At 38.4% G+C, this 57,671-nt stretch carries 37 protein-coding genes (1 of these 37 running past the window's edge); 18 read left to right on the top strand and 19 right to left on the bottom strand.

Annotated features, from left to right (window positions below):
• Positions 1-498, bottom strand: partial view of an ATP-dependent RecD-like DNA helicase gene (locus NEOC84_RS08445; protein ID WP_166158051.1) — the beginning only. It extends 1,686 nt beyond the left edge of the window; 498 of the gene's 2,184 nt are visible here — the first part of the coding sequence; its start codon is at positions 496-498; its stop codon lies beyond the left edge, outside the window.
• 307 nt (positions 499-805) lie between these two features.
• Here NEOC84_RS08445 and NEOC84_RS08440 point away from each other — a divergent pair, with 307 nt between their 5' ends.
• The 3 genes from NEOC84_RS08440 (at position 806) to NEOC84_RS08430 (ending at position 4,162) form a co-directional block, all read left to right on the top strand.
• A complete protein-coding gene (locus NEOC84_RS08440; protein ID WP_166158048.1) occupies positions 806-1,048 on the top strand; it encodes a hypothetical protein in 243 nt (80 codons plus the stop codon).
• Between the two features lie 363 nt (positions 1,049-1,411).
• On the top strand, positions 1,412-1,615 hold the full coding sequence (locus tag NEOC84_RS08435; protein ID WP_166158045.1) for a hypothetical protein: 204 nt from the start codon (positions 1,412-1,414) through the stop codon (positions 1,613-1,615).
• Positions 1,616-2,107: 492 nt separating this feature from the next.
• Entirely contained in the window at positions 2,108-4,162 is a 2,055-nt protein-coding gene (locus NEOC84_RS08430) for a hypothetical protein (protein ID WP_166158042.1), read from the top strand.
• 123 nt (positions 4,163-4,285) lie between these two features.
• Here the strand turns inward: NEOC84_RS08430 and NEOC84_RS08425 are convergent, their stop codons facing one another.
• Positions 4,286-5,176 carry a methionyl aminopeptidase gene (locus NEOC84_RS08425; protein WP_166158119.1) on the bottom strand — a complete coding sequence of 297 codons (891 nt, stop codon included), beginning with the start codon at positions 5,174-5,176 and terminating at the stop codon, positions 4,286-4,288.
• 231 nt (positions 5,177-5,407) lie between these two features.
• Between NEOC84_RS08425 and trmB the strand changes: the two genes are divergently transcribed.
• From trmB to xerD, 5 genes are all read left to right on the top strand, one after another.
• On the top strand, positions 5,408-6,085 hold the full coding sequence (trmB, locus tag NEOC84_RS08420; protein ID WP_166158039.1) for a tRNA (guanosine(46)-N7)-methyltransferase TrmB: 678 nt from the start codon (positions 5,408-5,410) through the stop codon (positions 6,083-6,085).
• Positions 6,082-7,128, top strand: coding sequence for a hypothetical protein (locus tag NEOC84_RS08415; protein ID WP_166158036.1), 1,047 nt, complete (start codon positions 6,082-6,084; stop codon positions 7,126-7,128). The genes trmB and NEOC84_RS08415 overlap by 4 nt, the downstream gene beginning before the upstream one ends.
• A gap of 185 nt (positions 7,129-7,313) precedes the next feature.
• Positions 7,314-8,927, top strand: coding sequence for a glucose-6-phosphate isomerase (locus tag NEOC84_RS08410; RefSeq protein ID WP_207391846.1), 1,614 nt, complete (start codon positions 7,314-7,316; stop codon positions 8,925-8,927).
• Positions 8,928-8,946: 19 nt separating this feature from the next.
• Entirely contained in the window at positions 8,947-9,453 is a 507-nt protein-coding gene (locus NEOC84_RS08405) for a hypothetical protein (RefSeq protein WP_166158030.1), read from the top strand.
• Positions 9,454-9,456: 3 nt separating this feature from the next.
• Positions 9,457-10,359, top strand: coding sequence for a site-specific tyrosine recombinase XerD (gene xerD / locus NEOC84_RS08400; RefSeq protein ID WP_166158027.1), 903 nt, complete (start codon positions 9,457-9,459; stop codon positions 10,357-10,359).
• A gap of 35 nt (positions 10,360-10,394) precedes the next feature.
• On the opposite strand, the gene NEOC84_RS08395 is transcribed toward xerD, so the two are convergent.
• A complete protein-coding gene (locus NEOC84_RS08395; protein WP_166158024.1) occupies positions 10,395-10,901 on the bottom strand; it encodes a SycD/LcrH family type III secretion system chaperone in 507 nt (168 codons plus the stop codon).
• Positions 10,902-11,020: 119 nt separating this feature from the next.
• Between NEOC84_RS08395 and NEOC84_RS08390 the strand changes: the two genes are divergently transcribed.
• A complete protein-coding gene (locus tag NEOC84_RS08390) occupies positions 11,021-11,425 on the top strand; it encodes a hypothetical protein (protein WP_166158021.1) in 405 nt (134 codons plus the stop codon).
• 399 nt (positions 11,426-11,824) lie between these two features.
• On the opposite strand, the gene gatB is transcribed toward NEOC84_RS08390, so the two are convergent.
• The 4 genes from gatB to NEOC84_RS08370 form a co-directional block, all read right to left on the bottom strand.
• Positions 11,825-13,285: an Asp-tRNA(Asn)/Glu-tRNA(Gln) amidotransferase subunit GatB gene (gene gatB / locus NEOC84_RS08385; protein WP_166158018.1), complete on the bottom strand. Its 1,461-nt coding sequence runs from the start codon at positions 13,283-13,285 to the stop codon at positions 11,825-11,827.
• A gap of 10 nt (positions 13,286-13,295) precedes the next feature.
• Positions 13,296-14,753, bottom strand: a complete 1,458-nt coding sequence (gatA, locus tag NEOC84_RS08380) for an Asp-tRNA(Asn)/Glu-tRNA(Gln) amidotransferase subunit GatA (RefSeq protein ID WP_207391843.1) — start codon at positions 14,751-14,753, stop codon at positions 13,296-13,298.
• A 17-nt stretch (positions 14,754-14,770) separates the two neighbouring features.
• Complete coding sequence (gene gatC / locus NEOC84_RS08375) at positions 14,771-15,070, bottom strand: Asp-tRNA(Asn)/Glu-tRNA(Gln) amidotransferase subunit GatC (protein WP_166158015.1); 300 nt, start codon at positions 15,068-15,070, stop codon at positions 14,771-14,773.
• Positions 15,071-16,127: 1,057 nt separating this feature from the next.
• Positions 16,128-20,888: a tetratricopeptide repeat protein gene (locus NEOC84_RS08370; RefSeq protein ID WP_166158012.1), complete on the bottom strand. Its 4,761-nt coding sequence runs from the start codon at positions 20,886-20,888 to the stop codon at positions 16,128-16,130.
• A 771-nt stretch (positions 20,889-21,659) separates the two neighbouring features.
• On the opposite strand from NEOC84_RS08370, the gene NEOC84_RS08365 reads away from it, so the two are divergent.
• The 3 genes from NEOC84_RS08365 (at position 21,660) to NEOC84_RS08355 (ending at position 24,820) form a co-directional block, all read left to right on the top strand.
• Positions 21,660-23,087, top strand: coding sequence for a deoxyribodipyrimidine photo-lyase (locus NEOC84_RS08365; protein ID WP_166158009.1), 1,428 nt, complete (start codon positions 21,660-21,662; stop codon positions 23,085-23,087).
• A 224-nt stretch (positions 23,088-23,311) separates the two neighbouring features.
• Positions 23,312-23,893 carry a thioredoxin family protein gene (locus NEOC84_RS08360; RefSeq protein WP_166158006.1) on the top strand — a complete coding sequence of 194 codons (582 nt, stop codon included), beginning with the start codon at positions 23,312-23,314 and terminating at the stop codon, positions 23,891-23,893.
• Positions 23,894-23,914: 21 nt separating this feature from the next.
• Positions 23,915-24,820 (top strand): TIGR01777 family oxidoreductase, encoded by a 906-nt coding sequence (locus tag NEOC84_RS08355; protein ID WP_166158003.1) that lies wholly within the window; start codon positions 23,915-23,917, stop codon positions 24,818-24,820.
• Here the strand turns inward: NEOC84_RS08355 and alr are convergent.
• Together alr and NEOC84_RS08345 are read right to left on the bottom strand one after the other, a co-directional pair.
• Positions 24,817-27,342 carry an alanine racemase gene (gene alr, locus NEOC84_RS08350; RefSeq protein WP_166158000.1) on the bottom strand — a complete coding sequence of 842 codons (2,526 nt, stop codon included), beginning with the start codon at positions 27,340-27,342 and terminating at the stop codon, positions 24,817-24,819. The two genes, NEOC84_RS08355 and alr, sit on opposite strands and share 4 nt — an antisense overlap.
• A 574-nt stretch (positions 27,343-27,916) precedes the next feature.
• Positions 27,917-28,339 carry a hypothetical protein gene (locus NEOC84_RS08345; RefSeq protein ID WP_166157997.1) on the bottom strand — a complete coding sequence of 141 codons (423 nt, stop codon included), beginning with the start codon at positions 28,337-28,339 and terminating at the stop codon, positions 27,917-27,919.
• A gap of 670 nt (positions 28,340-29,009) precedes the next feature.
• Between NEOC84_RS08345 and NEOC84_RS08340 the strand changes: the two genes are divergently transcribed.
• Positions 29,010-34,478, top strand: coding sequence for an RHS repeat-associated core domain-containing protein (locus NEOC84_RS08340; RefSeq protein WP_166157994.1), 5,469 nt, complete (start codon positions 29,010-29,012; stop codon positions 34,476-34,478).
• A gap of 12 nt (positions 34,479-34,490) precedes the next feature.
• Positions 34,491-35,042: a hypothetical protein gene (locus NEOC84_RS08335; RefSeq protein ID WP_166157991.1), complete on the top strand. Its 552-nt coding sequence runs from the start codon at positions 34,491-34,493 to the stop codon at positions 35,040-35,042.
• A 1,028-nt stretch (positions 35,043-36,070) separates the two neighbouring features.
• Here the strand turns inward: NEOC84_RS08335 and NEOC84_RS08330 are convergent.
• Genes NEOC84_RS08330 through NEOC84_RS08320 form a run of 3 tightly spaced genes read right to left on the bottom strand, consistent with a single transcriptional unit; the run spans position 36,071 to position 38,633 of the window.
• Complete coding sequence (locus tag NEOC84_RS08330; RefSeq protein WP_166157988.1) at positions 36,071-36,376, bottom strand: 7-cyano-7-deazaguanine synthase; 306 nt, start codon at positions 36,374-36,376, stop codon at positions 36,071-36,073.
• Between the two features lie 32 nt (positions 36,377-36,408).
• Positions 36,409-37,485 (bottom strand): LptF/LptG family permease, encoded by a 1,077-nt coding sequence (locus tag NEOC84_RS08325; protein ID WP_166157985.1) that lies wholly within the window; start codon positions 37,483-37,485, stop codon positions 36,409-36,411.
• The gene (locus NEOC84_RS08320) at positions 37,485-38,633 is read right to left on the bottom strand and encodes an LptF/LptG family permease (protein WP_166157982.1); all 1,149 of its coding nucleotides are present in this window, start codon (positions 38,631-38,633) and stop codon (positions 37,485-37,487) included. Before NEOC84_RS08320 ends, NEOC84_RS08325 begins: the two co-directional genes overlap by 1 nt.
• A gap of 288 nt (positions 38,634-38,921) precedes the next feature.
• Here NEOC84_RS08320 and NEOC84_RS08315 point away from each other — a divergent pair, with 288 nt between their 5' ends.
• From NEOC84_RS08315 to NEOC84_RS08300, 4 genes are all read left to right on the top strand, one after another.
• Entirely contained in the window at positions 38,922-39,260 is a 339-nt protein-coding gene (locus NEOC84_RS08315) for a DUF4339 domain-containing protein (RefSeq protein WP_166157979.1), read from the top strand.
• A 4-nt stretch (positions 39,261-39,264) separates the two neighbouring features.
• Positions 39,265-40,590, top strand: a complete 1,326-nt coding sequence (gene tilS, locus NEOC84_RS08310; RefSeq protein ID WP_166157976.1) for a tRNA lysidine(34) synthetase TilS — start codon at positions 39,265-39,267, stop codon at positions 40,588-40,590.
• A 458-nt stretch (positions 40,591-41,048) separates the two neighbouring features.
• Complete coding sequence (gene ftsH, locus NEOC84_RS08305) at positions 41,049-43,754, top strand: ATP-dependent zinc metalloprotease FtsH (RefSeq protein ID WP_347566665.1); 2,706 nt, start codon at positions 41,049-41,051, stop codon at positions 43,752-43,754.
• Between the two features lie 84 nt (positions 43,755-43,838).
• Positions 43,839-44,516: an adenylate kinase gene (locus NEOC84_RS08300; RefSeq protein WP_242678241.1), complete on the top strand. Its 678-nt coding sequence runs from the start codon at positions 43,839-43,841 to the stop codon at positions 44,514-44,516.
• A 454-nt stretch (positions 44,517-44,970) separates the two neighbouring features.
• On the opposite strand, the gene NEOC84_RS08295 is transcribed toward NEOC84_RS08300, so the two are convergent.
• The 7 genes from NEOC84_RS08295 to NEOC84_RS08265 all read right to left on the bottom strand — a co-directional run bounded on the left by NEOC84_RS08295 (position 44,971) and on the right by NEOC84_RS08265 (position 57,497).
• The gene (locus NEOC84_RS08295) at positions 44,971-45,735 is read right to left on the bottom strand and encodes a hypothetical protein (protein ID WP_166157967.1); all 765 of its coding nucleotides are present in this window, start codon (positions 45,733-45,735) and stop codon (positions 44,971-44,973) included.
• A gap of 431 nt (positions 45,736-46,166) precedes the next feature.
• Positions 46,167-47,702: a hypothetical protein gene (locus NEOC84_RS08290; RefSeq protein WP_166157964.1), complete on the bottom strand. Its 1,536-nt coding sequence runs from the start codon at positions 47,700-47,702 to the stop codon at positions 46,167-46,169.
• Positions 47,703-48,201: 499 nt separating this feature from the next.
• The gene (locus NEOC84_RS08285) at positions 48,202-54,111 is read right to left on the bottom strand and encodes a hypothetical protein (RefSeq protein WP_166157961.1); all 5,910 of its coding nucleotides are present in this window, start codon (positions 54,109-54,111) and stop codon (positions 48,202-48,204) included.
• A 1,288-nt stretch (positions 54,112-55,399) separates the two neighbouring features.
• Positions 55,400-56,299: a transposase gene (locus NEOC84_RS08280; RefSeq protein WP_166157958.1), complete on the bottom strand. Its 900-nt coding sequence runs from the start codon at positions 56,297-56,299 to the stop codon at positions 55,400-55,402.
• A gap of 18 nt (positions 56,300-56,317) precedes the next feature.
• Positions 56,318-56,485, bottom strand: coding sequence for a hypothetical protein (locus NEOC84_RS08275; RefSeq protein WP_166157955.1), 168 nt, complete (start codon positions 56,483-56,485; stop codon positions 56,318-56,320).
• Entirely contained in the window at positions 56,472-56,729 is a 258-nt protein-coding gene (locus NEOC84_RS08270; RefSeq protein WP_166157949.1) for a DUF6444 domain-containing protein, read from the bottom strand. The genes NEOC84_RS08275 and NEOC84_RS08270 overlap by 14 nt, the downstream gene beginning before the upstream one ends.
• Before the next feature lie 267 nt (positions 56,730-56,996).
• Positions 56,997-57,497 carry a hypothetical protein gene (locus tag NEOC84_RS08265; RefSeq protein WP_166157952.1) on the bottom strand — a complete coding sequence of 167 codons (501 nt, stop codon included), beginning with the start codon at positions 57,495-57,497 and terminating at the stop codon, positions 56,997-56,999.
• Positions 57,498-57,671: the final 174 nt, after the last annotated feature.

Here is a 57,671-nt window from a genome sequence, read left to right as displayed (position 1 = left end):
TTTATAAATTTTTTGCGCATAAACAGGACTTATTCCTTTAGACTGCAAAAATATCATGACTTCTCGTACAGATTTTTGCTCATCCCAACAGGATCTAATTTTTTCAATTCTTTTTTCTCCTAGCCCTTCAATCTCTAATAATTTGTGAGAAGCTTGATCAATCACATCTAGGGTTTCTATCCCAAATTTTTCCACAATGCGTTCAGCATATTTAGGGCCAATTCCTTTGATCAGCCCTGAGCCTAAGTATTTCTTGATCCCTAAAAGATCAGCAGGGGCTTCTACTTGATATTCTTGGCAGATGAATTGCCGTCCATGAACTAGATGCTGCTTCCAATGTCCTTTACAGCGCGCAGTCACACCAGGAAGAGCAGTAGGCATGACTCCAACCACGCACACAAGCTCTTTTAGTTGAGCTGTTTTTAGCTGTGCAACCGTATAGCCTGTCTCTGCATTTTGAAAGGTAATTCTCTCAATGTAGCCAACAACAATTTCCATAAACATTTTGATTGAGCAATTTAAAGATGGATAAACAGGTGAAGAGTTAAAAAATTTACATCTATTCATCTTGTAGTATAGGTGGGTCAGCTACTTTTGAAAAGATCTTTTTTAAATTTTAACTGTTTCTGTCTTAAAGTCTAAAATTAACTACCTCTCTCGATAAGGCCACCTAGCCCATATAAAATGTTGAAAGATAGAAATATCCTGCTATTTTCAGCTCTCTTAATCCTCTTTAAATGATTAAAAGATTGAAAAATTATTAAAAAAATTAATAATACTATTTGTGGCGATAAAGGAGAAAAAAATGCATAGATTAGCTTTTTTGATGGGAATGGTTGTGATAGGATATATGCCTTTAGAGGCAGCAGAGGAACAGAATGTTGGTGAAGAAGAGAGCCAAATAACAGAAGATTGCTATGCTCCAAAGAGGGGGGCCAGATTGTTTTATGGAAGAGCGATAGATAGCCATATGGATGATTTAAATGAAAAAAATTATGGATGGCCAGGCATGCGAGCAGATGCTTTTTATGACCATTTTACTAAATAAAAAATAATAGTTGCTTATCTTTCCTTTGAGGCAAATGTAAAACAAGAAGATAAAAATTAAGCTTAGAATTTTTTTCACTTCAGCTGTAGAGGGGTTATTTTAGACTTTTTTTCTCTACTTAAATGCTAAAGAGCGCACTCCTTTAGAAAATTTTTTTTGTAGAGTGCCTATTTACATTAGCTTACATCTTCAATAAAAAATCTTATCAAATTAACTTTTCATAATTACTCTCATCGTATAATGTGACAAATATTGGGTTAAAAGTATAAGTGAGTAAAGGGAGCTTTTAATTGATCAATAGAATTTATAAAGAAGCTTTAAGCCAAAAAAATTAGAGGTGGAGGCAAATGCTAAGGAGATTAGATGAAGTCTAATAAGCAAAAGCAATTATACGATACGTTATCTAAAAATCATGCTTGTTATGTTCTTATTACCTGCGATAAACCCGTAGAAGATGGTAACATGCAAGTGCAGATGACTTATGAAGGGGACTCTTCTTTAGTTGCTTATCTGCTACAAGGGGCCCAATCTTTTATCGATGAAAAAGAAGAAGAAGCTTTCTTATAAAAAATTAAGCCTTACTTGAAAGTCTTCTTTCCTATTAAATAAGCAGGAGGCCTCTAGTTCTGAGGAGAGAGGTTAAAGAAATATTCTTAGAAGCTTTTCATCTTGCTTAATTAGAAGAAAATATTTATCGCTCAGGAAATTTAGCCTGATCCTGCTTTAATAATGATTGAAAAGAATAAACGCGCATAAAAGCATTTTTTATCGTGTGGCATAAATTTTTTAAGATGAGTTTTTTTGTGAAAGCAAAAGTAATATCATTGATTAATATTCTACGCATAGGGTTCTATTTAAGCTTGCAGAATTTTTTTATCACCACTATTTATAGAGAGAGCTAGCTTCTCTATTGCCTTTAGTTCTGAAATTCGGGTTGTGCCAATAAAGCTTTGCTCTAAATGTTATTAAGCAGGCTCTCACACTTACTACTTTACATTTTGATGAGTTTGTTATAAGGTTGACCCTAATTAATAGACTTTAGAGCATTTTTGTATAGTAATGAACTTAACGCGTGAACGTCAGTTTTTTCTATGGAGCGTGGTAGGTCCACTCTTAGCCTTAGCTACCCTTTTCATCATGCTCTTGCGTCCCACTCCACTCACACCCTTGTTAGCCTTCAGTCTTGTTTTAGGTTTACCTGTTTGCTGGTATTTAAAAAGAGGCGGTCTCATTTTAGCTGGCTTTTCATTAGCATTTTTGCTGTCTTTCTATCATCCGATACTTATTAATTCTCCGGCGTGGCATGGAGGGATTACTTTTTCCATTTTACTTACTTTTTTTATCACCAGTTATAGCTATGATACTGCTTTAGTTCTGATACAAGAGGTTCAATCTCCCTCTTCTGCTACAGAAGAAGGCTTCTTCAAGCTTGAAAATGGGAGGCTAGAGAGCCAGCATGAAAAAGAAAGTCCCCAGGAAAAATTAGAGAAAATTACTCAAGAACTCTATCACTCTCAGCAGAAAAATAATCATCTAGACTCTCTTTTAAAAAGCTCTCAAGCTGAGATTGAGCAGGTAAAATTAGAAAATGAAAAGTATAAGGCTGATGCCCAAGCTATTAAACATGAACTTGAAATAAGATCTTTTAAAGAGGAGCAGCTATTACAAGAGCTGCTGGACAAACGTGGAGAAGCCCTGCAGCTTAGCGATCAACTCGTTGAAATTAATAAAGAGCTAGCTAAGCGAACAGAAGCACTCAAGCTTATGCAGGATGATCCTCCATTAGAAAAGCTTAGGCTGCAATACCAAGCTGACATGCAAAGTGCAAATAAACAACTAGAAGCACTTACTGAGGGGCTAAAAGATTCCCAACAAGAGGCTCAAGCTTTTAAGAAAGAAGTGCATTTACTCACTGCAGAGCTGAATAATCAAGCGGTTAGAAATGAGCGTATGCTAGATGAGCTTTTGGAGAAACGTAAGGAAATCCTTTACATTAAAGATCAACTTCAAGAAGCCCATGAAGAGCTGGAAAAGTGTGCAAGTATCATTGATAGCCATTCTGCAGAAAATATAGAAAATATCAAAAGCCAATATCAACGAGAAATTCAACATTTTGAAGAGCAGGTGAGAGCTCTTTCTCAAGCACTAAAAGATTTTGAAGAGAAAAGCTCCTGGCTAGAAGAGCGATCTGGACAAGCTACCCTTGAGATAGAACTTGCCAAGCAAGAAATTGAGCGTTCTAAGGATAACCTGCAGTTCATGCAAAAAGAGCTAGAGCTTAAAAGTTTTAATGAAAAGAAAGCGTGGGAAGAACTGGAAGAAGAAAAGAAAGCTTCTCTTGAAGTAAAAAAGCAGCTGCAACAAGTGCAAAATGAGCTTAAAGATTGTATTCTTTGTCATAAGAGTGAAACTCAAAATCTTAGCGAGCTAATTAACGCCAAAGATCAAGAGATATTTAACATACAATTTAGCCTGCAGAGTGCTTTAGAAGATTTACAAACGCATGAAAAAGAACTAACTCAGCTTCACGAAGAGAAAATAGCCTATCAAGATCTACAAGAAAAATGGGCCCATCAAATCGAAGACTTGCAACAGGAAAAGATAAGCTTAAATTCTACTCTTATAAAGCTTCAAGGTGAGCTCCAACAGTTTAAGGGTCTTGAGCAAGAAAAAGCGCGGTTAGAAGCGGCCTTAAAGGAAAACATGCAGGAGCTTGAGGCAGCTCGCCTGGCAATAGAAAAAGCAGAGGAAAGTGCTAAGCAGCATGCTAGGCAAGATAAAAAAGAAAAACTTATCCTTCAACCTACACCCAATTCCCATGAAGAGTATGCTTTAAGGCGCCGTGCCGAGGGAATGTACTTACAGCTAAAAGAGCAATTTAATGATAAATCTACCGTTTTAGAGCACACCAGGCAAAAACTTTTTTATGCAGAAGAAAAAATTTCTCAATTACAACTGCTTATTCAAGAAAAAGAGCAGTTTAATGTAGACCCTTATGCCCAACATTTAACGCAACATATCATCCAAATGCAAAACCAATTGGATAATTTAGAAAAAACTTATTATCTAGAGGTAGAGAGTTTAAACGAGATTATTACTAAGCTTAGCTTATAATTTTTTATTCTTATAAAAAAAGGTAAAGCCATCGCCACTTGCTCTAGCTACTAGCTTGCAATGAGGGTAAGCGAGAGTAGGTATATAAAGTAAAAGGGAAGGTGAGGGGAAAATTAAAGATCGTTATCTTTGCCAGTTAGTTAAAATTTCATGCCCCTCATGAGTAATGAGTAAAGTATGCTCAAATTGAGCACTCGCTTTACCATCTTTAGTGCGAGCAGTCCATTCATCCTCTTGGTCAATTATCGCCTCTTGAACCCCTGCATTAATCATAGGCTCGATAGTAAATATCATCCCTGGTGCCAAAGGAATCTGGCTTCCATTATAAGCATGAGGAATTTGGGGGTTTTCATGAAAGTTTATTCCTACCCCATGTCCTACAAACTGATGGACAACAGAACAGTGATGCGCGCGCGCGTAAGCTTCTATTACGTTACCAATTTCTTTGATTTCCACCCCAGGTTTACAAATAGCGAGAGAGCGTTTTAAACACTCATACGCTACTTCCATGACTAACTGTTTTTCTTCTGAGACTTTACCTATGCTAACCATCTTGCTGCAGTCGCCATAGTAGCCTTCAAAGATGCAGGTGACGTCAATATTTAATATATCTCCCTCTTTTAAGGGGATTTTATTAGGAATGCCATGACAAACGACCTCATTAAGAGAAGTACAAATGCTTTTAGGAAAAGGTGGATGGCCATAGTGAAGAGGAGCAGGAATGGCTCCCATCTCTAAATGCAACCGATGCGCAAAATCATTGATTTCCAAGGTGGTAATACCCTCTTTAGCTATTTTACAGGTTTCTTCAAGAATATAGGAAGCTAGATGGCAGGCTCTACGTATGGCTGTGATTTCCTGCTCATTTTTAAGGATGATATTGTATCTTTTTAAATACTCTTTCTTTAAAAGTTGGGAGTGTTCTGTTTCTTTTAATGCAGGGCTAAGATGAGGAAAATGGCATTTCTTCCATTTTTTACCGCTTTTACACCAGCATTCATGATTTCGACCGATCATAGAGTTCCTTAAATCCCCAAAGATAAGCAGTAGACTTTTTGGCAGATTTGATATATCTTATTTTAAGTAAATTTTAAAAAAGGGCTTTTTTTCTCTCCTGAGCATTATAGATGAATGATCGATTGACTTAAAGCCGTTTTTTATTAAGGCCGCTTGGAATAATGTACCCTGGCTACATGCTTGGGTGGCAGATGATATTAACTTGTTTCAAAAAAAATTATTGGGATTATGAAGCCTGCTGATTTGATACCCCCTTTTCCTAAAGATAATAGAAAAGTTACCATCCATGATGGCATATGGTACTTACCCGATAGGCATCTAGCTCAAAATCATTTTGAGTTTCCTGGGTGGTCTCATCCTTCGCTTTTTGGCAATGATCAGCCTGTCAATTTAGAATATTGCAGCGGAAATGGGGCTTGGATAGTAGCACAAGCAGAGGCCCATCCTCATCTTAATTGGGTTGCCATCGAGAGAAAATTTACCCGTGTGCGTAAGATCTGGTCCAAAATTAAAAATGGCTCGCTCAAGAACTTGATTGTTGTTTGTGGAGAGGGGTTGATGGCCACTCGCACTTACTTTCCTTCTGCTAGTATTGCTAATGTATTCATCAACTTTCCGGATCCTTGGCCTAAATTGCGACATGCTAAGCACCGTTTAATACAGCCTCACTTTGTCCAGGAATTAGCTCGGGTGATGCAAACAGATAAAGCTCTCACTTTTGTTACGGATGATATAAGCTACTCGCAAGAAGCGCTTGAAGTTTTCTTGTCAGCCGCAGATTTTAAATCTTACTATTCTCATCCCCACTTTTCTACCGAAGAAGAAGGTTATGGCACTTCTTATTTTGAGGAGCTTTGGCGCTCCAAGGGTAAAACAATTCGCTATCATAGGTTTATTAAAAAATGAGTGTCGAGGAGATCCCTGAAAATACAAAAAGGCTAGTTTGGGATAAACCTTACTTTTATTACCAAGGAAAAATTTTTAAGCCTAAGCTTTATGAATGGCAAGCAGAGGATGAAAAAATCCCTGCTGGCTATAATGTCATTTCACTTAAATTAGATGGCAAAGTGACGGCAAGCCTTGACTGGAAAAAAATAGAAAAGGTTGCAGAAAATTCTTCGAAAGAAGGCTTTCTGCTTTTTTGGGACTTAGATTTAGGTTTATTTGATCGTTTAGAGTGGCCCTTATCTAATCAAACCCAGTTTTTATCTCTGCTTCTTTCTCTCGAGCACTTTCGGGATAATTTATGGAATAAATTTAAAGATCAAACCTTAGGGGTAAACATCTATCGAGGGCCCGTAAACTTTAAATCTCAAATGAGCTGGGATGATGAACTACAATCTAATTATAAAGAATGGAAAACTACGAAGGGTAATGAAAATGATCAATTACCCTTTTCTACCTCTCAAGCATTATTTGCACGTGAGGTGGGAGCAGAATATTTAGCATTTTTAGCCAATCGAATGCCTGATGAAATGCCTATCTTTGTGACTTTAGATAAAGATCTATCGTTAAGCTTAAGTTTAGAAGTTCAGCTAACGCATCGCGAACGATGGGGGAGATTACATCTGCTCGTTAAAAATAGTGAGCTTCCCTACTTATTTAATTTTAAGCCTGCACCTGTAGGTGTTTGCCTCCCTAACTATCAATGGAGAGATCAACAAACCTATCAAGAGCTAGAAGAGATATTACGCGATTTATTAAATGAAAGAGTTGCTTTCAATATTATCCCAGAAAATTATCTTCTTCATGAATGGGAAGGGCTGGACTATTTAGTCGTCATTTCCTCCAGCTTAACAAGGCAAGGTAAGCGCAACCTGCAAGGCTTTTGTGCTGCAGGGGGGACAGTCATTACTGTGGGCTCTTCTCTAGGGTTAGCAAAAGAGATACCGTATGTAAAAAGTGAAAAAGGATCTTTTAGCATGATGAATAATAGGGATGGCGAGTAAGGCAGCCTAACATTCTTTCTCTATTAAGGGTTTGGACAAGAGAAAAGTTTAGTTGATTAGCCTTCCTTTTTAAGCCCCAAAAAAGTAATAAAATTTTATTTATAAATTTTACTTTTGCTCTTCATCATTTATTGTTCATCGGTTATAACAAGGCTATCCTATTCAAGTGAGGTTTTTTTATGTCTATGGTAGAAAAGTGTGGTGTGAACAGTCGGTCATTTGATCATTTTCTTGCTACTGCGAAACTAAAGGAACTAGCCAGGCATCCTTGTGACTTAACGGATCCCCAACTCTTAACTCCAACTCGTTTGCAGCAGCTTAGTGCTGAAGCTTGTGGCATAAAATTTTTGTATGGCACAGAACAAGTAACAGAAGAGGTTATGCAAGCTTTGGTGGAGCTATCACGCGAAGCAGGCGTAATACAAGCGATGAAAAAGATGCAGGCGGGTGAAACTGTTAATAAAATTGAAGGCTTTCCTAGTGAGAATAGAAAGGTTTTACATACAGCGGTAAGAGATTTTTTTGAGGCTCCTAATCAGTCGAAAGAGGCTTCTGAGGCAACAAAAGAGGCTAAAAAGGAGATCGATAAGCTGCAGCATTTTATCAATAAAATTGATAAAGATCAAAGTTTTACAGATTTAATCATGATAGGCATCGGAGGTTCAGATTTAGGACCCAAAGCCCATTATTTGGCTTTGCAGCCTTTGCAGAAAAAGGGCCGAAAAGTGCACTTTATTTCCAATGTCGATCCTGATGATGCCGCCATGGTTCTTAAAGATGTGGATCTGTCTGCTACTTTAGTGGTTTGTGTATCAAAATCTGGGACCACACTTGAAACATTAACGAATGAAGAAATTGTTCGGTCTCATTTCCAAAAAGCTTCCCTTCATCCTCGTAATCATTTTGTAGCTGTTACAGGTCGTGGCAGCCCTATGGATAATCCTGATCAATACCTAGAAAGCTTTTACATTTGGGATTGGATTGGAGGACGTTATTCTACCACCTCGATGGTAGGAGGAGTGATGCTTTCTTTTGCCTTTGGATTTGAAGTGTTTTGGGAGCTACTTAGAGGCGCCAACGCGATGGATAAGGTGGCTTTAAATCCAAGCATCAAGCATAATTTGCCTTTACTAGGAGCTTTATTAGGCATTTGGAATCGAAATTTTTTAGGGCATCCTACCGTGGCGCTTATTCCTTACTCTCAAGCTTTATCACGTTTTCCTGCTCATATCCAGCAGCTTGACATGGAATCTAACGGGAAACATACCGATCGAAGAGGCAATCACGTTAATTTTCAGACAGGGCCTATCATATGGGGTGAGCCGGGTACCAATGCCCAACATTCGTTCTTTCAGCTTATTCATCAAGGAACTTCTCCTATTCCTGTGGAATTTATCGGTTTTAAAGAATCTCAGTATAAAAAAGATTTTTTATATAAAGGGACTTATTCTCAAGAAAAGCTGCTAGCTAATCTTTTTGCGCAAGCCATAGCTTTAGCAGCCGGTCAAAAAGATCCTGAAAATATAAATAAAAGCTTTTTTGGCAATAGGCCTTCTCATATTCTGTTAGCACGTCAGTTAACGCCCCATATTTTAGGCTCTTTACTTGCCTACTTCGAACATAAAGTAGCCTTTGAAGGATTTATCTGGGGGATTAATTCTTTTGATCAAGAAGGAGTGCAATTGGGTAAAATTTTAGCTAATAAAATTGTTGATCAATTTTCTTTTAAAAGAGGGATAGGCGAAAAATCTGAGTTTGCTTTAGGCGAGGCAATGGTTCGCCATTTAGAGACTTTGTAGTGTCCTTAGGGAGAAAATCATGTTGAAAATCGAAATTCCCAAACGTGCCGCGCATTGCATGCATGGCAACGAACCTCTTATTCCAGAGATGGAGTTTTATTCGATCTTGCTTTCTCAAGAAGAAGAATATGAGAGGAAAGACTTTTGCTTAGCTTGCTGGGAAAAATTTGCTAAAGAAAATTTTAGCGCTAGGGCTAAAACGGCTTGGAAAGCTAAAGTCGTTTCGAAAAAAGAGAAGGAAGAGATATCTTTTAAAACACGCGATGAAAAAGCTTTTTATTTATTAAAAAACTTATTGCAATCTCCTTCGGAAGAAGAATGGGCAGAAGCATTCATATTGGCACTTTACCTGGCGCGACGAAAAATTATTTATTTAAGGCAAGAGTTGGCGCAGGAAGATGGATCGGTACTTGCTATTTATGAGGTAGCAGCTACTGAAGAGATGTGGGCTGTTAAACGAAAGCCATTGAGCGGTAGCGACATTGAAGCCCTTCAAGTAAAAATTGCCGAAAAGTTAGCGCGCTAAGCCATGCAGAAATCCTCTTCTAGTCTTTTGGATACTATTTTTGAAGATTTTCTAAGCTATATAGGCTCGGAAAAAGGTTTAGCTGTAAATACTATAGAAGCTTATCAACGAGATATAGCCGCATTTTTTGCTTTTTTAAGCAAGAAAGGCTTTAATGCTATACAACAGGTCGATGAAGAACATCTGATGGATTTCGTGGCCTCTCTGCAAGCAGCAGGATATGCCAGTTCAAGTATTGTACGCAATCTCATAGCCATTAAAGTATTATGTCGTTTTCTAAAAAGAGAGGGGAATCTACCCAGCAATTTCTCCTTATATTTTGCTACACCTAAAGCTTGGCAGCTTATCCCTACAGTGCTCTCTTACGAAGAAATTGAAAGATTATTAGAAGCTCCTGATGTAGAGACTCTACAAGGCTCACGGGATAAAGCTATGCTAGAAATTATGTATGCGTGCGGGTTGCGGGTCTCTGAAGTTTGTAGCTTGAAGATCTATGATGTGGATGATGAGTATGTGCGGGTGATGGGTAAAGGAAAGAAGGAACGTTTAGTTCCTATAGGATTTAAAGCTATCCAAGCTATTGATCATTATCTTCATCATTATCGTTCATTAACAGAGAGTGAAAAATCTAAAGAATTATTTGTTTCTAGTCGTGGAAAACCTATCGATCGAGTGAGTGTATGGAGGATGATCAAAACATATATGAAAAAAGCAGGAATCCTTAAAAATATATCCCCTCATTCTCTTCGCCATTCATTTGCTACTCATCTATTAGAAAATGGGGCTGACTTACGCGTTATCCAAGAAATGCTTGGGCATGCAAGTATCAGTAGTACAGATAGATACACGCAGATCAGCAAATCGCGCTTGCAAAAAAGCTTTGATGAATTTCACCCGCGGGCTTAATTGAATATTAGAGGTTTAAAAAATTAAGAAAATATTTATATATCTTTAAGTAAAAGCCGTTTAGCATTTTCGGCATGATGCTGAAGCTCTAAAAATTCAGGATGGTTGGAGGCATATTCTATAGCCAAATCTAGTGCTTGCAGGGCACTCTCTCTATCATGCAGAGCAAAGAGACATTTAGCTAAATAAAAATAGGGAACGGGGTTATCAATACGGCATATAGCTGCCATTTCGTAAGCATCGATAGCAGCTTCGTAATCTTTGTTAAGTTGTGAGCACATTCCTAACCCCACCCAATATTCATGGTTATAAGGATTAAGAGTGACCAGGAATAAGAAAGCTTGAGCCGCTTCCCCATAGCGACGATGATCAAAGAGGCGATAGGCAGCGCCATAGAATTTAGCCATAGTTTCATCGCTAAATTCTAAAATTTGCTGAGCAGTTTTACCTTGGGCAAGTTGCTTTTTAAGAAGCTTTTTATTTTTAAGCTTCATTTTGACTTTTTTAGTTATCTTAAATTCACCAATATCGTCGCTTTCCATTTTTAACCCCGTTGGGCTGATATTATGAATTTCTTCTTCAGTTTGTCAATAAAACATTTCAGGCTTGTTTCTTATCTTCTGATTTAGCATAATACTTCCTCAATAATAAAGAGGTTTATATGACAACGTTAGCATCTGTCGACTTAAAGAGTGATAGAAGATCTATTCATCTGCCTGTTAATCCTGCATGGCGAGAGAAAGCTTCTCAGGCTTTTTCCAAAGTGAAGGAAGTGGCTAACGTTGTGTTTATTAGCCTACTAACCTTAGCTCTTTTTGCTACCAATCCTGGAATGTGCTTTATTTCATTAGTAATAGGGGTAGCTTTTAGTCAATCGATAGAAAAGGCTGTAAATAGGATAAAAGTATTTCTGTCCGCTTATTCCGTCCCTGTAATTATTGCCTGTTGGGGAATAGGTATGTTGGTATTGCCTGTCTTCCTTGCTACTGCCGCAGTTATTTGGCAAGCCTCATTAGGAAGCTATCTTTATAAAAAAGCTGATGAAAAAATGCTTTATAAAGCTTGAAAGGAATTCTAAAAGTTCTATTTTTCTTTTTATTCACCCCTTTTAATTGGATTAGCTTATAAATAAGGCTAGCTACAAGATAAAAATCATTGTACCAATTTTTTAATGCTTGAAGTAATTAAAACGAGCGAAGAAGCTAGCTATTAATTTATTCCATAAGCGGGCGTGAACTACAAAGAGAAAGGAAGAGGTTATTTGAATAGATTTTAAATTAATACCTCCACCTTAAGTAGAACTGATTATTTTTCGAACGTTTTTATTTGATTTTCTTACCTATAAGCTTGCTAAAAAGAGCATCTAGTTTTTTTAAGCCTCTCCCTCTTTAATATTTAAAAATTAATTTAAAAGAATAAAGTCAAAAAAAAATAGAAGTTTTTGGCAAGTTTATTAGCTCATTCTTTAGGAATTTATACGCTGCTTGAGCATCTCGTTTACCACGGTGGGTGCCGCTTTACCTCTAGTTTCTTTCATCACTTGTCCTACTAAAAAAGCAAATGCTTTTTCCCTACCTGCTTTAAAATCAGCAATAGATTGAGGGTTTTGTGCTAAGACTCTATCCACAATAGCTGCAATTTCCCCTTGATCGCTCACCGGTTTAAAATCAGGATTATCAGCTACAATTTTTTCACAATCCATCTGGGGTTGAGCAACCATTTGATCAGCTACAGTTTTAGCTATTCTTCCCGTGATCGTTCCTTTATCAATCATATTTACTAATTTGGCTAGCTGAATAGGAGGAATACCAAGAGTTAAAAGATTTTTGCCCGAATCTTTAAGCCTTCCTGCAAATTCTACAATGATCCAATTACAAAGATTGCGTGCATTTGAGCAATTTTTAAGAGCTTCCTCGAAGTAATCAGCTATTGGCTTATCTTGCGTTAAAACAAAGGCGTGATGAGGAGAAAGACCAAGCTCGGCTACATAACGCCTCTCTCTTTGCAAAGGTAGTTCCGGTAATGACTGGCGCACTTCCTCAATATAGCTATCGGTCAAAACAATAGGTACAAGATCGGGTTCAGGAAAATAACGATAGTCATCGGCTCGCTCTTTACGGCGCATAAGAACCGTCTCTTTTTTTTCCGGATCCCATCGATAAGTGGACTGTTGAATAATTTGGTTGTAAGGAGTGTTAGGGTGCTTCATGTAGGCAGAGATTTGACGTTTAATTTCGCATTCAATCGCTACATGCATGTTGCTGAATGAATTCATGTTTTTGATTTCAATCTTATTGCGAAGTCCCGTTTCGCCTTTCAGGCGCACGGAAATATTAGCATCTACACGTAGCGAGCCTTCTTCCATGTTGCAATCAGAAACATCAATATATTGTAAAATGGCTTTTATAGCTGATGCATAAGCTACAGCTTCATCGGCAGAATGAATGCAGGGCTCAGAAACAATCTCAATCAAAGGAACACCTGCACGATTATAATCCACCCCCGCAAAATTGGTAAAATGTTTAAGCATGCCTGCATCATCTTCCAAGTGTACCCGGTTGACAGCAAAAGTTTTCTCTATTCCATTAACTTCGGCGACAACAGTTCCTCCCAATACAATAGGCTGCTCAAATTGGGTGATCTGAAAATTGCGAGGGCTATCAGGATAAAAGTAAGATTTACGATCAAATTTGCTAAATTTAGCGATAGTGGAATTGATGGCACATCCAAATTGCACGGCTTTTCGAACGGCTTCCTTATTGAGCACGGGTAGGGCGCCTGGCTGGCCTGTGCAAACTTCTGTAATGTTTGTATTAGGTTCGTCGCCAAAATGATTGGGAGCTACGCTAAACAGTTTAGTTTTGGTGTTAAGTTCGGCATGTATTTCAAGACCAATTACGGCTTCCCAGTTAATATGCTGCGTCATTGAATTTCTCCTATTTCACTAGTTCAGGCATGTGCATATGATAGGAGGTGGCCTTTTCAAAAGCATGGGAGACTTGAAAAACACCTACCTCATCTTTTTGAGGACCTATTAATTGCAAGCCCATAGGTTTTCCTTCAGCAGAAAAACCGGCAGGAATGCTGATGGCAGGAAGGCCTGCTAAGTTAATGCCTATGGTGTAGATGTCTTCTAAATACATTTGTATGGGATCTTTAATCGATCCTATTTCAAAGGCCGCAAAGGGGCTAACGGGGCTGGCCACCAAATCACATCTTTTGAAGGCTTCTTGATAGCTTTGTATAATTAAAGTACGAATTTTTTGTGCTTTTTTATAGTAAGCCTGTTGATAACCGGAGGAAAGTACGAAGGTGCCTAGAAGAATTCTTTGCTTCACTTCTTCTCCAAAGCCCTCACTTTTTGAAAAATCATAGATTTCCTCTAACGTTTGAGCACGGCTAGAACGGTGGCCATAGCGCACTCCATCAAAGCGTGCTAAATTGGTAGAAGCTTCGGCTGTGGCCAGAATGTAATAGACAGGTAAAGAATACTTTAAAATACTCAAATCTATTTCTACTATTTCTGCTCCTAAGCTCTTCAAAACTTCTAAAGAATTGTTAAAGACTTTTTTAGGTTCAGCAGCAAGAGTATCTAAAAAATGCCAAGGTACTCCAATCTTTTTTCCTTTAATGTCCTTATTCATCTTCGTAAGGTAATCGTCCGCTTCAGCGGGTAAGCTGGTAGAATCTTTTTCACAGTGCTTTCCAATCACTTCCATCACTAAAGCGGCATCTCGCGTATTGGTAGCAAAAGGGCCTATTTGATCCAGGGAAGAAGCATAAGCGACTAATCCATAACGAGAAACCCTTCCATAGGTAGGTTTAAAACCTACGACTCCACAAAAGGAAGCGGGCAAGCGGATAGATCCTCCTGTATCGCTACCTAGCGCAAGGGGACACAAACGTCCAGCAACAGCAGCAGCAGATCCACCTGAAGAGCCACCGGGAGTACATTTTAAGTTCCAAGGGTTATAAGTTTTTTGTAAAGCAGAGCTTTCATTAGAAGAGCCCATCGCAAATTCATCCATGTTAGTCTTGCCTAAAAGAATCGCATCTTCTTCTTCCAAAAGGCGAACAACAGTAGCATCAAAGGGAGCGCGATAATTAACGAGGAATTTAGAGGCGCATGTAGAAATTTCCTCTTTAATATGAATGTTGTCTTTGATAGCTATGGGAACAGCCGCAAGTTTTCCTAATTTTTCTCCCAACGCTCTCTTCTTATCCAGCTGCTTAGCTTTTTCAATCGCGCGCTCTTTGTACACTGCAAGAAAAGCTCCAATCTGGCTGTCATATTGATCGATACGTTTTAAAAAAGCTTCGGTAACAGCTAGCGCCGTAAGATCTCCTTTTAAAAACTTATCTTTAATTTCACATGCGGTCAGTGTATGTATCATGTCTTTCCTTCAGATAATCAGTTTTGCTTAATGATGGTAGGAACTTTTATCATTCCTCCAATATGCGCAGGAGCATTGGATAAAAACTTTTCACGCGGCAGGGTAGGCCCAGGCACATCTTCTCTCATCACATTGCACATATCAGCCAGAACATGATCACAAGGTGGCACATCATCGGTATTGATTTCATTCAATTGCTCAAAGTAGCCAATAATTTTTTTTAAATTGTTAAGCAGGACCTCTTTTTGTTCTTCAGTACACTCGATGCGACTTAAAGCCATTAGGTTTTGAATAGTATCTTTGTCAATATGTGCCATTTTATAGCTCCTGGAATGAATCGCTTTATAATAATGAGAGTCTGCTTATTATGCAACAGAAGCTAAAAAATTTGCAGGTGACAGATCATTTCAAGTTACGTAGGGTCACTTTCTCCCAATCTATCTGTTTTTTTATGCTTTAGCGCAGAGTAATATCAAAGTCGTCAAGTTTTTTCATTTGCTCCTTCAAATAGCAAGGGAATATCCTTATGTAAATTTTAAGCTTATTAAGAGTTTGCTTTTATTCAGATAAGATGAAAGCAAATTCAAAGGAAGGAAAGGCTCAATGCATAAAAGTTCTCGTGACAATTTAAGTGATAATGAAAGGGAAGAAATAAAGAATATATCTTTTTTCTTTAATGAAAAAAGAGGGAGGCTGTGTAGGTACCCTAAACGAAAGGCATTAGTAAGATGCTAGTTTTTATGTAAGCCATACAAGATATAGAGAGGCACTTTCTCCACGATTTTTCTCTTTGTAAGCTAGTGTTTAATTATTTTTCTAGGCGGAAGCTTGCTAGGAAATTAGAAAAGATAAAAGCCTATCTAGGAAAGAAGAAAAGAAGGTAAGGAAAAGAAGGAAAAATCTTTAGTAGACATAGCTGATAGCCAGAAAGTGAAAGCCCCAAACCTTTGAGGGGCGTGCTTAAGGCAGAGAAAAAACAAAGGAAGGAAAAGACATATCTTAAGTTGTCGTAGACAGCCCCTAACCTGGCAAACCCGGATTACCTAGCAATACTATTTCTGTCAGTTGTAACTTATCTAACATCTTTTCTTGCACAAGATATTTGGCATCTAAGAATGTTCTTAGAGGCTTCTTGAAAGCCTCTTGCTAAAATAACACTTTACTGTATGTGTTCTTTTGTTATTATCCTACTGCATCGCTAGCCACTTGTAATTCTTCAACATTTCTAAACACTTTCCCTTAAAAGCTATGGCATAAAATTTGTTCTGGACGATTTGATTAAATCTCTCTCAATTGCCTTGTTCAAAAATATAAACCTAATTTTTAGAACCAATTAGAAGGAGTATCAAGAATTGCAAAATTCCCCAAGAAATTTCATGTCTGCGTAAGTTGAGTGAGTAGGGATAGCCTATAGTGGCATTGTACCACGATTAAATGGTTTTTTCCAAATAGATGATAGGCGAGTTCAAAGGCTTTACTGGCATACTTAAGTGCAGTTTTTAATTTGTCCTGCTGCTGGTAGATTTCGACGAGATTATTGCAATAATACACTACATGGGGATGCTTCTCACCTAATACCTTAAGGGCTTGGTGGTAATATTTAACTGCCTTTTCTAACTTGCCTTGTTGTTGGTAGATCACCCCTAGATTGCCATAGCGAATTGCCACTAGAGGATAATTTTTCGTAAACAGCTTAAGTTCAATCTTGAGAGCTCTCTTGGCATATTCCGCTGCTAGACTTAGATTTTTTTGTTCTAAATAGGTAGTTCCCAAGTTACTGTAATCTCTCGCTACATTAGGATGATTGTCTCCAAAAAGCTTAAGGTCAATGTCAAGGGCTTTTTCTATATACTGAGCTGCCTTTCCTAAATTTCCTTGTTCTTGATAAATTATTCCCAGGCTATTATAAATCGTCGCCACATATGAATGATTTTCACCATAAATCTTGCGATTAATATCCAGAGCTTTTTTGGTGTATTCAGCTGCCTGTTCTAAATTTCCTTGTTCTCGGTAAATTGTTCCCAGGTTATTACAGATCGTTGCCACAGATGAATGACTGTCTCCAAAAATCTTGCCATTAATATCCAGAGCTTTTTTTGTGTATTCAGCTGCCTGTATTAAGTTGCCTTGTGCTTGATAGATCCTTCCCAGATTATTGTAACGAGTTGCCAATACGGGATAATTTTCCCCAAATAACTTAAAGTCAATATTGAGAGCTTTTATGCTGTATTCAGCTGCCTTATCTAAATTGCCTTGAGCTTGGTATATTTGCGCCATGTTATTATAATTGATTGCCACTTTGGGAGAATATTCGCCAAAAATCGTACGATCAATTGCTAAAGCTTTTTCGCTATACTCAGCCGCTTGCTCTAAATTGCCTTTTTCCTGGTAAACAAGTCCTAAGTGATTGCAATTCATCGCCACAGATGAATGATTTTCTCCAAAAATCTTACGATTAATATCGAGAGCTTTTATGCTGTATTCAGCTGCCTTGTCTAAATTGCCTTGTTTTTGGTAGATAAGTCCCAGGCTGGCGTAATCGTTTGCGGCAGCAGGGCTGTTGTCCCCAAAGAGATCATGATCAATTTTAAGCGCTTGCATAACATGCTCAGCTGCTTGCTTTAAATCGCCTTGGGATTTACATAGCATTCCCATGCTGTTATAAAATTTTGCTACAGTCGAATGATTTCCTCCAAAAACCTTCAGAGTAATATCGAGTGCTTTTTGTACATGCTCGGTCGCTTGTTTTAACTTGCCTTGGTCATAGTAGATGCGTCCTAGGTTATTGTGACGGATTGCTGTACTAGGATGATTTTCCCCAAAAAAAATGAGGCTAAGGGCAAGAGCTTTTCGGCCTAGCCTTATCGCCATTCCTGGATTGCCTTGTTCGTGATAGATTTGTCCAAGGTTATCATAAATTGTTCCCACATAAGGGTGATTTTCTCCAATAAGCTTAAGATTAATATCGAGAGCTTTTTTTGTATATTTAGCCGCCCTATCTAAATTACCTTGCTCCTTATAAATTTGTCCGAGATTGTTGTAATAAATTACTACAGTCGAATGATTTTCGCCACAAACCTTCAAGGCAATATCGAGGGCCTTTTTAATATACTTTGCAGCCAGGTCTAAATTGCCTTGCTGGCGATAGATGTTCCCAAGGTTGCTGCAAAGTGCTGCTATAAGTGGATGATTTTCATTATAATGCCCAAGATTGATGTTGAGAGCTTCTTTGACATGCATAGTAGCTTTATTCAGTTTACCTTGAGCATTATAAATGCTTCCCAGATAACCTAATATATGTGGATCTACTGGATTTTCTTTTTTTGCTAATTTGTAATATTTTTTTGCTTCTTCGAGCTGAAAAAGTCGTAGTGCTATATTACCTTGAGTTTGTAACGAGTTATCGTCTAAATCTGAAGATCTAAGGCTGTCTTCGCGACCCTCTAAAAATTCTTGCAGGGCTTTATAAAAGGGAATAAAAATACGGTAAATATTTTTTACTTTGCTTAAGGTTTCCTGATCTAAAGCAAACTGCTTTATGATGAGTTCCGGTTCGTCGAAGCCAAAGGGTTTAATCAGCGGATTCATCATCTCTTGTTGTGCTTGATAATGCGAATAGGTCTTAAGGCGCATAAATAGCGCTATGCTCATCCACTCTTTTAATTTATTAGCGGCGCCAGCCGTTATAATTCCTAGTTTGTTCAGCTGGTCAATCCTAGTAAAAGTATCGGAAGCCATTACTTTTTTGAGAAGGGCTAACCGGTCCAAAGCCAAATGAGGAAAGCGATAAAAATCATTTTTAACTTTGAAAAGCATTCCCTGCCTACTTAAATCGCCCATTCCTGGATTAAAAGCTTCCATATCAGCTACCACAAGGTGTTGCTTGGCTAAGTACTGCCGAAGGCTAAGATCTGTTTGGAAAAAAATACCCAGTTTTTTCTGAAGTTTTTGCCTATATTGCTCGGTTAATGCATAGCTACCTATTAGATGGGTAAAGGTTAAAAGCTCCATAGGAAGATGAGGTTCTTTATCATGCCACCACTGTCCATCCTCATCTTTAGCAATATATTGAGCCATCTTTTCAGGAGTTTGGATAAGCTCAAATGTTTTACTATTGCCGAAAGGAGTTTTACAGCCTTTTCCTTCTACTCCAGCTCCATCGAAGGCAAAGCCTCGTGGCGTAGTGCCATCAAAAAAATCTATAGCTTTTAGGCAGGGAATGTTTAGAGCAGGAAGAATAGTTTCTCCTAAATTAATGACTTTTAAATGAATTAGAGTGGTCAGACGCTTAAAGTAGTCTCTATTTTCTGGATTCTCTGTTTGCATAAGAATGCCAAATTCAAGGTCGGAATAAGGAGTCATCTCTTCCCTAGCTAGGGAACCAAAGCCTATCATGGCATATTCACAAGGCGCAGGGCCTAAAACATCGATCGCCTGGTTAACTAGGGAGCTAAAAAAAGCCTTTATATTCTGAGCGATATTACTGTAAAGCTCTTTCACTTCGTGGAAAAAAGGAGTTCCTGTCAGACGTTGAATTTTTTTCTCTATTTCCTCTCTAAAATTTTTCAATACTATACGGTTGTCACCGATTTTTTTCTTTATTATCTGTGATTCTAAAGATTTGCCGTTACAAATTTTAATAAGTAAATTTTGAACTCTAGAAAGCTTATCTCTAAGAATTTCTTGACGCTCCTGGGGAGCAAGGCGTAAAGCATAATTGTAAAGTCCTGCCGCTTGCAAAAGCGTTTCAGGGGTGCCTTTGCCTATATAAACATCCCCTAATTTTTCTATGCAGACACTTTCTTGGATAGGATCATTTTTTTGAACGGCGAGCTTTAAAGCTAGCGTATAGGCTTCTTCTGCTTCTTCTAACTTAAACTTTATTAAAAAATTATTGCTTTCCTCTATCGAATAAACAATTTTGTCTAGATACTCAGCAATTTTATCAAGATACTCTGGCAATTTTTGAGGTTGATAATGTATCAACAACTGAACCTTGCTGGGTAGGTGCTGCTTAAACACGCGAGCACAGCTTTTAGCATTAAGAACCTTCCTTAATTCATCATCGTTTAAACTGTTGAAAGAGAGGAAAATTCGTTGGAAAATTTTTAAGGGTAGGGTAGCTAAAGGATTGGAGGGATCAAATACTTCTTGCTTACCAGCCTCATTAAAATCCTGTTCTGTAAGGGAAAATCTTTTAACTTTATTCATTCTAGCTTCTATATGAAGAGAAAAAGAAGGGTTTTCACCTGAAAGAAGAGTAGAGGAAGTTGCTGATTCTACAAGAAGAAAGTAATCCGGCTTTGAAGGCTTTTGAGCATAAATAAAATGACCCTCCAAATCTATAATGAAGATATATTCTTTAGATCTTTCTTTATCAGGAATAGTGCCCCATTCTTGGGCTGTCTCAGCTGCAGCTATTCCCTTTCTTGGGGGGATAAGCATATCATTAACACCACAAATCAAATGTTCCTCATTAACTGTCACCAATCTTATAGGAATAGATAAAGCCGAAGCTAGCAGATCTCCTTCACCTAAGCCGCTTACCCAAGTTCCTTTTCCTATTATTTCTCCTGCTCTTTCGTTATTCGTATGCCTGATGATGCTTGAAAGCGCTTCTCTTAAATAGGAGATTTTGTTTTCTTGATCGTCTAGCAAAGGGATTTTTCTAGAAAGGAGAGCATAACTTCCTAAAAAAGCGCTAAAAAAACAGTCGCCGTCACTGGGAACACCTTTTAATTCAAATCCTTCCTTCTTTAGATATTCAGCCGCAGTATTTACTTTTGCTATCATGGACTCACTAATAATAGCTGAACAATCCTGCCATAAGCACTCAGCTATTCTATGTTTGTCCCATTGGCTAGAAGCTAAGCTAGCTTGTTGCTTTTCTGTTGGTGATTTAGCCCCCACTTTTTTTGCATGAAAGCTTTTCAATTCCTCAGTTTGTTCAATTAGCTGCTTCCACTCTTTACAAACCAATCGTGCTTTGCACAACTCTTGCTTTTCTAATTTTTCGAAAATTTTTAACCTAATCTCTGCATAAGGGCCTAGCTTCAGACAAGGCTGTTTTTCTTTTTCTATTTTCTTAAATGCAGTAAAAATGAAAGGTGTAATAGGTAAATTTTCTACATTCATTCGCTTATCCTGATTCTAGCTTTAGGGTATTTCAAGAAGTTTGTAATATTACTTGTAATCTTTTTAGTTTATTATTAAATTTTAGTAAATCATTTTAAATGAATGCTAATTTTAATTTCCATAAATTAAAGTTTAATATTTTTTTCTTTTAATTTTTTTTCTTTTTAAATATCCATTCGCGTTATTCTCTTATTTTGTTTGCTGTTCCATTCCCTTCTCATAACTGAACGATCTAATTAACCTCATGATGACTTTTTAAGTGCTATTGCTCTTACAATTACAAAAAAGCATATAAAATTTAATATGTATAGGAAAAAATTGAATCCCTAATTGCTAGTCTATACCTCTCTAAGAGTACGCTTGCGAAGCACTCATTTAATTTGGCCCCCAATTGAATAAAAAAAATTAGCACTTTATGTATGGCTTTGGCTGATCATAATAGATAGGCAAGGCGATAGGTAACCATGCGGTTTTTAGTTAAATATCACAAGTGTGACCATCAAGCTAAAAGCTTATTTCACTAGAAAATGAACAAAGTAAAAAAATATTTAAAATGCACAAATATTCTTGTGAAGAGGTAAATATTTTTTTAATTAAATCTTCGCTTATTTCTACGATGAGCCTTAAGCTTGATGTTGATAATTCTATTTTGCTCAAAGGTCTATTTAATCTGCTTCTTTACAATTACTTGTAAAAAGAAAATAACCCCTTTATATTTTTTAGATAGAAGTAGGCGTTGCATCTAAATAACCTTTAATTTATAAATTAGGTATGACTGATTCTACTATTATTTGGTTTAGACAAGATCTTCGTTTAGAAGATAATCCTGCATTACAGGCTGCCCTTCAAAAAGGAGCCTCTATTCTTCCTGTTTACATTTATTCTCCCGAGGAAGAAGGGGATTGGCCGCCAGGTGCTGCCTCACGCTGGTGGTTGCATCACTCTTTACAAAGTCTAGCTGATGAATTGTTAAAAAATGATCTGCATTTAGTTATCCGTGCAGGCAATACGCAAAAAATTTTAGAAGAACTTTGCCAGTCTACAGGTAGCACATCCATCTTTTGGAACAGGCGTTATGAACCGGCCGTTATTAAAAGGGATGCGCTTCTAAAAAGCCATTTTCATGAATTAGGCATCGAAACTAAAAGCTTTAATAGTAGTTTGCTTTTCGAGCCTTGGACTAATCTCAACAAAGAAAAAAAGCCTTTTCAAGTTTTTACTCCTTTTTGGAAAGCTTGTCAAAAATTGCCTGATCCTCCACTTCCTCTTGCCTGGAAACCTAGTAAAAAACTTGTTTCTGTTCGGGTAGATAGCATGCATATCGATGAGCTTAACCTTCTTCCTCATATTCACTGGGATAAAGGTATTCAAGCCACATGGAAGCCTGGATCTTTAAATGCAAAAAAAGCTCTAATGGATTTTATAAAAAATTCTATTTACGAATATAAGGATCTAAGAGATAGGCCCGATTTGCCAGGAGTTTCACGCCTTTCTCCTTACCTGCATTTTGGCGAGATAAGCCCTCGTACAATTTGGCATACCATTAAAGAGCAATGCGATCTTAGTAAAGAAGGAGTTGAAGCCTACTTGCGGCAATTAGGATGGAGAGAATTTGCTTATCACCTTCTTTATTATTTTCCTCATACTTCTAAGGAACCTTTAAGAGATGAGTTTAATCAATTTCCTTGGGATAATAGTCCTGATCATTTAAAAGCATGGCAGAAAGGCCAGACTGGCTATCCTTTTGTTGACGCAGGTATACGGCAAATGTGGGAAATCGGATGGATGCATAATCGTTTACGGTTAATTGTAGGTTCTTTTCTAGTCAAAGACCTATTGATAGCATGGCAAGAAGGCTTTGCTTGGTTCTGGGATACCCTTGTAGATGCAGATTTAGCCAATAATACCTTAGGATGGCAGTGGGTAGCAGGTTGCGGCGCAGATGCTGCGCCTTATTTTAGGATATTCAATCCCATCACGCAGGGAGAAAAATTTGATCCCAATGGAGATTTTGTGCGGAAGTGGGTGCCAGAGCTTGCCGCTTTACCTAATGAATGGATTCATAAGCCCTGGGAAGCTCCAGAAAAAACATTAAGGGAGGCAGGCATAGAGCTAGGAGTTACTTATCCAAAGCCTATTGTGGATCATGCAAAAGCCCGGGAAAAAGCACTGGCAGCTTTTCAAGAAATAAAGAACTAGCTCATTCATTCTTTTGCTCTAAAAGCCATTTTAATTCCTCTCTTAGATTTCTATTTAACAAAATTACTTAGAAAATGACGCTTTTGCTTTACCAATAGCTTTTAAGGGAGAATTGAGGAAAGTTAGTAGGCTTAATCGATTATTTACATAATGTTCTGTATATAAAATTGACTTTTTTTAAATTTTTTCTGATACTCAAATAAAATTTAAAAAAGGCTTTATCTATGCCATTTACTCTATCTATAGGAGCCTCGGCTCCAGATTTTTGCTTGCCAGCCACGGATGGAAAAAACTATTCCTTAAAAGATTTTGACTCTGCTTCTATCCTAGTCATTTTCTTCACATGCAATCACTGTCCTTACGTGACAGGATCCGATGAAGTGACTCGCCAGACAGCTGAAAAGTTCAAAAGCGATGGAGTAGTTTTTGTAGGTATTAACTCCAATAGCGCGATTACGGTTCCTGCCGATTCCTTTGAGCATATGCAGGAGAGAATGCAAATTCATCGTTTTCCTTGGTATTATCTTTACGATGCTTCTCAGGAAGTAGCTAAAGCCTATGGGGCCCTGCGCACCCCTCATTTTTTTGTTTTTGGTCAACAGCGCAAGCTCATCTACACGGGTAGAGGAGTTGACAGTCCTAAAGATACCTCTAAGATGAGGCAAAATGATTTAGAGAAGGCCCTAGCCGAGCATCTGGCGGGTAGATCTGTAACTACGCCTTTAACAAATCCAATAGGCTGCAATATTAAATGGGAAGGTAAAGAGCGTCATTGGATGCCAAGCGATGCTTGTGACCTTGTCTAAGGTACGTTCAAAGGAATTTTAATGAAAATTTTGGTGGCTGGTGCATCCGGGTTTATAGGGAAAAACTTGGTTTTAGCCCTTACGCAAGCAGGCCATGATGTAAAGATACTAGTGCGTAAAAACGCAGGTTTAGCTGAAAATGAAATAAGCTGGGCTCCTGAAAAAGAAGCCATTAGTGATAACGACCTAGAGGGGATTGAAGGAATTATCAATTTAGCCGGTGATAATATTTTTAAAGGACGTTGGACAGAAGCTAAAAAGAAATCTATTATTGAAAGCCGCCTTCAGGCCACTCGTACTCTTGCAAGTTGTTTTTTTCGCTTAAAAAATCCTCCTAAGCTTTTTATTAATGCGTCTGCTATTGGCTATTATGGCAACAGGGGAGAGCTTCTTCTGACGGAAGAGAGTTCAAATGGCACGGGATTTTTAGCTCACGTTTGCGAAGAATGGGAAAAAGCTACACACGCCCTAGAAGCTATGGATGTGCGTGTAGCTTGCCTGCGTTTTGGAATCGTCCTTAGTCCTAAAGGGGGATCTTTAGCGAAAATGTTGTTAGGATTCAAATGGGGAATTGGCGGTAAAATGGGATCGGGACAGCAATATATGAGCTGGGTAAGCTTAGAAGATGTTCTTGCTGTGTTTTTACATATTTTGAAAGCAGAAAAATTGAAAGGACCTATTAACGTGGTGGCTCCGCACCCTGTCACTAATCATGTATTTACTAAAACGTTAGGAAAAGCACTCGGCCGACCTACCCTTTTATCTCTTCCCAGCTTTGTCTTACGGTTCCTATTGGGTGAAAAAGCCGATGAGCTGCTTTTATCCAGTCAACACGTTTCATGCTCGAAATTAATCGATTCGGGCTATACGTTTCTCCATAGTAACCTTGAAAAAGCGCTTCCTCAACTTCTTGCGCAAGAGATTTAGCTTTTTTGGTTAGTTTCTTCATGGATAAATATGCGCTGAATACGAGGCCCTAGACAGGTAATAAGTTCATGGACAATCGAATCTCCTTGTAAAGCTACTTCTTCAGGAGCAAGATATTGACCATGTTCATCCTCGCCAAAAATCAATACCGCATCTCCAATGGCTACATTTTCAATATCCGTAACATCTACCATCATAAAATCCATACAGATTTTTCCTACCATAGGTGCTTTTTGCCCTCGAATGAGAACATACCCTTTTCCACTGTAATGGCGATGAAGACCATCAAAATATCCAATAGGAAGAACAGCGATTATTTGTTTATCCCGTTCTACGCGGTAGCTGCGGCCATAGCTAATGGTATCGCCTGCTTTGCAATAATTAATGCCTGCGATCCTTGAAACAAGCGTAAGAGCTAGCCGCAATTCCATTGCTTGGCGGGCAGCTTCTGAGCAATGGAGTCCATAGATAGCTAGACCCACGCGAACCATGTTATACTGATTAAAATCGAATCTAACAACAGCGCTTGAGTTTGAGGCATGATAATAATTAGCTGTAATCTGATGTTTTTTTAGCTGAGCAATGACCGCATCAAAGCTCTGCGTTTGAGCGAACGTGAAAAAATCTTGTGCCGGGTCATCAGCACAGGCAAAATGGGTCATTAAGCCCTCTAAAATAAGATGGGGGCAATCTTTGATTAAAGTCGCAAGCTCTAAGGCGTTGTTAGCTGAGCATCCTAGGCGATTCATTCCTGTATCAACATGCAAGTGTACTCGAATGCTTTTATTTTGTTTAGAAGCCTCGTTTGCTAGGGCAGTAATAAATTCTTTTTCACTGACCCCCACTTCCAGCTCCCATTTAACAATTTTTGATATTTCATAAAGAGAAGAATGGATCACAAAAACTGTTTGCTTAATTCCAGCTCTTTTAAGCGCTACCCCTTCCTCTACACAGGAAACGCCCAGGATATCTACCCCGCAGGTCGATAAAAATTTTCCTATGCGTATCTCCTCGGTGCCATAAGCTAGCGCTTTAACCATCACCATAAGGCGCGTCTTAGCTCCTACCTTATGTCGAATGGTTGCAATGTTGGATTGTATAGCAGCAAGATTTATAAAACATTGATTGCTGGCTATGCTATCATTAAAAATTTCTATTAAATTATTTAATGGTTCTTTACGTTCATTTTTGATGACTACATAGTCATTGCATTGTATATGTGCTTGCATCTGCTCAAGGGCATCGCGATAGGTATTATAATGGCAAATTTCTAAAGGGCTTTTTGTTTTGTTAACAATGTTAATGATTTCTTGAAAATTATGTGAGCCAACTAAAGCTAGCATTTGCACTTTATTTTTTATAAGAGCATGGCCTATGCGCCTATATTCCGAAGTGTTATTTTCTTTTTTTCCTCGTATGCCACCAAAAATAAATATCCTACGATGTTCAGTAGAAGAGTGCTCAAAATGTTTAAGGGCTTGATCAACAGATTGAGGATCGGAGCTATAAGTTTCATTAATAAATGTTGCACCTATTGGCGACTTCCATATTTCTGTGCGCATTGGCTCTAATATATAGTTACAAAGGACTTCTTTGATTACCTCAGCAGAGACTCCCAGGAGCCAGGCAGCTTTAACTGAAATGTTAAGAAGATCCATGAAATAATAGAAGCCAGCATTAACCCTTTCTTTTAAATAAGTTCCGCAAGGAAATTTAATGCCATAGAGCATCTCAACTTCGTAAGGCTTGCTTAAAAGATGAGCATGGGGAAGAAAAGGAGTTTCTTTATTCCAAAAATAGTAAGGAGCTTTAATCTGTTTTAAATAGGGCTCGAGAAAAGGAGTTTGAGGGATAAGGGCCCATTTATTTTCAGGAGGGACAGTTATAAGCTTAATAGTTTCTGCTACAAGGGCCTGTTGGTTGCCGAAAGTAATCAGATGCTTTTTGCCTAAATGGGTAAGTATACAGGCTTGAGGATGAATAATTTTTGCTAAGCGATCCATTTCATTATCTTGGGACACCGCTGCTTCTATCAGCGCAATCTCATGCTGTTGAGAGATGTTGAGAATGCTTAAAGGTACGCCCACTTGGCTATTAAAGCTACCAGGAGATGCTATTACTCTTTTGGTAGGTGCTATCATCGCCTGTAACAAATCTTTAACCATTGTTTTACCATGCGTACCAGTGATGCCAACAATCAAGGACTTAAGTTGATGCCGATAGGCTGTGGCTATCTCTTGGAAAGCTTTTAAAGGATCTAAAACACGTAAAAGATTAATAGCAGGTAACTTGGCTGGTTGCCAATCATTGCGTACAATTGCAAAGCGTGCACCTGCTATAGCTGCTTGTTCAACATAATGATGACCATCTTCAACCTGTCCTGGTAAAGCTACAAATAGTGCATGGGGAGAGGAAATTAAGCGTGAGTCAATACAGATTTGATCAATGATAGGGGAGCCTATACAAGGGCTAGATAGGGCTGCAGAAAAGCCTTCCCAGAGTCTTAGGTCAAATGGATCCATAGCTAATCAGTAAGTAGGTTAGAGGCACTATAACTTATTCATCATAGAAATTCAAGGTAGAGAAGTTTTTGTGGGTAAATCTCTTATAGCTTAAGTAGACATCCTCAAAAATGATATAGGAAAAAGCGAGTTTTAGAATTTAAATTTTTGTGCAAATATTTATCAAAATTTTTACTAATATTTATCTACTATTTTTCAATGAATAGGATAAAGAAATATTGTAGCAGCTTTATTCAAGATAAGAAAGGTGAGCCAAATAGAAGCATGGGTAAAGCGATTTTCTATCTATATATCCATGGGGAAGGATTTATCCTATTTCTGCGTATTCCTGAAGTTCCTTTAACTAATAATATCGCAGGATAAATGATGAAAAAAGCTGTTTTAAATCGCAAAAATGCATATTCCTTTCGCAATAAAACTGGAGCTAAAATTACCGACATCCTTATGGGCGTGATGGAAATTTGCGCTCTCAATCAGCTTAACCCCTACATTTTTCTAATTGCAATTCAACGGTACCAAGAAAATGTTCGCCGAAATCTGAAATTTTGGCTCTCTGGGGTTTATGAAAAAAGACTTAAGAAGTTTCGGTCAACTCTCCTGCAATTACAACCTCCTCCTCTTTGACCTCATGAATCTTATTGATTAAGTCATTGATAATGTCTTGAACTAAATCTTCTAGCAATGCCGCATATTTATTAAATTCTGGCCATAGCGTATTGTTAACAAAGGTTGGAGTTGCTCGAAGCATAACTGTGGTGTTTTTCTGTTTTTTATAACGGTACGTCCGAATTTGAAACTTATTGCAAAGGGCAACAAACAGTTTTTTCTTCCACTCATTTCCAAGGCGAATTGTATATTCAAGAGGTTTTTCAGCTGGTTCCTGCTTATGTCGTTCTAAAATTCGGTTTTTAGCAAGGGTAGCAGCATGCTTTTCACCTTCACTTTTGCTGCTCGCAATCAGAGCTTCGATTTTTTTAATTTTTTCTAACATGTCCATACAAACATAATATTCCATTGGAAAGTTTACTTAAATGATTTTCATGCCTGGAAACAGCCAGGCCATTGATAAACAAGATATTCTCAAATTTGAAGGTTATTCGTTAAGCATGCTCACTGCAAGGACACCTTTCTCTAAAAAACAAAGGAAAAAAGGACAGTATCAAAATTTAAATACGTTTAATTTCAAAGAGGAAATAAAAGGATAGTTTGGCTTAAAGGACTAGCCTTCTGCGTAGCTCTCATCACAAAGACCTTCAAAAACGAAGACGGTTCTTAAAGAGCTCTCCACAGGTGATTAACGATTTAAGTCATGAGGCTGATCGCATCTATGAAATCCATCATAAACGATGTAAGTTAGAAAAGTATTACAAAATCGATAAAGCAAAATACTAGCCTTAAGAAGTCTCCAATTAAAATCGTTCGTTTTCAAGGAGGCCATACCTTTGCCTCTTTTATCGCTTATTGCAAGCTTGAATTTCCTAAAATCAAAACTTCACTTAATCATTTTGCTCTAGGATATAGAATAATCCTTAAAGCTAAGCAGATGGCCTGTCAAGAATTGCAAACTTTACAGAGAAATTCCATGTCTGCGTAAGGTAAATTAAAATTTCATTGCTACCAAACAACTTCCTTTGTATAAGAAAATTTTTATCTTTTGGAAAAATAGCATGCGAAATTTTCTTTGTATTTTTTTCTTATACACTGTTTGCTCACACCTACAAGCTACTGAAGAACCCGTGGGTTTTGCAAAAGCTACTACCGCCCAAGAAGTTTTCATAGGAGAGCAAAATATCGCTACTTTAGGTGGAGAGCCTTCAGCTATGGTAGACGGCTGCGTTAACGCCATCACGGGTACTTTTATCGATAGTGGGATTGATCTATGGGCCCCAGGCCCCGATCCTCTTTATGTGGAACGCATCTATACCCATACCAGCGGCTGGAGTATTAACGAGCCAGAAAATGTAGAAATGCTTGGGGGCAGCTTAAACAGAGTCGTTCACGAAGAAAAAGGCATGAAGGCTTTATATACCAATACCCTAATTGGGCGCACCCTTTTCATCGATGCAACCAATTACAGTCAGGGGTTGACCAATTGCTCTAAAGGATTCATCAGCGGCAAAAGCAATCCTCATAATCTTCAGATGCAAATTGTTTCTCCTAAACCAGGTACTTTCGCCGTGTACTTAAGAGATGGTTCAAAAAGCCTTAAATATTTTGGTTCTAGTCATCGCACGCCACTTTCCCTGGCTGCTATTCGCTATCAACATGGGCTTACTTATGAACAAAAACCTTATGGAATTAAGACGCAGTATACCTATCAAAAATCCCCCTTAGGGTGGAAAATTGGTGAGATAAGTCATACGAATAGCCTTCAGCAAGATTTAGGGATTATTTACTTTGAATATGATAATTTTAAGCTTAATCCTCGCATGGTAGCCTATGCCAATAAAGATAAAAGCGGAAGCTGCGAATATCTTTTCAGCAATTATCCGGCCAGGCCTGAGCTCCATCAAGTGATTTCTACCAACGCTCCCAAAATTTGCTATTCATACGATGATACTACCCACCGCATGAAACAAAAAGCCCTACCCAATGGTCGCTGCAAGCAAATTGAATATTACGATGAGACCAACCCTTGCGCCTATACTAAAAAACCTTTAACTTTTTACGATACATGTACTTCCCCTTATGAACGTGTCTCTTGTTTAAAAGCTGCTGTAGGCACCGATCAAACCCTGCATCCTACCCATCGCTTTTACTATGAGGTAAACCCCATCAACCGTAAAAGTCGTATTTATAGCTATCCAGGTGGAACGACCCGCGTGCTCGATCTTCATAATCAAGAAACTCGCTATCATCATGACTCAAAAAGACGCTTAACAGGCATCGATAAGCTGTTAGACTCTAATCTTTATCGCACGCAAAGTTTTTTTTGGAGCTCTTTGCCACATTTAGAGGGATGCTTAACAACCAAAACCTTACAAGATGGCCAGGGTAACTTACTAAGCAGCCGCTATTACGATTACGACAAAAATGGAAATATAAAACATGAATGGCTTCTTGGAAATCTTACGGGAAATGCAAAGGGCCCTGTGCTAAATAAAGAGGGCATTCCTATAGCGGGACAATATGATAGCTACATTCGCACTTATGAGTATAGTGATGACGGATATAACCACTTATTACGTGAGCAAGATGGATGTAAGGAGATCGTTTACCTCTATTACCCTAAATCTGCCTTACTCCATAAAAAATTGATGCGCGTGAATAACAAAATCGTCTATCGCGAGTTTTATACTTATAACAGCAATGGTTCAATCACGCGTTATGTTTATGATGATGGACATACTTTAGAAGAAGATGATCTGACAGGTATCACAGAGCGCCATAGTGTCTATACCAGCTATCGCGATCAATTTCCGGTGGGTTTACCTGAAATTATCGAAGAAAAATATCTAGACCTTGCCCTTAAGGAAGAGATTTTACTGCGAAAAACGCAAAATTTCCATGATCATCAAGGGCGGATAACCCAGCAAACCCATTTCGATAGTAACGGCCAGCCTCACTTTACTTTGCATTGGGATTACGATGCCCATGGAAATATTCTTAAGGAGACCAATGCTTTAGGGCATGCCTCTTTCTATCAATACGATGAAAACGACAATCTTATTTTTGAACAACACCCTGGCAAAGATTTTCATACTGTTCATGAATATGACTTTTCCAATCGACGCATTTGTTCTAAAGATATTCATGCTGATCAGACATTAGTGACCCATTATGCTTATAATGGCCTTAGTCAAAAAGTAGCGATGACCAATTGGCAGGGAGAGACCACGCAATACACTTACGATCATTGTGGACGTTTAATTAAAACCATCTATCCCAAGCTATTAGATGCTGACGGTAATTTTCATCAGCCTTTTGAGTGTATTGAGTATGATATTGCCGATAACCCTATCGGTAAAACGGATCGGCGAGGTTTTAAAACAACCTATAATTATAATATCCGCGGTCAGCCTTGCTTAATCCAACACCCTGATGGATCGACCGAAAAAAATGAATATACCCTTGAGGGCTATCTGGCTAAAAGCATCGCCTTAAATGGAAAGGTTACCCAAACAGATTATGATTATTTAGGAAGAGCTTGCCGGCAAATGACTTTTGCTCCTACAGGGGAAAAGCTCAGTGAAACAACTACCCATTACAATCATTTTCATAAGATAGCCGAAGTGGATGCTGAAGGGCAATTTACTTATTATCAATATGATGCTGCGGGCCGTCTGGCCAGCATCGTGAAAAATGAGGCAAAAACTGCTTATCAATATGATGCCTGCCAACGGCTCGCTAAGACGCTGGAATATTTTGGTCCCGAGGAAAAAGACTATATTGCCAACGTTAAAGAGTATGATGCCATGGATCGCCTCATCGAAGAGCGGACCGAGGATGCTGAAGGACAGGTTTTAACTAAAATAGGCTATCTTTACAACGAGCAAGGAAAGCCCATCCAAACGATTGCTCATCATCAAGCCAAGCCTGTTATCACTTTTACCCACTACAATGCCTATGGGGAGGTGGAAAGTGTTATTGATCCTCAAGGGCATACCACCCGCACCCTCTTTTATTATCTGCACCTTAACCAAGCGGGCCAATATGTATATGCTAAAGAAACCATCGATGCCATAGGCCAATCTTTTTTTCAGGAGCATGATAGCTGCGGGCATGTTCGCTTGGAAATTCGTCGCGACCCTATGGGTGTGCTCCTGCAAAAACGTGAGTTTTTTTATGATGCAGAAGGACTTTGCTGTAAACAAATTGAGCATGTGTTGGCTCCTCATCAACCTGATCGCCTGGTCACCACTCATTTTGAGTATGACTTTGCCAAAAATCTGATCAGTTGTACGGAAGCGGTAGGAAATCCTGAACAAAAGCAAACAAAGTATGTCTATAATGCTTATAGGCAAAAAGAAAAAGTGATCAAACCCGATGGGATAGAACTGCACTACGCCTATGACTGGCTAGGTCGCCTCACCTCTTTTTCCTCCACAGATCACTCTTTGCATTACCACTATACTTATGATGCTAATTCTAATGTTGTGGGTGTGGAGGATAAGCATACAGGAAAGTCTACCACGCGTATTTTCGATAATAATAAACGTTTGGTCCAAGAAACTTTATCTCATGGATTAACGCAAAAATATAGTTACGATAATTTAGATAGGATCCAGGAAATTATACTTCCAGACGATTCTTCTATTCAATACTCTTATAAATCGCTTTATCTTCATCAAATTAGCCGAGGCCCTTACCGACACACTTATCAGCATTACAATCTTTCGGGGGCATTAGAAGAGGCTAAATTGATGGCTGAAGCAGGCTCGCTTCAATACGCTTACGATGCCTATTCTCGCCTAATTAGCATTTCGTCTAAGTACTTAAAAGAAAATATTCCTGAAAACGGCTTTGATCAAGTGGGCCATCTTTTAAAAAGAACAACCCTCGATCCCGTGGGCCAAGTAAATCATACCTATACATACGATGGTTTATATCAGCTTCAATCCGAAAAAGGCCTAGTGGATCATACTTATTGTCATGACTCCCTCTATAATAGGGTGGAGAAAAATAAAATTCCTCATAGCGTTAATGCTCTCAATCAGCTCCTCCATGATGGCTTAGACCCCCATGTCTATGACCTCAATGGCAATCTTATACGTAAAGGCTCTTTAAACTTATCCTACGATGCTTTAGATCGCTTGATTGCCATTCATACTCCTACGCAGCAGGTCACCTATGTCTATGATGAGCTTAACCGCCGTTTAAGCAGCACCTTTTATTCCCGCTCCAAAGTTGAAAATAAGTGGCTACCTGAGAAAGAAATTCGTTACATGTACCATGGACTTAGCGAAATTGGCGCCTGTGACTCTAAGGGCAACATCGAGCAATTGCGCATATTAGGTAAAGGTAAAGGAGCGGAAATAGAGGCTTCGGTTTTGCTAGAACTGCAAGGTAAAGCTTACATACCCATCCATGATACATTAGGCAATATTCGCCTCCTGATTAACGCCAAAACCCATACCATAGAAGAAACTTATCGATATACCGCTTATGGACAAGAATTTATTTATGGCAAAAATAATAAGCTTAGCAAGCAATCGATCAATCCTTGGCGTTTTTCTTCTAAACGTGTAGACGCTGAAACCCAGTTTGTTTACTTTGGACGCCGCTATTACAACCCCACTACCGGGCGCTGGATAAGTGCCGATCCCTTAAGCTTTGAGGCAGGACCTAATCTGTATGCCTATGTTTTAAACAATCCTTTAAATGATAGAGATCTATATGGATTAAGAGGTTCAAATCCTAGCCGTTGGGAGAAACACCGCGAAAGTGTGATCATGTATGGCAAAGAGCGCGCCTCTTATAGAATGGAAAAAACACCCCTTAGAGGAAAAGGCGAAAACATAAAAAATCTACCTAGGGTTAGCTTTACAGATAGATTTGAAAGAAATTTTGTGCGCTGTGAAAGCTCTTCATTAGCTGTATTGCTAGGGAGTAAATCAGAAAATTTTCGCCTGGGTGTTCATAATGGCATTATGACAACCCAGCTAGAGGCTATTAACAATGCCATCCACCTTAGAGAATTAGGGTGGGAATATTCGATAGATGTCATCCATAATGCTACGCACAATTTGCTTAATGATTGTATTGAATCAGGCTTAGGTTTATGTTATACAGCTACTACGCCAGTACGCGTTAATCATGAAACCTGGGATAAATTCTTTGACGAATATCCACGCGGAGAGTATTTTCAAATCTGCCATAGCCAAGGAGCCATCAATGTCCGCAATGCTCTTTTAAGTTATGATGAAAAGCTACGCAAGCAAATTACTGTGTTAGCGATTGCTCCAGCAGCTTATATGTATGCTGACTCCTGTAGAAAAGCTTATCACTATCGGGCAGAAGCTTGGCGCGATCCTATCCCTTATATCGATGTGGGAGGATTAATACGGAGTAAGCGTGACACAGTGACTTTAAATTCTTGCCCAGGGGCCGCTTTTCATGATCATTCTTTCCAAAGTCCTACTTATGAAGGAGCAATAGATGACCATATTAATACTTTCCTTAAAAATAGAAGATAAGGACGGCAAATTATGAATAAAATTCAGGTTCCTATTTGTATCATTTTAATGTTCATATTATCTGGTTGCGTATTGAGCTTATTGGATAGCTATGAAGAGCCTAAGCAGGCGAAATTCGTAGGCGACATTTTAAATAGCGTCTCTAAAAAGCTTCAAAAAAAATATAGCATGCGTACCATTGGTACAGGCATAGGCATGCCTGATGGAGTGGTAACTATGTTAGCCTTAAGTTTTGAAAAAACAGGCCCTCTAACCAAAGATGAAGGGCGTAGAATCATTGTAGATTGTGTACAAGAAATGCTTCAAATTATCAATACTCATGAAAAAATTAGACCTTATTTAGAAAATTATCCCTTTACCTCTAATAACGTTGAAATTAGGCTTTTTTTAAAGACAAAAGATGGAAATAAAATTTATGAACCTGATTATGGCGTAATTTCTGAAATCGATGGGTCAGTTAACTACAAATATAAATCTTCAGAAAACCCAAAAAAAAATTCAAAAATAGAGGAAGAAAAGTTTGAGGAAGCTTTGAAAATGGTTCAAAATGAAAGTAGGAAATAAATTTATATTCGCATTTTTATATTGCTTTAAGCCACGATATTTGGTGCTGTGCTAAGCTTGCTAGATAGCTATAAAGAAGCTGAGCAGGTTAAACGGGTAGGCGAAATCTTAAGTAATACGCTTATGAAACTAGGCTTGCATACCCAATCCTATCAAAGCTACCAATCGGCCTAAGAGGATGCTTTTATAAAACATAGAGGTGCATAAGGGTTAGCTTAAAGACGTATGAGAATTCGCCAAACGTTCCAGGCAAACTATAACGTGTGCACCACGGGTACAGGTATATGCATACCTGGTGGAGTGGTAGCAATATTGATCTAAATTTTATATTCCTTATTATATGCTTTAAAAAGCTTAGCCTGCCTACCCTACCTTTTAAAAAATGCCTCTCTACTCAATGAGAAGAATTCTATAAAGTACCTGGCTGCATAAGGATTAGCTCAAAAGTATAAGGTGTATTGTTAACTTGAGTTTCAAGCTTTTTAGGGAGTAATCAGAAAGCAAGTTTCCTTGCCAATAAGCTTTGATGAAGGCTTTTTTGGATGGTGAAAGTTAAGCTGCTATTCCTGCTAGTGGATTGAAAAATAAATTTTTTATCATTTTGAAGCTACACTCGATCTTTTCTTAAGCCCAAATTTTGCTTTGAAAATTAAAATTTAGATCATGGATAAAGAAGACAGCAAATTTCTATAGAATCTCTTCCCGCGGTAAGCTGTGGAGATTCTTCTGCAATAGAGCAGCTCCTTCTCTTTTATTATGTCAATGATAAATAAAACTTTATGAAAATTTTAATAGAGTGTTACTTAAAAGGGACTTTATCCTATTGCTGCTGCAAATCCATAGGTCCTTAAGATGCGCCCACAAGGCTTTTGCTGAGTCGTCGGATCGTAACAGCTAAAAGTCATGTGTATAGGCACGTCTAAAGCGATGCCCTAACGAATAATTTCGGCTTTATTCCACTGGATTAAAGGTGTTAAAAGCTGAGGCGAGCTTCCTTCAGCAGCTTGCTTAGTGCCCACATTTAAAACCTACTGAAAAGCTTGAATGTAGCTAAGTGTACATTCGGGATAGGAGGGAGTATCTAATGCATTAGCTCCTAAATAAATTTCCTGAGCATCTAGTATTTCAGCTTGCCCCATAGCATAAGCTAGAAAAAGAGCGTTACGCGCTGGCACATAGGTATTGGGGGGTTGCCCTGAGCCTATATCTTCTTTTAATCGATTTTTTGATAACGCTAGAGCTGATTCTAAAGAGAAAGATTTAAAAATACTTAAGTCAATTTGGACAATACAATGTATAACTTGATAGTATCTGGCGATCTTGCTGGCGCTCATAATCTCTATTACTAAATAAAGGGATTTTTAATTTAGAGTTTTAAGTATCGATAAGAAGCTAGGCTTGCGCAGATGAAAAATGGTAAGAAAGTAGCTAGCCAAGGTTCGACTACCTGCCTTTTTCCTAGCACAAGAGTAGCATTAAGGAGAAGATAGATGGCCACTAAACCAAAAATACCTAAAGCATAGATAAAAAAAGGAGAAAGAGTACGTGAGTACCTCACACAGAAGGGTGCAATACCGACAACGACTAGTAAGCATAACCAAGGTATAATCATTTTATGGTAAAACACAGAGGCTCTGTGAGATTCTTTCTGGCTTAGTATGCTAAAAAAAGGAGGGAGTTTCTTCCATAATTCAGATAGAGATTCATCCTCCGGATTGGTTATCCCTTGAAAGAGATCGCGTTTGTGAAAACGCATTTCCGGAAAAGAGAGAAGGTCGAAACTTTTTATAATCACAAGCTCGCCCGTAGGTTGGCGTTTAAAATGATCGATAAAATGCCCGACAGGAGGCTGACTATAGGGATAAAGGTATTTAATCCGATAAATATCATTAATATCACGGATCCAATAGGCGTCCACAAGTTTTTTTTCGTTAGAGTTATAATCATGAAAAATAATATGGCTATTATCCTTTAAATTTAAGCTTTTTACTGCTAACTGAAGAAGGCCTTTATGCTTGTGGATACGGTGGGTTTGCTCGATCTGCTTAATTTTCTGCAAGGCTAAAGGGATCCAAAACTGGGTGCTTATATACATGAGGAAGACCATCGTCATTCCCAAAAAGATAAAAGGTCTGATTAATGTTCGAAGGGGGATACCGCTAGCCATTAGCGCTACCAACTCGTTATGGATATTTAAATTAGTAAGAGTACGGATGGTAGCTAAAAGCAAGCCAAAAGGAACGAAAACTTCCATTCTTTGGACAAATTCGCAGACATAGTAAAGAGCTATTTCGTAAACTTGAAAATAAAGGTGATGATAATGGAAACTGCTGGCATGGCTAGAATAATCAATTAATACATAAAGACCATAAAAAGTTAAAATGAAAAGAAAAAAAAATTTTATAGTTTCTTTTAAAAAATAACGAGGCCAGATTTTAATCATTATTCGATTCCTTTGGACAAACGCGAAAGCATGTTTAAAGCGGCGAGAATAATAATCATTTGAGGGAGCAGATAGAATAGGGTGGAGAGCACTAGCTGATGTTCTGCCCCTTTGGCGAAGAAAAAAGCTACAATATATAAGGCTGCTAATCCTATGACATAAATAAGCCCTCGATGATGGGGATTTCTACCAATGCTCATCCCAAAGGAGGCACCCATTAATGTAAAGGTGAAGGCTGCTAAGGAAATGGAAAAACGCCGAATCAGCTCTGCATAACTTCGATTAAGGTGATGGGAAACTTGTTTTAAGCCTATTCTATCATTATCGCCATGTTCACGCAGGGCTTTTTCTTTTTTCAAATCTTGTATACGTGCTCTTAATAAGGCAAGACGTAGATGGTCATTATTTAATGTCCAAACTTTTTTTTGAAGTAGCTGAGCAAAGTCTTTAATAGATGTTTTCATTTCACCAATATTTTCGACCAGCAAGTCATCATGACGGGGTAGGTGATTGCTATGCGTAGGAGTGATTAATGTCATCTGGCTACCTTGGAAGGTCGCTGAATTTGCTTGTAAGTTTTTGGCTAAAATTAAATGGATACTAGAATTGTGCTTATTAGGGATAGCAAGAATGCTATCACCCGCATATTCACCCGTACGAGAGTGACCTAAAGTGTCTGAAAATATACCTCTTAGGCGCATTAAGTGTTTGTTATGGAGAAGGAGGAGCGGATTAATAGTGCGTAGCTCCATTTTTGTAAGGCCCGTCTGCAAATGGGATTGAGTAGCCAATTCGGAAACAATATAAAAGTTTAGGGCTGCTATGAAGAAGCTTGCTATTAACAAAGGAGCCAGCACCTCACGCAAAGAAAGGCCGCACGCCCGAAAGGCTGTCATTTCATGAGATTGAGATAAACGCTGCATTAAAATTATTGCTGAAATTAAACAGGAAATAGGGATAGCGACAGGAAGTAAATAGGGGATTTGCTGCAAAGCAAACCATAAAATGATCCATCCTTCAGATCCTAAGGCAGCAAAGTGAGCTATCTCATCTAGCCGGGTAATTAAAAGAATAAAAATAAAAGACAGTAGGCAAAGAAAAAAAACTTTTATATACTGCTTTAACAAGTAGCGCCAGATTATAGGCATTTTTTAACTCTAAAAGATTAGCTAAAAAATAGCATACAATGAATCAATCATTTGTCTCAATCAGGATTGTGGGGATGGGCACTAGAGCGTAGAGCTCAATAATATTAGAAAAAGATTAATGCAAGTTGATCAATTAAGAGTTGTGTGGGTGGCTAGCTAAAGTTTAAATAGGTAAAAGCTTTCTTTAATGCAGATATTAACGAATGAACGTTTTAAATGAGTTTTCAAACCAGTGGCCGCGAATCCTTTTTTTGCCTGCTATATAAAAATATAAACTAAAGGGAGCCTATGGACAAGAAAGAGTGGTTTATCAAGATTGACGATCAAAAAGAAGGACCTTTTAGTATTGCCGAGCTAAAAATTCATCCACGCTTGACCCCAGATACATGGGTGCGGAAAATAGAAGGGGAAGAGTGGTTACCGGCGCGCCAAGTCCCAGAATTAAAAGTCTTGTTTGAAGACCATCATTCGCAAGAACTTAACGATAAATTTAAACCCAATAAACCGCAGCTTCAAGAAGATTCCCTTTTGTTACTGGAAAAACCTCAGTCTCCCTTTTTTATCTATTGGCTAATTGTGTTGCTATTCCTTTGTCTCTATGTTTTCTATCAATTTTACAATTTCTAGATAAATGAATTTAGAAGAAACCTTATTTAATTTTTTAGATATTCATGCTAACCATCAGCAGCCCGTACTTTTGGGATTATCTGGAGGCTCAGATTCTCTTGCTCTTTTCTATCTCCTTATAAAATATAGGAATTTAAAAGCTTTAAACTTTGCTGCGGCCCATGTAGACCATGGCTGGCGCGCAGAAAGCAAAGAAGAAGCCCATCAGCTGCAGCATTTAGCTGCTTCAATGCATGTACCTATTTATTTAAAAGATTTAAATGTTGCCCAGCTCTCTGGCAACATGGAAGAAGCTTGCCGTCATGAACGTTTAGCTTTTTTTAAGAATTTATGTCATCAGCATGGTTATCAAGCTGTTATCCTAGGACACCATTTAAATGATCAAGCAGAAACGGTCTTGAAAAAAGTTTTAGAAGGAGGGAGTCTGCCTTATTTGGGGGGTATGATTCCTGTAACAGATTATCAGACGTTGAAGCTGTGGCGACCTCTTTTAAGCTGCTCGAAATCTCAAATCAAGCAATGGCTTGCCTGTAACAATTATGAGTTTTTTGAGGATAAAACCAATGAAGATGAAAGATTTTTGCGTGCGCGTTTCCGCCAGACAATTATTCCGCATCTAGCTAGCACATTTGGGAAAAAGATAGAAGAAAGCCTTTGCCGCTTAGGCCGTGAAGCGCAAGAACTAAAAAATTACTTAGATGGCCATTTACAAGGTTATCTTAAAGATATATCTAAGGGGCCCTTCGGCTCGTACTTAAATTTTCAAGCCCATAAGGCCTGTTCTGAATTTGAAATGAAGTATTTGATTAGAAAAGTTTGTGAAAGCGAAGGGTTAAAACTTTCGCGCCATCTAATAGAACAGGCTTGCAAAAAGATTCATGCTAAGGCGGCCAATTGCCAGCTTTTAGCTAAAGATACTTGGATTTATATAGATCGAGGACGCTTATTTGTAATGAGTAAGCCTCTAGTAGATTTCAAAGAAGAGCTTTTTTTCGATAAAGTAGGAAAATATTTTGCGGGGGGCTGGGCCATTGAAGTGACTGAATCTTTAGATTCTGATCCATCTGTTACAGGATGGCAGCAGGCGTGGATGGGCCATCTATCCATTCAAATTCCCTTGGGAAAATACAGCTTTAAAAGGGGCAACTCATCATTAGATAAGTGGTGGACAAATGCTAAAATACCAGCCTTCATGCGTTATGCTTTTCCTACTTTATGGGCAGATGATCAAATTATCTATGAATTTTTGGCAAAGCGCAGGCTAGTCGATGCTCATCCAACAGGCTTTAAACACTGGAAGGTCATCCTACGTCACCAATCTTCTACTTAAACAAAAAATGGTTAAGTTTTTCTTGTAAGTCACTATTTTTAACGAGAGTTAAATGCAAATCTACGGGGAGCTTTTGAGATAAATATAATCCAGGATGACTCTCTTCAAGAATTTGTCAAAATTTTTTGCCAAGAAAATTCAGCTTTAAGTTATTTAATGGGATTTATTATATATAATTTTATAGAGTAGAAGAAAGTTGAAAGGGTTAACAAAAAAAGCCCTAAATCTTTTATTTGCTATAGATTTGGCTCTTTGAGAACTTACTTGATGGTGAATAGCCTATCTGATACAATGGTTTTTAACCCAAAAAAATCAGTTTTAAAATAATTTCTGGTTTAATTTTTTTTTAAGCTAGCAATTTCTAAACACATTACTCGCTAAGGTGCATAAGGTTAATCATGGATGAAGATAAAAAACAGGATAGAAAAGGTTTTTCCAATAATTTCATTTGGTTTCTAATGGCAGCCTTTCTGTTCGCTTTGATGGTTCAAAATTTTATTGAAACAAAGCATGCTAAAGTCTCTTTTAGTTATCAGCTTGAGCATTTGGTCAACCTTCAGCTTATTCAACCAGAGGACAGCCGTAAAATCGCTCTGAATGACAATTTAGTGACATTTAGCGGTAGGTTTCGTGAACGTCAAACTGAAGAAGGGAAAAATCGTTTCAAATTCATTGATCTTCTCAATACCAATCATGAATTGACAAGCGAAAAAGAACGCGTTCTCAAAGATCTAAATGGACAACGTGAAAAAATTATAGAGGCCACAGGGTTGTTTTTACAGTTGAGTGGATTGCCTATACCAGCTCATGGATATGTAGTAGTCGATCAGTTTTATAGTCCAGCTCAACCCAATGCTGCTATTGTAATTTATGAAGTTAATAAAACTAGTGGAGTGACGAGTTTCCTGGAATTAAAAAAACAATTAGCTAACTTTTCAGCCTCTTTAGATGAGCAAGCTTTAAATCAATATGGGAATGCTTTATCAGGTTTAATTCAAAATTTCCGGTCTTCTTTACTAGGAATTGGCAGTGAATCCATTAAACAAGTTTTAAAGAAATTGGATAGCCAAGTTTCTCATGCTAAAAGTTCTATCCTTAGACCCGAGGAGCGGCTTACCCTTTACAAAAAAGCTGTAGAAGATTTAGAGGGAATCATTAATGAATTAAACACCCCTCAAAATGGCATGCGCTTAGCTTTATTAAGGAGTGTAAGAAATTACAGGCAAGTTTTAGACGAACTATCCAGGATAACATCAGCTTTAGAAGATAATCAAATTCAGCTAGATAAAGCTCGTCAAGCGGTTACTAATGTCATCTGGTTTTTTAATAACCAAGAGGTTTCTACGAGGACTTTAGAAAAACAAGATCCTGAAGTCTACCATCAATGGTTTATCAATGCTAAAGAGGAATGGGATAATTTCCAAAGCAATCGAGGGGGCTATTTTAAAGCTCCTGATCAGCCATTGAATGTAGTTATGGAGAAAACCTTTAAAAGTGAAGAGCCTTCTCCTAATTATCTTAGCTATTTTTTCACTCTTCTGCCTGTCTTGTTAGTCATGCTAGTTCTCTATTTTGTTTTCTCACGTCAGATGAGAGGCATGGGCAATAGCGCTTTAAACTTTGGCAAGTCTCCTGCTAAATTAATGAATAAAAGTAATAATAAAATTACTTTCAAGGATGTGGCAGGAGTAGATGAAGCGATTGAAGAGCTCCAAGAGATTGTAGAATTTCTAAAAAGTCCAGGAAAATTTACTGCTTTAGGTGGAAAAATTCCCAAAGGCGTATTGTGCATTGGTCCTCCAGGTACAGGTAAAACCTTGGTCGCTAAAGCGGTGGCCGGTGAAGCGGATCGTCCCTTTTTTTCCATCTCAGGCTCAGACTTTGTAGAAATGTTTGTAGGGGTAGGCGCTAGCCGTATTCGCGATCTATTTGACCAAGCGAAAAAGAACGCGCCTTGTATTGTGTTTATCGATGAAATCGACGCTGTAGGACGCCATCGTGGTGCCGGTATTGGAGGCGGCCATGATGAACGTGAACAAACTTTGAACCAGCTTTTAGTCGAAATGGATGGTTTTGATACGAATGAAGGTGTAATTTTAATGGCTGCCACCAATCGTCCGGATGTGCTCGATAAAGCTTTACTACGTCCTGGTCGTTTTGATCGCCGCGTGATCATTAGCTTACCCGACGTTAAAGGGCGCTATGATATTCTTAAAGTCCATGCGCGCAAAATTAAAATGGATCCTTCCGTGGATTTGATGAGCGTAGCACGCAGTACACCAGGCTCTTCAGGTGCCGATTTAGCTAACTTATTGAATGAAGCTGCGCTTGCTGCTGCACGCAAAGGCCGTTCAGCAGTAACCTCAAGTGAAGTAGTAGAAGCTCGAGATAAGGTTCTATATGGTAAAGAAAGACGAAGCTTAGAAATCGACGAAAATGAAAAACTTACCACAGCTTACCATGAATCGGGTCATGCTATTATCGGCCTGGTGGTTAAAAATGCTGATCCTGTGGATAAAGTGACCATTATACCCCGTGGCCTTTCTTTAGGTTCTACCATGTTCTTGCCTAAGAAAAATCGGCTGAGTTATTGGAAGAGGGAGCTGATCGATCAACTCGCAGTATTAATGGGCGGTCGTGTGGCTGAAGAAATTTTTGTCAGTGATATCTCTAGTGGAGCCAAGCAAGATATTGATCAAGCTACACATATTGCCCGTAGCATGGTATGCGAATGGGGAATGAGCGATAAGCTTGGAGCTGTAGCCTATGATGAAAGGTCTGAAAGTGGCCAATATTTAGGCATGCAAGGTTATCATGAAAAAAAATATTCCGAGAGTACGGCACAGGCTATTGATGAAGAGGTGAGAAAAATCTTGGATGCAGCCCTTGAAACGGCCAGACAGATTATTCGCGACAAGCGCCATGAAGTTGAGCTGATGACTCAAATGCTCATGGAGTTTGAGACTTTAGACGCGGAAGATATTAACAATATCATCAATGGCAAATGGTCGATGGAAGAAAAACGCAAGAAACTTAAGATTGCGGATGAGCTGCATAAAAAAAGTGGCTTAACACCTCCCCCTCCACCTCCAGCAGATGAGCCTTTAGCTGCGCCCGGTAAAACTTCTAATGAACCTTCTTTTGCGTCCAAAATAATTGGATAAAGCAAAAAAAAGAATAACCGATGAAGACTTTAAAAACTCTCATCGGTTATTCTTTTTTTCTTCTAAATGAAAATGGAAACGATTATGGAAAAGAAATTGATTGTCATTTTGCTGGGAGCACCCGGCTCTGGAAAAGGTACTCAAACTAAATTACTTAGTCAAACTTTGTCTCTCCCTCAAATTTCCACGGGAGATTTATTCAGAGAGCATATTAAGAAAAATACCTTGTTAGGTCTGAAAGCTAAAGAATATATAAATGCTGGCCACCTTGTTCCAGACGATCTGGTATTAGAAATGGTCAATGATAGAGTGGGATTGCCCGATTGTAACAGAGGCTATTTGTTAGACGGTGTGCCCCGTACTTTAGCACAAGCTGAAAAGGTAAGTACAACTTTATTAAAAGATGTACATGTTATCGTTTTCAAGCTTGCTGTAGACCAAGAAGTAATTACAAAGCGCGCAGTAGGCCGCCTAATCTGTAAGCAATGTGGAGCCATTTATAATAGCTTCTTCTCAGCCCCTCTACGGGCAGGCATCTGCGATAAATGCGGACAAGAGGCCCTTTATCAAAGAGAAGATGATAGATTGGAAGTCGTTGAAGAGCGCTTAAAGGTTTATAATGAGCAAACCATGCCTTTAGAGGAGTTTTATTCTCAGCGTTACGGTGTAATCAGCATTAATGGCGAGAATATGCCCGAGAAAGTTTTTGCAGAACTTAAAAGCCATATAGAGGCTTTCAGCCCCTACACTAAAGCTTCTTAAAGTTTTGAGATGGCTCTTGCTTTGCAGGGGTAGTCGCTTGCATTAAAGGCTGCTATAATTGCTAAGGGTCAGCCTTTTAAACTTAATGATTTAAAAAGGTTCCACGAAAGCCTATTCTCTCCTTAATATAGTCCTAGATACTATTGTACAGATGATGGCTTACGAGATAAAAAGTAAGCATTCTTTCTTCTTTAATAAATTTAGACGTTACCTGAACGGACGGATACAAATTAAATGATCGTGGGTAACTCTGTGAGCTGTAACTTGTCTAACATCTTTTCTTGAGCAAGGCATTTTGCATCTAAGAATGCTTGTAAAGGCGTCTTGCGCAAGAAAAGATATTAGATAAGTTACAATTACCAGAAATAGTATCTGCCAGTTAACTCCTGTTTGTCAGGTCAAGTGCTGTCTAGGACACCTTAACTTCTTAAGAGAAAATACTAATCAGAAAATATTATTTCTTGGGTGCTACATACATTATTTTAAATGTTCGACCTTCTTTAGGGCAAACTTCATCTAGCTGCTGCTCCAAGGTGTCTTTAATACGAGCGTCAAAGCCTAAAAATTTGATACGGCAACCAGGCTTTTGTAAAAATTCTACTAGGTTTTTAGGATCATGAATAATACGGATAGGAGTAAAATTAAGCTTGTTGGTAGTGCTTCCTGTTTCAGAAATAAATTTTTCAATAGGACTCATAGAAAAAAGAGTGATTTGCCCATTAATATCACCAATTTCTCCATTAGGAAAATAAGTTGAAGCGATTTGATTGATTCTTTCTATATCATTTTCTTGAGGTTGTGGTAAGCTTAAAGCAGTACAAAAAACCCTTACATCTGCCAATTTGGATAATGCTCTTCCTTTCTCTTGTAATGCTCTACCTCTTTTTACTTTTGCTTCTGCCTGAGCAAACTTTATTTCAGCATCTTCACGTTGTTTATCTAATTGCTCTGAAGTAGTCTTTAACTGTTCTTTTCTAGCGGCTATTTCTACCCTTTTAGCAACTAACTCTGCTTTTTTTTCTGCGATTTGCTTAGCTTCTTCTTGTAGATGTGCTTTATAACTTTCTTTATTTTCCTCCACAAATTGTCTGAGATTTTGAGTAGCTTGTTCTTCAGCAAAAATTCTTAAATTGTTAACAGCGGCAGTATATTGAGCATACTGCGTGAATGCTTCTTTGAATTGTTTATATTCTGCTGAAGAAGTAGATATGGGAGTCATAAAATTTCCTTGGTTTAAAGTTTAGCGATTCAAAGAAGGGCTCGCGTTTATCGTCCTTGTTGCGTAAATGATCTAATAGCTCATCGCGCAGCCTATACCTTATAACCTAATTAGCACTCATTTTGCCCATTGGGTAGTCTGAGCTTGGCCATCTCTTTTATACCAAGGGCTTGGCTTAAATCCTACTTGCTAATAGGCTAGTTTCCTAGCACCATAAAGTTATGCTTTTCCCTTCAGACTAAAGCTTTGTTATACTGGGCCCAGTTAGGCATGTGGTAGACGAGTTTTTTTCATAGCCTGTCTAAAGTTTTTGGTTAGCAAACCAAGCTTTATAGCTCTTAAGCTTTAAAAAGCAATTTTATCGCGTATGCTTCTTATCATTTACGCAACAACGCCTCTATTCTTTTTCGATTTTAAAAATATAAGGTGTTTTAAATTCTAAAACGCTCTCTCACTTCGCTGGGAATCTCTGTCAATGGATTTTCGGTTAAATTAAGCCGTTGCAGCGAAGCAAGTTGGCTTATTTCAGCAGGAAAGGAGTTAAGCTTATTATGACTTAAGTCAAGTGATTGCAGCTCAGAAAGCTGAGAGATCCCTGTGGGAAGGATATTTAATTGGTTGTGACTTAAGCGAAGACTTTGCAGCTGGGAAAGCTGCCAAATTGCTGCAGTAAGCGTGGTTAAGAGATTTTCCTGTAAGTAGAGGCGTTGGAGCAAAGGAAGCTGGCCTATTTCTGTCGGAAGTTTGCTAAGATGGTTTCCAACTAAGTCAAGGATTTTCAGCTGAGAAAGGTTTCCAATTTCGCTAGGAAGAGCTGCAAGCTGATTTCTTCCTAAGTAAAGACGTTGCAATGATGTAAGCTGACCTATCCTTGCAGGAAGGTAGGTGAGCTGATTGTAGCTCAAAGCGAGTGTATGCAACTGAGAAAGCTGGCAGATGGCTGCAGGGAGAGAAGTAAGTTGATTATTACTTAAACCAAGCAATTGTAGCTGCGAAAGCTGTCCTATCTCTTCAGGAAGGGTGGTAAGCTGGTTTTGGTCTAATTCAAGCGTTTTTAACTGAGAAAGTAGCCCAATTTCTGGGGGCAAAAAAGTTAATCCTGATTTGCCTAAGTCCAAGTGGAGGAGGCCTTCGCAATTCTCTCTCATCCATTCTTTTAAAAGCCTTCCTTGTTTTTTTATAGACAGAGTTTTGATTTCGTCTCGATTTAAATATTCTTTCCCCCCAGGTAATTTTTGCCAAAGTAAAAGACGATTAATATTAAGAATATAGGAAGAGCTACTCGAGAACGTAAGACGTTTATTCCTTATATTAAGATCTAAAGGAGAAAGAGATTCCGCTAAGGTCAAGATTTGCTTAAAGATATGATTTACTTTAAACTCAATGGAAAGGCTAGGATCAATTTTATAGATCCTATCTAAAATGCTGGCTTGTTCAGTAAAATTCCCATTTTCGTGAGGAAAATGAAAACCGACTATCTTATTGTAGAGGGAAACAATAGCTTGAGGAGAATGATCTAGATTTTCTGTGCTAGAGTAGCGATTTAGGCAGCATTCTAGAAAAGCTTGTGCTTTCTCATATGCAGGGCTCAACTCTATAGCTTGCAATAAAGCCTCAATGGCTTTTGCATTATTTCCTTTTTCATACAGTTCTTTGCCGCGTAGAAAATGTTTTACGGCTTCTTCGCTAGGCTCTTGTTTAATTTCTTCTAAAGGGTGGGACTCAGCAGCTTCAGCTAACTGCCGGATAGTATAGTTAGGTACATAGCTCTTAATGGGCTGCCTATCGAGCGGACAAATTGCCCTTTGAGCTAAGCATTGAATAATAGTATCTTCATTAAATGTATGCCCACAGGGGACTAAGGTAACCGCTTGTGTCATCAATTCTCTTGATACAGGATCTTCTATATTCTCTGAGACTAGGGTTCGAAAATTTGTTTGCGTGCTAGAAGTAGTGGCTGGAAGCATAATTCTCCTTAAGTTTTATATTTATTTATCAAATAGGTTGAAGCTAAGGGTACTTGTTTCTTATATTTGAGAAGATTTACTCCCATTCTTTTTTTTACAAGGCTTATTTGTAAAAACGTAAATATTTTTTATTAATCAAAGATTGACATAGTTTTTTTGTTGCATTGCCTTATTTTCATTCCCTACTTTCTTCCTTCATCTCAAGGTGTCCCGATGAGGATTGTTTGAACAATACCTTGCCTAGCCTTCCTCTCAACTAATCAAGTACATAAGTGGCATTTCGCCTAGTATCGACAATCTTTTCTTGCAGATCTCTGGCTTGTTAGCAGCAAAGCGTCTGATCAAAGCCATGTTTTCAGCACTAAAACCTGCATTATTTAAGGACGTACCTTTTTAAACCCCGTTCATTGTATAACAGGACTTTCTTCGCAATTTATTTCTTTAATTCCCAGTTAGAGATTGCTGCAATTGAGGTGAAACGAAGCGCAAATCTTTTTCCTCACCTCTCCTCCTTTGCCATCATGTTAAGAAAGAAGTCTTCAGATATAATTGCTCTATCGACGAGATAAGAATAAATAGCACTTAAATAATTCTGAGCTTGCTGGAGTTCTTTTTGGCTAAATAGAGAAAATTCTCGATGCATTAGGTCTAATAACTGAATCTGAAAATGAGCTATCCTACGCTTAGTTTCCTCATTTACCTGATGAAAAGCAATCGAGGTAGAATAATCATTAAGTGAGCTCCACAGGTAGGAAACAAGTTGAGAAAGAGACTCAAGAGGAAGCGGATGCGGCTCTCCATTTAATCCTCTATCTTTAAATAATATTTGAAGAGAGGACAAATGTTTTTCTTGCTGTAAGCAAACTTCTCTCTCTAGCAGCATTTTATCTTGCGAAAGATTTTCCTCTCTTGCTAATGAAAAAAGATAGGGATTTTCCAAAGGTTTTTTTAGTTTATTTGCCAGCACTAAGTCATATATATAAGTTTTTTTTATCCGTAGCCGTTCGGTTCGGTTTATCCAGCCACTATCCAAGTTTAGCGCAGTAAGCGATGTATTAGTAGTAAAAATTTGAGGCCAAGCGCTAATACCTAGATCGCCTATTACATTATCTGCAAGGTTCAGCTTAGTAAGAGTAGTATTATTCTGTAAAACTTTAGCTAGAGCAATAGAGCCTGCATCACTTATCTCATTAATGCCTAGGTTTAAATTGGTAAGAGAGGTATTGGTTACCAACATTTGGGCTAATGCGATGGCACCTTGATCTTTTATTTTATTACAATCAAGCTTGAGTGTAGTGAGGGAAGCGTGATCTTGCAGAGAGTGGGCTAATGCGATGCCACCTTCCGAATGTATCCGGTTGCAAGTAAGGTTAAGGTAAGTAAGGGAAAAATTGCTTTTAAGGGCTTTGGCTAAAGCAATAGCTCCTTCATCATCTATCGTAAAATTCAAGCTAAGGCCTAGCTTACGGAGATAACGATTGTCTTTGAGGACCTTAGCTAAATCCTTAGCACCTTCCGGAGTTATCATATTATTTTTAAGAGTGAGGTGAGTAAGGGATGTGTTGGTTGTAAGGGCTTTAGCTAAAATTGTGATACCATGGTTGCCTGGCATACTATTATTAAGGGCAAGCTTGGTAAGCAAGCTGTTTGTTCCAAGCGCATTTACTAAAGCAGCCTGGAAATTCCAAAAAAGCTGGTCTAGAGAGTCAAAGGCCTGTAAAGAATTATCAAGCAAGGCTTTAAGCTGCTGCCTAAACTTTTCAGAAAATGTGTCTAGCTTATAGCGAATCAATAAGGGTTGTTGATAAATAAGTTCATGATAAGGTAAAGAAGAGATGGCGCAACCTTTTAAAGTTAAGCGCTTTAGATGAGGAAGGTTTATCGCAATTCTTCGGATAGTTTCGGCAGAAAGACCTGAACACCCTTCTAGCTCTAGCTCTTCCAAGCAAGGAGCTTTTAATTCGAAAGAAGTAAGAGCAGCATTGTCCTTCAGGGAGAGAAAGCGTAGCTTAGGAGCCTGTAGGCTAAAGGTTGAAAGTTTAAAACAGTAAGAAAGATTAAGATGGGTCAGGGTCGAGAGGTCTTTAGCTTTAAATTTATTTATCTTATAACAGCCGCGCGCTTCGAGTAATCTAAGGCTAGGTGATGCCTTTATCAAAGTCATGAGTAGAGAGGATGTCAGCTCATTGCAATAATTTAAAAACAGAGAATAAAAAGAAGAGGATGTCATGGCTTTAAGCAGTACAAGCTCTTGTTTATGCTGAGAAATATTTATAAAAGCTAGGGTTGCTTCGCGGAGCTCATCTGTCAAAAGCTGTTGAAAAGGTTGAATATTTCCTATTTGGAGAGCATCGGCCACGTTTCTAAGATGACTGGGATGGCTTTGTTGAATTAGTGTTTCTAGCTCTTTTAAAGCCTCCTTGGGTAAATACCTTGCCTCGTTTGCTATTATATTTTCGGTTAGCATATTACAACTTTTCAAGATAAAACGGCTTGTACTGATTGTTATTAGCCCTTGAGGATTGACTTGATAAGATTTTCCTGCCCCTTTTAAAAAGCGGCTTAAAGGAGAAAGGAGAGCATCTGATAGGAGATTGGCATAGTATCTTCCCAAAGGAGGGTCTAAGCGAATAAGTAGATCCAAAGGCGTTAAGCTCGAATTTTCCTGAAGAGCACATTGAAGACGTGTTAGCTTTTGATAAAGCTTGGCTACAGTCTTAGGAGGTAACAAGATGGAAATCACTACAGGATTTTGCTTATTGTAAGCATAAGTGAACTCTCGCTCTTTTTCATTAAAAAGTTCAGTATAACGGAGCTGTTGATATTCTAGATCTTTAAGCCAGCTTTGTAAAATTTCCAGAGGCTTAAGATTTAAAAAATGTTCTCTTATTTGTGGATGAAGAGAAATGTTCATTTGGTTAAGACAAAATAGAATACATTTAACTTGTAGCTTTCCTTCCTGAGAAAAAGATGGAACCCAGGCGTGATCATTATCGATACAAACTAGTTGCTTTTTCTCTTCTCCTTGATAGTTGATAAATGTTTGTAAAATATAATTGTCAGGCTTACCATCTTCAGGATTAATTAACATGGCCATGATCATCATGTTTTGGAGGCGGTGGAGGTCTAAATCCTCCAATGTGTCTCCATTTTGTAAAGCTTCCTGCAAATTTTGCCCCTCAATGGTTTGCGAGGCTAGAAGGGCATAGGGTTTCCCTAAAATATCATAGCATTTAAAGAGTTCTGTTTGCGGAGTTCCATGTCGAACAATTAATTCATGCAGCCTGCCTACTGCATATTCTATGCCTGCCATTTCTGGATCTGGCTTAAAATGCATCTTTCTTTGAAGATAGCTGACTGCTACCACAGCTCTTCGGCCATAGGTATTGGATGTTTTTTCAAAGCGCCAGGCTTTATTTAACGATAGCTGTGCTATAACAGAAGGATGGAGTTGCACTTTACCTGCATTGATGCCTACCCATAAAAAACCTTCTTCCTTAGGGGGTAGAGTTAAAAGAGCTAGAGAGCGTAAATAAGCAAAGGAGGGTAGCTGGGCCTCTAAGAGATAGAGGGCCTGGCCTATTTGAGGATTGTGTGCATGCTTTTTAGCAAATTCCAGGATTTTAGCAGGATGAGCTTTACCACCCGCCCCCTTTCTAGCCAATTCTGTAAATACAAATATTTTGTCTTGGCTCATAGCTTTTTCTAATGGCGTCTCTCCTTTACGTAAAAAATCGGGGTAGTCTAAATCGGCTCCCTTTTTAACTAGCTTAGCTAACAAGAGGGTAAAGCGATTAGGAGCATGAGAAGCACGATTAATCAGCGGAAAAAGAGGAGGAGAATAATCGTTATCCACAGCATTAAGATTGATATCTTTTTGCTCTAGCAAAAGATCAGCAATTATTGATAAATGCCTTTCTTCAATCTGCGGTGAAGTATAGGTGCGCATAAGCTTATGCAGGGCGGTTTGACCGGACTCATCGGCTTGATTAACCTGGGCCCCTTGCTGGAGAGCTAATTTCACTAAAGAAACATTCCCAAGATCGATGGCCATAAACAAAAGGTTTTGCTTTTGCATTAGTGAAAGAGGAAGAGGGATATAGAAAGAAAGAGCTGCCACCGCTTTGAGTAGATTAAGCAAAGAAGGAATACTAGCAGACCAGTCGAGAGATGTCAAAAACGCGCTGGCCTCCTCTTCTAAAGACACCTTGATGGATTGGAGGTCATGAGCAGATAAAGCAATCGGGCCTATAAGAGCTTCAGCTGTGGTTCGATGACGATGCAAAGTTAATAGCGCATCTAGAGGATTAGCATGCCGTTGCATAAGAGCTTGATAGCAGGCAAAAGCTGTCGGCTCTAAGTTCTTAAAAAGTTCATAATGATTGATGGGGCTATGCCCAAGCATATCTTGAATAGTTTTTAATTTTTTATGAAGGTTTGAAAATAGCCCCTGAGGTAAGCATAGAGGGATATCAAGCTTTTTTTCTTGGCTTTCATCCCAGAGATCTTCTTGCAAAAGTTGTTTCTGAGTAATAAGTCGCTGATAGGCTTGATTTCTTTGATCTAACTGCTGAATCCATTTCAGCAGAAAATCGACTGGCTCTAAATTTACCATAAATTCTTTGACCGCTTGGGAGACAGGTTGATTCATGCATCCTTTAAGCAATAGCGGTAAGCATTTTAAGTGAATACCATGACCTTTATTTATTGGGGTAAGCGCAGGTTCGAAAGCACGATCATTATCAATGCAGACAAGCCTTAAACGCTTCACCTCCGTGCTTTCCCATTCGATTTCAGCAATATAGTTATCAGCTTTACCATCGTTAGGCAGGACTAAGAGGCTCGCAATGATTAAGCTGCTAAATGCTTCCTTATCTAACTTTCCAAGCAAAGGGGGGATGAGGCGAGACAGATCAGGTAAAGAATGATTAGGGAAAAGCTTAATGATCCAACGCAAAGCTAAAGGAAGATCAACCAAGTTTGCCAATGAAGCTTGCCAGGCCAATCGGGGATGTAACTTTAAGATCGCTAATAATTGCCCAAAATTACTTTCTCCCTTAACTTTTAAGTAATCTAGATAAAACATGCGTAAGCCCTGCTCTTCGGATCTTAGGCTAAACTCGCCGCTAGAAGAAAATTCTGCTAGACGTTGTTCATCGGGTAATTGTTCCATCCAAGCTTTATAGCTTTGAAAAAGTTCTATAGGTGTAGAAAAACAGGGCTGATGAGCAACCTCTAGCAGGTAATCCCAGCTTCTTATCAGCTCCTCGGAAGAAAGCTGGTGGTATAAGATGTCAAACATTTCTAGAACACTGATAAGGTCAGCTAGTAAAATAGCCGTAGGGCGTTGGGCCCCACTAGAATGACCTATAGTATATCCTACTTGTAAGGTACGTGCTTCGCCATAACTTGATGTGCATAGCCGCTCTCTTAAGCCTGGATTTTCAGCAAAAATTTGGTGGCTACTTTTGCCTTGCCTAGATTGTTCGTGGAAAATTTTTTTTGCTTCTTGATCGGGAGACACATGCCAATTAGACGTTAAGACGTGAGAAATTTTAAGCAAGGCGGTGGGAGCCGCAATGAAAGGTCCTAATGAAAAAGCTTGGGTTAAAGAAGTAGCGGCGTATTCCCATGCAGGCCTTAGATAGTCAGAGACAAGCGCAGCGGTAGGATTAGCTTTACAATGCAGGCCTTCTAAAGAGGCGACTGCATGCCTACCATGTGTATTAGTGCGACAGGGTAATCCTAATTCATCAATAGAAAGCATTGCACGCGCTTTATCTATATCAAGGAGAAGAAAACCAACTGAATCTCCGCAAACTTGGGCTTTCAAAGCTAATAAAGCCTCTCGTTTCTCTAAGCTAGAAGCCTTTAAAAGCTGATTTATAAAATTACAATAATAGGTTTCCAGGATTTCCAGCTTGCCTATAAGGGAAGGAGTCGTAATTGAAGTTATAGTATCCGCTATTTTAGCTAAAACTCTGTGAAATGGTTGTAGAAGGGGATGCGAAGCCACGCTTACCCCCTGTTCGATTATCTCCTTCCTTTGTTCCTCTGTAACTATAAACCAAGGTAGCTTAAGATCGGGCAAAAGAGTAGCTAGTATGTTTTTTTCTTCAGAGGTATAAGAAGAAGACTCGGCGTAAAGGTGAGCTACAGTTTCTCCTAATAAGTCTTTTTCTCGACCTAAATACTTTATTAGACGTTTCTTCAAAAGACTTTCTTCGGGTGTACCTTTTGCATGCATGTAAGGCAATATGGGGCGGTGAAGGGAAGATAAAGAAGGGGTAGCCCTGCTCTCTTGCGCAAAAAGGGGAAGAGGGGTATTGCTGATAGGTTCTTCGGATTCTATTGCTGGCTCACGGTAAAAAATGTATGGCGAAGGGCCTAGCGGTGGGGTGATTTGCATATAAATCCTTTAACTATCTTGGAAGTTTGTTATTGTTATTAATCTTTTAAATGAAATAAGAAAAAACTGGCCGCTAATTTCTTTAGCGGGATGTTTAGATACCACTTCTGACAAGTTTCCTATAAGCTTAATATAGGTAGAGGCAATTGCTTTTAGCCAGCTTGAATGGCCAAGCAAGACACTCTGAATATCAATTAATTCCTTCCTAAAGATATAATTTAAGAGCGGTTGCTCTTGACTATCTCGCACGGTAATAGCAATCTTTGGGTAGATGGGTTAATACTAAAATTACGTTCATGTTACCTGGCAAAAGGGCAGAAGAGCTGTTTGGCAATTATTTTATTCATAAATTTAAGCACTAATATTGGTTTTGTTTTTTGAAGAGTAAATGAATAGCATTACTCCTATTTGGCAAGTTAATTGCTATTCGCCTATAATTCCTAAAAGTGAGGGACTAAAGCTTGCAAAGTATTTCTCATATTAAGATTTAAATTAAGGATCAACCTCTTTATCCTCTTTATGTATACATTTTATCAAGGGATGTATCCCATCAAAAATGTGGAGGGCTCTAGCGCATGGTAGGCATTTTTGTAGTCTTTCTAAATTGATTAGAAATGGGATAGGCAATCTTTCTAGTTATACGCTTCTAAGAATTTCTTTATGCAATCCTAAGTTGAATAAAAACCTATCTATCATGAAGATAGCTAGCTTCCAAAGGATTAGCCTTTTAATTATACAGGCGTACTTCCTTTAAGCGGTATCCTTGGAGCAAATGGTGTTGAGCAGCGTTACAAACTGGCAAGCAAAGATATGGGATCACGGATGGCTGAAGCTATAATTCTTTGCTCATATTAGAAAAAATCGAAGAAGGTAAAAAATAGTAAATTTCTTAAAAAGTGAGAATCGTCTTTTGCAGCCGTTTATAATTGGTAAGTGGCCCTTGGGTATACTAGGCCTTAAATGCGATTCTAAAGACATCCGCAAGGTCAAAAGCCTCCGCGAATAGCTGTTTTTTTCTATTTGATGGGTTTTTTGATTTTCATTAGCTCTTCATCCTCTAAAAATTTAAACACGTCTACCTCCCGGGCCGCTTACTATAAAAGTTTAACAAATTATCTTTTGGAAGAAGATTTTAAGCTAACTCGTTAATGATGAGAATAAGCTTTCCGTTTCTTTGTAAGCTTAGAAAACTTTTGCTCATCATAGCAGATTTTATTTTAGGAATCGTAGATTAACAATAGGAATTTTATCAATCCAAAGTAAGCGGTCACGGGATATAAAAGGTTTTTTAGATAATAGAAGGCATGGGTTGCTTGGTACGAGCGGCATAGATAGCGTCTGCTAGAAAATCTAGAATAGATTTTCCTTGTCGATAAAGAGTTTCGATACAGCTATGCAGTACTTCCCTCCATCTTTTGCCATAGGTAGACTGGCTACCTAGACATAACTTACGTACAATGACTAGATTTCTTAAAGATTCTTCGGCAGCATTATTGGTCATAGGAATAGCAGGATCTTTCAAGTAAGCACGGAAATGTTCGATCTGCTTTAAAAGCTTGTGGCAAAACTTCCGCAACTTCTTGGTGCTACTCCAGCACTGCAGTTCTTGCAATTCTTCTTGTATATAACGCCAGTTAAGATACCCATACTGCTGCCAAGTAGATTGGCTGATTTGTCCTTTTTCTAGGCGATGCTTATCTTTAAAAATCTCTTGCAAGGTATCATATAGGTGTCCTAAGCGCTGTGTATCCTCTAAAGATATATTGGGCTGTTCTGCTTGTCCTTGTATGTTACGGAACAGATGAGCTAGACAATACTGCTTGATCTTTATCTTAATTTGATGAACAGCTAAACCTCGATCACTCACTAAGCAATGAATCTCCTGACCGACTAGCGCCTTTAGAGTAGCGCCATTTCGATAAGGTCTTAATGCATAAGCAATCACATTTCCTACGCGTAATACTAGCAAATGTTCGTTAGTGGCGGCATGACGCCAGCTTGTCGCATCTATATGCAAAGGCTGCTGTGTGGTAATAACTGCTTTAACGAGTGTTTCATAGGACGAAAAAAGTAAGGCAGCGGTGCGAGCTTTAACTTTAGAAATAAAATCTTGGCTTAAAGCCACATTAGGCAATAAAGCACTAATCATGGTACGCACGGCTCTGTGCCCTTGCCGATATTGCCCCATCAGCAGATTAATAAAGCCTTACAGCCTAGGACCGAGCAAGAATTGCTCATTTTCTTTAAGTTCAGGCCGTGTTTCTAGATGGCAGCAAGGACATCTGCTCGTTACTAAATCTATTTGATGCACTAAAGGTTTAATTTCAGGAAGCTCGATCTGCTGCCAGGAAAGAACCTTATCAGTTGCATGCATGGCAAAGTGGACAAACTTTTACACTGCGAACCTCTTGCGAGGTAACCGCGCTAGCAGGTAATAACTTACGGCTGGCACCAGGATGATAAGGTCGATTTTCTGCTTTAGGTAATGATGAACGACTAGCTTTTTGATCCGTCGATGGTGGCTGGGAACTATTCTTAGAATTCTTATTGAGCTGCTCTTCCAGCTGAGCAATGCGCGCTTCAAGCTTGGTAATTACCTTTTCTACTTTATTTACCAACGCTTTTAACTATGCATTTTCAGCTCGAAGCTGCGCATTCTCTGTAAATAGCTGCTCGTATGAAGGTTGCATACTACTCAATATATGATTAAGTAAATATAAACTCTAGAAATTGTTTTACTTATCAGAAAATAATTGACAACCCTCGTGACCACTTACAATCCAAAGACTTTAATTTGATGGCGTAGTGGTGAAGATGGGAGGAGAAAGGAAAAATACCCCTGCCTCCTCCTTAACTTCTTAAGAGAAAATACTAATCAGAAAATATTATTTCTTGGAGGCTACATACATTATTTTAAATGTGCGACTTTCTTTGGGGCAAACCGCATCCAACTGCTGTTCCAAGGTATCTTTAATACGAGCGTCAAAGCCTAAAAATTTGATACGACAACCAGGCTTTTGTAAAAATTCTATCAGGTTTTTAGGATCATGAACAATACGGATAGGAGTAAAATTAAGCTTATTGGTAGTGCTTCCTGTTTCTGAAATAAATTTTTCAATAGGACTCATAGAAAAAAGAGTTATTTGCCCATTAATATCACCAATTTCTCCATTGGGAAAATAAGTGGAAGCGATTTGATTGATTCTTTCTACTTCATTTTCCTGAGGTTGTGGTAAGCTTAAAGCAGTACAAAAAACCCTTACATCTGCCAATTTGGATAATGCTCTTCCTCTTCCTATTTTTGCTTCTGCCTGAGCAAGCTTAATTTCAGCATCTATTCGTGTTTTAGCTAACTGCTCCAGTGTAGCATCTAACTCGTTCAACATGATTTAAAGCCTTTTTGCCCTGAGACAATATTTTAGGAGAGTTTTATATCAAAAAATGCTATATTTTCTTTACAAGTAAATCATTACAAAGCTCTTAATTTCTTGCAAAGTTTACTATGAAACCAAATAAACTAAACAATCAACAAGACCTGCTTTTTAAATTCCGCTTTAGCA

This window comes from Neochlamydia sp. AcF84 (genome assembly GCF_011087585.1).
Lineage (GTDB): Bacteria > Chlamydiota > Chlamydiia > Chlamydiales > Parachlamydiaceae > Neochlamydia.
Note: the sequence above shows the minus strand (reverse complement) of the source record. Positions and strands in the feature narration are given on the sequence as shown.

Coding starts and splice junctions, on each gene's coding strand:
- NEOC84_RS08440 (WP_166158048.1), top strand. CDS start 806: ATGCATAGATTAGCTTTTTTGATGGGAATGGTTGTGATAGGATATATG.
- NEOC84_RS08435 (WP_166158045.1), top strand. CDS start 1,412: ATGAAGTCTAATAAGCAAAAGCAATTATACGATACGTTATCTAAAAAT.
- NEOC84_RS08430 (WP_166158042.1), top strand. CDS start 2,108: ATGAACTTAACGCGTGAACGTCAGTTTTTTCTATGGAGCGTGGTAGGT.
- trmB (WP_166158039.1), top strand. CDS start 5,408: ATGAAGCCTGCTGATTTGATACCCCCTTTTCCTAAAGATAATAGAAAA.
- NEOC84_RS08415 (WP_166158036.1), top strand. CDS start 6,082: ATGAGTGTCGAGGAGATCCCTGAAAATACAAAAAGGCTAGTTTGGGAT.
- NEOC84_RS08410 (WP_207391846.1), top strand. CDS start 7,314: ATGGTAGAAAAGTGTGGTGTGAACAGTCGGTCATTTGATCATTTTCTT.
- NEOC84_RS08405 (WP_166158030.1), top strand. CDS start 8,947: ATGTTGAAAATCGAAATTCCCAAACGTGCCGCGCATTGCATGCATGGC.
- xerD (WP_166158027.1), top strand. CDS start 9,457: ATGCAGAAATCCTCTTCTAGTCTTTTGGATACTATTTTTGAAGATTTT.
- NEOC84_RS08395 (WP_166158024.1), bottom strand. CDS start 10,901: ATGGAAAGCGACGATATTGGTGAATTTAAGATAACTAAAAAAGTCAAA.
- NEOC84_RS08390 (WP_166158021.1), top strand. CDS start 11,021: ATGACAACGTTAGCATCTGTCGACTTAAAGAGTGATAGAAGATCTATT.
- gatB (WP_166158018.1), bottom strand. CDS start 13,285: ATGACGCAGCATATTAACTGGGAAGCCGTAATTGGTCTTGAAATACAT.
- gatA (WP_207391843.1), bottom strand. CDS start 14,753: ATGATACATACACTGACCGCATGTGAAATTAAAGATAAGTTTTTAAAA.
- gatC (WP_166158015.1), bottom strand. CDS start 15,070: ATGGCACATATTGACAAAGATACTATTCAAAACCTAATGGCTTTAAGT.
- NEOC84_RS08370 (WP_166158012.1), bottom strand. CDS start 20,888: ATGAATGTAGAAAATTTACCTATTACACCTTTCATTTTTACTGCATTT.
- NEOC84_RS08365 (WP_166158009.1), top strand. CDS start 21,660: ATGACTGATTCTACTATTATTTGGTTTAGACAAGATCTTCGTTTAGAA.
- NEOC84_RS08360 (WP_166158006.1), top strand. CDS start 23,312: ATGCCATTTACTCTATCTATAGGAGCCTCGGCTCCAGATTTTTGCTTG.
- NEOC84_RS08355 (WP_166158003.1), top strand. CDS start 23,915: ATGAAAATTTTGGTGGCTGGTGCATCCGGGTTTATAGGGAAAAACTTG.
- alr (WP_166158000.1), bottom strand. CDS start 27,342: ATGGATCCATTTGACCTAAGACTCTGGGAAGGCTTTTCTGCAGCCCTA.
- NEOC84_RS08345 (WP_166157997.1), bottom strand. CDS start 28,339: ATGGACATGTTAGAAAAAATTAAAAAAATCGAAGCTCTGATTGCGAGC.
- NEOC84_RS08340 (WP_166157994.1), top strand. CDS start 29,010: ATGCGAAATTTTCTTTGTATTTTTTTCTTATACACTGTTTGCTCACAC.
- NEOC84_RS08335 (WP_166157991.1), top strand. CDS start 34,491: ATGAATAAAATTCAGGTTCCTATTTGTATCATTTTAATGTTCATATTA.
- NEOC84_RS08330 (WP_166157988.1), bottom strand. CDS start 36,376: ATGAGCGCCAGCAAGATCGCCAGATACTATCAAGTTATACATTGTATT.
- NEOC84_RS08325 (WP_166157985.1), bottom strand. CDS start 37,485: ATGATTAAAATCTGGCCTCGTTATTTTTTAAAAGAAACTATAAAATTT.
- NEOC84_RS08320 (WP_166157982.1), bottom strand. CDS start 38,633: ATGCCTATAATCTGGCGCTACTTGTTAAAGCAGTATATAAAAGTTTTT.
- NEOC84_RS08315 (WP_166157979.1), top strand. CDS start 38,922: ATGGACAAGAAAGAGTGGTTTATCAAGATTGACGATCAAAAAGAAGGA.
- tilS (WP_166157976.1), top strand. CDS start 39,265: ATGAATTTAGAAGAAACCTTATTTAATTTTTTAGATATTCATGCTAAC.
- ftsH (WP_347566665.1), top strand. CDS start 41,049: ATGGCAGCCTTTCTGTTCGCTTTGATGGTTCAAAATTTTATTGAAACA.
- NEOC84_RS08300 (WP_242678241.1), top strand. CDS start 43,839: ATGGAAAAGAAATTGATTGTCATTTTGCTGGGAGCACCCGGCTCTGGA.
- NEOC84_RS08295 (WP_166157967.1), bottom strand. CDS start 45,735: ATGACTCCCATATCTACTTCTTCAGCAGAATATAAACAATTCAAAGAA.
- NEOC84_RS08290 (WP_166157964.1), bottom strand. CDS start 47,702: ATGCTTCCAGCCACTACTTCTAGCACGCAAACAAATTTTCGAACCCTA.
- NEOC84_RS08285 (WP_166157961.1), bottom strand. CDS start 54,111: ATGCAAATCACCCCACCGCTAGGCCCTTCGCCATACATTTTTTACCGT.
- NEOC84_RS08280 (WP_166157958.1), bottom strand. CDS start 56,299: ATGGGGCAATATCGGCAAGGGCACAGAGCCGTGCGTACCATGATTAGT.
- NEOC84_RS08275 (WP_166157955.1), bottom strand. CDS start 56,485: ATGCATGCAACTGATAAGGTTCTTTCCTGGCAGCAGATCGAGCTTCCT.
- NEOC84_RS08265 (WP_166157952.1), bottom strand. CDS start 57,497: ATGTTGAACGAGTTAGATGCTACACTGGAGCAGTTAGCTAAAACACGA.